Genomic DNA, 55,867 nt, shown 5'->3' on the forward strand with positions numbered 1-55,867 from the left:
GCGCCGCCGCCGCGGGCCGCGCCGCCGTCGAGGAGGAGTACGCGATCGCGTCCGTGACCGACCGGCTGGAGGAGCTGTACCGGTCCGCCGTCCGGCCCACCGCCCGGCCCACCGCCCGGACCGGTGCGCGGTGAGGGGCCACCGGCGGCCGGGCCCGCCGCGCCGCCCCCCGTCACCCGGCGTCCAGCGCCTCCCGGAGCAGACCCGTGACGCGCTCCAGCCCGGCCCGGCGGCTCAGCCGCCGCTCGACGTACTCCCGTCCCCGCGCGCCCAGTTCGGCGCAGCGCTCCGGGTCGGCGGCCAGCGAGCGGACCGCCGCCAGCAGGGCCTCCGGGTCCTCGGGCGCCACCACCACCCCGGCGCCCGAGCGCTCCACCTCCCGCGCGGTGCCGCTGCCGGCCGCGACGGAGGCCACCACCGGCCGGCCGGCGGTGAAGTACGAGGTCAGCTTGGACGGCAGGCTCATGTCCAGCACCGACGCCTTCTGGGTGACGGCCAGGACGTCCGCGGCGGCCAGCACCTCGGGGAACTCCCCGGCGTCCGCGGGCGGCAGGAAGGACAGCGACCGGACCCCCTCGCCCAGCGCCAGCAGGGCCTCGCGCCGGTGGCCGTCGCCCATCAGCACGATCCGCGTCCCGCCGCCCTCGTGGTCGGCGATCCGGGCGGCCTCCACCAGGACCTCCAGCCCCTGCTTGAGCCCCATGTTGCCCGAGTGGAGGACGACGGTCTCCTCCCCGGACCAGCCCAGCCGGGCCCGGGTCCGCGCGCGGTCGCCGCTCGGGGCGCGCACGTGCGTCCAGTTGGGCACCACCCGCACCCGCTGGCGCGGCACGCCCATCGCCACCACCCGGTCCGTGAACGACTCGTGCACCACCCCGACCACCGCCGCCGCGCGCAGCACCCGGCCCTCCACGCTCCCGGCCAGCGCCGCGACCCGGCCGCCGCCGCGTATCCCGCTCTGCCCGGCCGCCGCCCCCATCAGGTCCTGGACCACCACCACGTGCGGCACGCCCGCGCGCCGCGCCAGCCGGGCGCCCAGCACGCCCCCGGCCAGGCCGGGCATCTGACTGAGCACCACGTCGGGGCGGACCCGGGGCGGTGCCAGCGCGCCGTGCGCCAGGAAGCTCGCCTCGAACAGCCCCCGTCGCACCGCGGTCTGGCGGGCCGGTACGGTGTGCCGGCGGCGGTGGACCGCGACCCCCTCGCGGCTCTCGCGCATCCGCCACCTGCCGCGGTAGTCCTCGTGCACGCGCCACGCCGGATAGTGGGGCATCCCGGCGAGCACGTGGGTCTCGGCACCCGAGGCGGCCAGGTGCTCGGCGATCTGCGTCGAGTACGGTCCGATCCCGGCGTGCTCCGGCGCGTAGTTGGTCGAGACCACGAGCACGCACCGGCCCGCGAAGAAGTCCTGCACCGTCGTCCCCCCTCCGAAGTTGCGGTCATCGTAGGCGTCCACGGACGCCTGCGGACCCGGAACGGGCGGGGACGCGGGCCCGAACACGATCCCGCCCACCCCCGCCCCGCCGGCCGCGGGGCCGGCCGGGGGACGGGAGGAGGAGACCCGGCCATGCCCGAGAGGGAACCGGCCCGCCCCGCCGGGCACCCGGAGCGCGGGGAGCCGCGCGACGCCGTCGCCCTGTGCCTGTGCGCCGTCCTGCTCGTCCTGCTGCTGCCCGCGCTGGTGCTGTACGGGCAGGACGTCCGTACCGGCGCCGCGCTCGCCCTGCAGTGCGTGGTCGTCGCCCACACCGGAACGGCGCTGGCCCGGGTGCTGACCGACGCGCGGATCCGGGTCGTCGCCCTCGGCTTCTGGCTCTTCTGCTACGTCTGGCTGGGCCTGGCGCCGCTGGCCATGCTCGCGACCGACTCCTACCCGTGGGGCTTCGCGATCGACACCGGCACCGCCTTCACGGCCGTGGTCGTGGTGGAGACCGGGCTGCTGGCCTACAGCGCCGGTTCGGCCCTGGCCGGGCGGCGGCCGGACCGTGCCTCCACCGTGCTCGAACCGCTGCTCGCCCGCCGGGTGGCGCCGCCGCGCGTGCTGCTGCTGTGCGGGATCGCGCTGCTGCTGGCCGCCTATCTGATCCCCGCCCAGGGCGGCCTGTCGGTGTTCTTCCAGAGCCGCCAGGCCGTCAACGAGGCGGCGGCCCAGGGGGCGCCGAGCGCGACGGCCAACCAGGCCCTGGCCGCGTGGGTGCTGTCGGTCCCGGCGTTCTGGGCCCTGGCAGCGCTGGTGCACGTGCCCCGGACCGAGGGCGGCGACCGCACCCTGCGCGGGCTGCGGTGGATCCTCCTGCCGGTCCTGCTCGCGCTGAACGCCGTGGTCAACAACCCCGTCAGCCAGCCCCGCTTCTGGGCCGGGACGGTGCTGCTGACGCTCCTGTTCAGCACCGCCGCACTGCGCCGGCCGCGCGCCTTCCGGGCGGGGGCGGCGGCCGTCACCGCCGCGGTGCTGGTGGTCTTCCCCTACGGCGACTACTTCCGCACCGACGAGCGCGAACCGATCGAGGTGGTCTCGCTCGCCGAGCAGTTCACCTCCAACGGCGACTACGACGCCTTCCAGCAGATCGCGACGGGAGTGGACTACGTGCGGGAGGACGGCCACGCCCCGAGCGCCGCCCTGGGACCCCCGCTGTTCTTCGTGCCGCGCGACAGGTGGCCGGGGAAGCCCGAGGACGCCGGCATCCTGCTCGCCCGGCACGCCGGGTACTCCTTCCAGAACCTCTCCTCGCCCGTGTGGGTCGAGAGCTACATCTGGGCGGGGCTCCCCGGGGTCGCCGCGGTCCTCGGCCTGCTGGGAGCCGCCAGCCGGCGGATCGACGGCATCCGGCACCGGCTGCGGGGACGCGGCGGCACCCTGGCGGCGCTGGTCGTCCCCGCGTTCGGCTTCTACCAGATCATCCTGCTGCGCGGCAGCCTGATGTTCGTCATGGGGCCGCTCACCCTGCTGCTCGTCGTGCCGCTCCTGATCAGCGGCGGACCGGGGCGCCGGGCCTCCCCGCCGCCCTCCGCGCCGCCACCCGGGCCCGAATCCGGGCCCGCACCCGAACCGGAACCCGTACCCGTACCCGCGAACACCGCACACCGGACCAGCCCCCCACCCCTGCCCACAGGAGAAGCACGCACGTGAGCGCCTTCGACCACTCACCGCAGGAGCCCGACCAGCTCCGCGACCAACTGCGCCGGCTCTTCCGCCACCGCGCCGTCATCGCGCTCGGCCTGCTGCTGGGCGCCCTCGTCGGTGGGGCCGTCTCCACCCTCGGCGGCGAGGACTACACCGCCACCGGCGAGGTCGTCGTCCGGCCCATCGGCACCGCACCCCCCGACGGCGGCGGGGTGTCCGCGGACAAGCAGCTCAGCATGGGCACCGAACGGCGGATCGCGCGGAGCGCGGCGGTCGCCGACCGCGCCGCCGAGGCCCTGGGCGGCGGGAACGACCCGGCCGGCCTCCTGCGGGGGCTGCGGGTGAGCACTCCCCCCGAGACGCACGTCCTGGAGTTCGAGTACACCGCGGACTCGCCGGAACGGGCGGCGCAGCGGGTCAACGCCTTCGTCCGGGCCTATCTGGAGCACCGCGAGGACGCCGCCGCCCGGCGCATCGACACCACCGTCACCAGGCTCACCGAGGAGCTGAAGCCCCTCCTGGACCGCCGCGGGGAACTGGACCGGCGGATCGCCGGCGCGCCCGGCGGCTCCACCGGACAGGCCGCCGAGTCCGAACGCGAGGTCCTCACCGCCCGGATCGCGGACCTCCAGGGGCGCATCACCGGCCTGAAGTCCCTGGACACCACCCCCGGCGAGGTGGTGCGCGAGGGGGAGGCGCCCGACGCCCCGTCCGGCCCGGGGACGGCCGTGCTGCTCGTCGTCGGCGCGGTCGTCGGCCTGGCCGCGGGCCTGGTGGCCGCCTGGATCCGCGCCCTCCTGGACCCGTGGGCGCGGTCCGCGGACGAGGTGCGCGGCGCGCTGCGCGCGCCGGTGCTCGGCACCCTGCCGCGCCGGCGGGGCGGCGCGGGCACCCCGGAGGCCGGGCTGGAGGTCGGGCCCTCCCGCGACGGCGACCGCGCCGAGACGTACCGGACGATCGCCCTGCGGATGCTGCGCCACCAGCGGCTCGCGGAGCCCGGCAGCCTGCTGGTCGTCTCCCCCGGGGAGGACGCCGAGGCCGCCGCCACCGCGGTCAACCTGGCCGCCGCCCTGGCGGAGACCGGCCGCGACGTGCTCCTGGTCGAGGCCGACCCGCGCTCGCCGCGGCTCGCCGGGAGCCTCCCGGTACGGGGCGCCGGACGCGGCACCGGCCGGGGCGCCGACCGTGGCGCCGACCGGGGACAGTCCGCGGGCGACTGGCCCGGCGGCGCCCGGCTCGCCGTGGACGCCGGCACCGCCGGGGCCCTGACCCTCCTGCCCGGGCGCCGGGTGCCCGACGCCGCGCGGGCGCTGAACTCCCCGGCGCTCGCGCGCCTGCTGACCGGACCGGACGGCCGGGACGAGTACGTCGTGGTCCTCACCCGGCCGCTGCTGTCCCACGCCGACGGCACGGCCGTCGCCGGACTCGTCCGGGGCGTGCTGGTGGTCTGCGACCCGGACGCGACCCGCAGGGACGACCTGGAGCGGGTGCGGGAGCTGGTCGCCTCCGCCGGCGGGCACCTCCTGGGCGCGGTGCTCCACCACGGCGGCCGGAGCCGCCGGTGGCCGGGCCGGGGTCCGGACCGCACCGGCGACGGCGCCCCGGACACCCCCGGCGACCTGCCGGGCGACCCCGAGGACACCATGCCGCTGAAGCAGGCCGCGCCGGATCCGTCCGGCGCCCGGCCCGACACCGCCTACGGCTCGTACGGGCGGTACCGGCGCACCGGCGACGACACCACCCTGCGCGCGTGACCGGCGTCCGCCCCGCCGCCGGCACCGCGCCCGGAGCCGGGACGCGGGAGGTCACCGCGACCGTGCGCGGCGGCTGGTTCGGCTTCCTGGGCTCCGGGGTGAACGCCCTGTTCGGCTTCCTGCTGGTCGCCGTCGTCACGCACGGACTCGGCGCGCACGGCACCGGCGCGGTCTTCGCCGGCGTGGCCGCGTTCACCATCCTGAGCAACGCCTGCAAGCTGGGCGCCGACACCGCGCTGGTGCGCTTCGTCTCCCGCGACCTGGAACTCACCGGCGGTGCGGGGGTGCCCGCCCTGCTGCGCACCGCGGTGCCGCCCGCCCTGGCGGCGAGCACGGCGGCCGCGGCGGCGGTGCTCCTGACCCCCGCGTCGGCGGCCTGGCTGCTGCCCGGGCTCCCCGAGGACCGGGCACTGGCGGTGGTGCGGCTGTTCGCGGTCCTCCTGCCGGTGGCGACCGTGTCGCTGGTCCTGCTCGGGGCCACCCGGGGCTACGGCTCGGTGGTGCCCTTCGTGGGCGTCGAGCAGATGGGCAAGCCCGTGCTGCGGGTGGTGATCGCCCTGCCCCTGGCGCTGCTCGCGCCGAGCGTGTTCGCGCTGTCCGCGGCCTGGCTGGCGCCGGCGCTGCTGGGCGCGGTGGCCGCCTGGGCGGCGCTGCGCCGGGCGCGCGCGGCGCACCCCGGCGCACCGGGGGCACGGCCGTCCGCCGGACCCGGCGAGTTCTGGTCCTTCGCCGGGCCGCGTGCCCTGTCCTCGGTCTTCGACATCACCTCCGTGTGGATCGGGGTGATCCTGCTGTCGGCGCTGGGCACCAGCTCCGAAGCCGGTGTCTACACCGCCATCGGCCGTCTGGTGACCGCCGGCACGCTCCTGCAGCTCGCGGTCCGGCTGGCGTTCGCCGCGCAGCTCAGCCGGTTGCTCGCGGGCGGCCGGACGGCGGAGGCGGGGCACCTCCACCGGCTGTCCACGCGGTGGATCGTGCTGTTCTCCTGGCCGCTGTTCACCGCCCTCGCCGCCTTCCCCGGCACGGTGCTCTCCCTGTTCGGGCCGGGCTTCGACGAGGGCGCGGCGGCCCTGGCGGTGCTGTCGGCGGCCTGCGTGGTCAACGTCGGGGTCGGCAACGCCCAGACCGTCATCCTCATGGCCGGCCGCAGCGTCTGGAACCTCGCGGTGGCCGGCACCGGCTTCGCCGTCCAGCTCGGCCTCGGCGTCTGGCTGGTGCCGCGGTACGGGGTGCTGGGCGCGGCGCTGGCCTGGGGGCTGGCGATCGTGGTGGACAACGTGGCCTCGGCGCTGCTGGTGCGCCACCGGCTGGGCTTCAGGACCGTCGACCGCGGCTACCTCCACGCCGCCGCCGTGGCCCTGGTGGTGGTCGCCCCGGTGGTGTTCGGCGTCCGCGCGCTGCTGGGCGACACGGCCGGGGGAGCGGTGCTGGGTAATGCTTTGGCCATGTGCGCCTTCGGGCTGGCCCTGTGGCGCTATCGTGTGCCGCTGGGGGTGGGGGACTTCTTCCAGGCACTGCGCAAGGGGAACGGAAAGAAGTCGCGATGAACACGGGGTGGCCACTGCGCGTACCACGCACCGCGTGCACTTTCCCTCCTCCCGGTCCGTTCCTGTTCGCTCATGTGTTTCCAGGGGGGAATCCATGCGCAGAAGAAGACCCGTCAGAGCCCTGCTCGCAGCCGCCGTGATCGGCCTGTCCCCGCTGGCGCTGGCCGCGGGACCGGCCCAGGCGGCCGGCGAGCCCACCCTGACCGCCGACCCGCTGGACACCTGGCAGACCGACGGCATCGTATGGACCCTGGCCTACGCCAGGGGCGTCGTCTACGCGGGGGGGACGTTCGAGCACATCCGCCCGCCCGGCGCGCCACCCGGCACCGGTGAGCTGCCGCGCAAGAACTTCGCCGCCTTCGACGCGGTGACCGGCGAACCGCTGCCGTGCGCGCCGGAGTTCACCGGCGGAACGGAGACGGTCCGGGCCATGAAGGCCTCGCCCGACGGCTCCGTGCTCTACATCGGCGGCTCCTTCGGAAGCGCCGGGGGAGTGGGCCGGTCCAACACCGCCAGCCTCAACACCGCCGACTGCACCATCGGCGACGCCTGGAAGCCGGCGGTCTCCTCGGTGGTCCGGGCCATCGACGTCACCGACACCGCCGTCTACATCGGCGGCCAGTTCACCACCGTCCAGGACCAGACGCGCGAGCGCGTCGCCGCCCTGACCCCCGACAGCCGGCTGCTGCCCTTCGAGGTCACCGTCCGGGGCTCCTCGATCTCCAACGACCCCACCCCGGGCATCAACGCCATCACCGTCGCCCCGCAGCTCAACAAGGTCATCATCGGCGGCCGGTTCACCTCGGTCAACGGCAGCCTGCTGAACAGCGTGCACGGACTGGTCGGCCTGGACGCGACCACCGGGCGGATCACCGACACCTTCACCGGGTGGATCCCCCGCCGCTCCGCCGTCAAGGCACTGGTCAACGACGGCACCAACTTCTACCTCGGCGCCGAGGGCACCGGCGGCGGGGTCTTCGACGGCCGCGCGGCCGGACGGCTGTCCGACGGCGCGATGCTGTGGAAGGACACCTGCCTGGGCGCCACCCAGGCCGTCGTCCCCCACCAGGGCGTGCTCTACAGCGGCTCCCACGCGCACGACTGCGGCTCGACCCCGGGCGGCTTCCCCGAGCACCAGAACCGCCAGCACCTGCTGGCCCAGTCGATCGCCGACAAGACCATCCTCCCGTGGTTCCCGGACACCAACGGCGGCATCGGCGAGAAGGTCGGCCCGCGCACCATGGTCGTGGCGGACGGAATCCTGTGGACGGGCGGCGAGTTCACCACCGTCAACGACCAGCCCCAGCAGGGGCTGACCCGCTTCGCGGCGGCACCCGACACCGGGGCCCCGCAGGTCCCGGCCTTCAGCGGCACCAGTGACGCGCCGGGGAAGATCACGCTCAGTTGGCGGGCGGCGTGGGACCGCGACGACGGAGTCCTGACCTACCGGCTCTACCGGGACGGCGAGTACCTGACCTCCATCGAGCAGGACTCCCGCTACTGGGACCGGCCCACGATGAGTCACACCGACACCGTGGAGCCCGGGACGACGCACCGGTACTCGCTGGAGGTCACGGACGGCACCAACCTCTCGGGCCGCAACGGCCCCCTGTACGTGACCGCCGACAGCCTGCCGTGAGCCGAGGAGAATCCGGATGACGCACCGAGTGGGCTACGCGCCCGGGGTCTACGACCTGTTCCACGTCGGGCACCTGAACATCCTCCGGCACGCCAGGAGCCGGTGCGACTACCTGGTGGCGGGCGTGGTGTCGGACGAGATGGCCGAGCGGGCCAAGGGCCGGGCGCCGGTCGTCCCGCTCACCGAGCGGCTGGAGATCGTGCGCAGCATCCGCTTCGTGGACGCGGCGTTCGTGGAGACGGTGCCCGACAAGCTGGAGACCTGGCACCAGGTGCGCTTCGACGTCATCTTCAAGGGCGACGACTGGCGGGGCACGGAGAAGGGCGACAGGCTCGAACGGGACTTCGCCACCGTCGGGGTCGAGGTCGTGTACTTCCCCTACACCGTGCACACCTCCAGCACCCTGCTGCGCCGGGCGCTCGACGGGCTCGTCGAGTCCGCCTGAGGCGCTCCGCGCTCCGCCGCCCCGGACCCGGCCGGACCCGGGGCGGCGGAGCGCCTCAGCGGGCCGGAACGGACAGCTCGCGGTACCACTTCACCAGGAACGCGACCAGGAACAGCGCCTGGACGGCGAGCAGCGCGCAGTACAGCACCGTGAACACCCCGCGGTCGCCGAGGAAGAGGAACACCGCGCAGAACGGCCCGTAGTCCACCGGCAGCAGGGCGATCGACCGCAGGGTGGAGGGCGGCGCCGCGGCGGCCGGCCCCCCGGCCTTCCGCTTGAGCTGCTCGGTGAGGACGCCGCCGAAGAAGATCAGCACGGCGGTGAACTGGAAGGCGACCGGCACCAGCAGGTACCGGGGATCGGAGAAGTCGAAGTGGCGGTAGAAGGAGACCAGCACCGCCATGTGGAGGGCGAGCATCTTCGCGCAGTCCACCACGTGGTCCAGCCACTCCCCGGCCGGGCTGCCCCGTCCCGTCAGCCGCGCGAGCTGCCCGTCGGCGGAGTCCAGCGCGAAGCCCACCACCAGGGCGGCGAACACTCCCGCCCCCAGGGCGTACGACGGCGGCAGGACGGCGAGCAGCCCCACCCCGGTGAAGGTGCACACCGCACTGGCCACCGTCACCTGATTGGGCGTCATCCGTGCGCCGTAGGCCGCCGCGGCCAGTAATCGGCCGGCGGGCCGGTTGACGTACCGCGAGTACAGCGACACCCCCTTGCCCGGCTTCTGCGCCGCGGACAACCGCCCGATCGCGTACCGGAACCGACCCATCGCCCCCACCTGACCCCCACGGAACACGGAATTCCCCGACATGACGTTCGAAGGAGCAACATCATGGCAGGCGAACCCCCCTCCCGAGCAGTGGACGGCCACACCCGCCGGACGCTCCTGACGGCGGGCACGGCCACCGCGCTGGCGGCGGGCCTGGCGGGCTGCGACGCACCGGGCGCGGCACCGGCGGACGCGGCCCGGGCGGTCCCGGCCGTGACCGGCCGCAGACCCCGGGGGAAGGACACCGTCGACGTCGTCGCCGACTTCGGCGCCCGGGGCGACGGGCGGACCGACGACAGCCGCGCCCTCGCCCGTGCCTACCGGTACGCGGCCGGCCGGGTGTGGGACGGCATCGGCCGCACCGTCGTCCACCTGCCGGCCGGCACGTACCTCGTCCGCGAGCCCAACGCCCTGATCGACGCGGCGGAGGGCCGGCTCAAGGCCAACGGCCTGCGGTTCACGGGCGCCGGAAAGCGCATGACGCAGATCCTCTTCGCCCCGGACCGGGCCGAGGACGCGTACCTGTGCCGCAACGAGAACTCCTGGGCGAACGTCGCCTTCGAGCGCATCGGGTTCCGCTCGGGCACCCCGGGCGCCTCCTTCTTCTACTCGTACTCCACCGGCCAGGCCCAGGACTACCGGTTCACCGAGTGCGAGTGGCTGGGGGAGTGGACGTACGGCCTCGCGCTCGACGGCAGCAACACCAACTCCGAGATGCGCTGGGACGCCTGCCGGGTGGGCGGCGCCTACCGCAGGGCGTTCCTGTACTCCGGGCTGTCGCGCCGGTCGCGGAACCCGGAGCAGCAGGACCAGTTCCTCAACTACTGGTTCAACGACATGAAGGTGGAGTACGAGTGGGGCAACTTCCTGGAGTTCCCCTACGGGGGCTCCATCACCTGCCGGGGCGGCTCCTACATCGTCACCGGCCGCCGCCCGCGGGACACCGCCGACTACGGCCGCACCAGCACCTTCTTCCGCTTCCCGCGCGAGGAGCACCTGGACTCGGTGCAGCGCTTCCACGCCGAGGACATCCGCTTCGAGATCCGCCACCCGGAGACCGTGGTGATCGACTGCGCCTGGGACAGCGGAACGGTGCACTTCAACGACTGCGACGACACCTCCAACTCCTTCAAGTCCTTCGCCCCCGGGTCCCGCCCGCACCGCTACCGCCTCACCGCGAACGGCCCGCTGGTGCGCTACGACTCCTGCCGGCTCTCCGGACGGCACCTGTTCCGGCCGGACGGGGAGGGCGGAGGCCGTCCGGTCGTCCGCTACGACATGTGCGCCTTCGCCGACCACGGACCGGAGGACTTCGCCGAGGGGGCCGCGGACCGGGTCCGGTTCGTCGACTGCCTGGGCCGCTGACGGCCGGATTCCCCCATACGGGGCGGACCGCCGTCCGGGACATGCCACAATCCAGACCACGACCGGCGGGGGCGAGGAAGGGAGAGACGTGCGGGGCGGAGGCGGCTGGTGAGACTGCTGCACACCTCGGACTGGCACCTGGGACGGAGCTTCCACCGGGTGAACCTGCTGTCCGCCCAGGCGGCCTTCGTCGACCACCTCGTGGAGACGGCGCGCCGGGAACGGGTCGACGCGGTGCTCGTCGCCGGGGACGTCTACGACCGGGCGGTGCCGCCGCTCGCCGCCGTCGAACTCTTCGACGACACGCTGCACCGCCTCGCGGACCTCGGCGTGCCGACGATCATGATCTCCGGGAACCACGACTCGGCCCGCCGGCTGGGCGTCGGCGCCGGGCTCATCGAGCGGGCGGGCGTCCACCTGCGCACCGACCCCGCCGCCTGCGCCACCCCCGTCGTGCTCTCCGACGCCCATGGCGAGGTCGCCTTCTACGGGCTGCCCTACCTGGAACCGGCCCTGGTGAAGGACGCCCTCGGGGTGGAGCGGGCGGGCCACGCGGCGGTGCTGGGCGCCGCCATGGACCGGGTGCGCGCCGACCTGGCCGCCCGTCCGGCCGGCACCCGCTCGGTCGTCCTCGCGCACGCCTTCGTCACCGGCGGCGAACCGTCCGACAGCGAGCGGGACATCAGCGTCGGCGGCGTCGCCTCCGTACCCGCCGGGATCTTCGACGGCGTGGACTACGTGGCGCTGGGCCACCTGCACGGCTGCCAGACCCTCACCGAACGCGTCCGCTACTCCGGATCGCCGCTCGCCTACTCCTTCTCCGAGGCCCACCACCGCAAGTCGATGTGGCTGGTCGACCTCGGGCCCGGCGGGGAGGTGGCGGCCGAGCGGATCGACTGCCCGGTGCCCCGCCCGCTGGCCCGCATCCGCGGACGGCTGGAGGACCTGCTCGCCGACCCAGCCCTGGAGCGCCACGAGCAGGCGTGGGTGGAGGCCACCCTCACCGACCCGGTCCGCCCGCGCGAGCCGATGGCGAGGCTGGCCACCCGCTTCCCCCACGTCCTCACCCTCGTCCTGGACCCCGAACGCCCGCCGGAGGACCCCTTCGTCTCCTACGGGCGGCGGCTGCGCGACCGCACCGACCAGCAGATCGTGGAGGGCTTCGTGGCCCATGTACGGGGCGGGCACGGCCCCACCGACGACGAGCGCGCCCTGCTGGGCGAGGCGCTGGACGCCGTGCGCGCCGAGGAGGCCCGCACGGAGGCGCCCCGATGAGACTGCACCGGCTCACCGTCACCGCCTTCGGGCCGTTCGGCCGCACCCAGACCGTCGACTTCGACGAGCTGTCCGCCGCCGGGCTGTTCCTGCTGCACGGCCCCACCGGAGCGGGCAAGACCTCCGTGCTGGACGCCGTCTGCTACGCCCTGTACGGGGGCGTGCCCGGCGCCCGCCAGGGGCCCGGACAGCGCCAGTTGCGCAGCGACCACGCCGATCCGGACACCCGCACCGAGGTCGTCCTCGACCTCACCGTCGGCGGGCGGCGCCTGGAGGTCACCCGGCAGCCCGAGCAGCTCCGCCCCAAGAAGCGCGGCACCGGCCTGACCCCCGAGAAGGCCCAGTCCTGGCTGCGCGAGTACGACGCCGCCACCGGCACCTGGAAGGCCCTCAGCCGCTCCCACCAGGAGATAGGCGAGGAGCTGACCCACCTGCTGGGCATGAGCCGCGAGCAGTTCTGCCAGGTGGTCCTGCTGCCCCAGGGCGACTTCGCCCGCTTCCTGCGGGCCGGGGCCGAGGACCGCGCCAAGCTGCTCGGCCGGCTGTTCGACACCCATCGCTTCGCCGCCGTCGAACAGCACCTGGCGGAGCAGCGCACCGCCGCGCAGCGCCGCGTCCGCGACGCCGACGAGCGGCTGCTCGCCCTGGCCCACCGCATGCGGCAGGCCGCCGGGGACCCCGGCCCGGGCGGCGACCCCTTCGGCGACCTCTCGCCCGGCGACCCGGGCCTGGCCGACACCGTGCTGGAGTGGGCCGCCCTGGCCCGCTGCGCCGCCCGGGAACGGCGGGACGCCACCGCCGCGGCCCGCCGCCTCGCCGAGACGGCCCACGCCGCCGCCCAGCGGCACCTGGAGGAGGTCCGCGAGCTGGACCGCCGCCAGCGGCGGCACGCCGCCGCCCGGCAGCGCGCCGCCGCCCTGGCCGACCGGGCGGAGGAGCACCGCCGGGACCGCACCCGGCTGGAACGGGCCCGCGCCGCCGAGACCGTGGCGCCCGTCCTGGACGAGCGCGAGCGGGCCGAGGCGGAACTCCGCCGAGCCACCCGCGCGGAGGAGCGGGCCCGCGCCGACCTGCCCGGCGACCTGGCCCAGGCCCCCGCCGAACGGCTCGCCGAGCTCGAACGCGCCACCCGCCAGGAGCTGGGCGCCCTCGGCGCCGCCCGCCGCGCCGAGGAGCGCAGCGCCCGGCTGGCCGCCGAACTCGCCGCCCTGGACCGCGATTCGGGCTCGGACGAGGAACTGCTGCGCGAGACGGAGGAGTGGCTGGCCGGCTGGGAGACCGTCCGCGCCGCCCACCAGCGGCGCGTCGACGCCGCCGCCGAGGCCGCGCCCCGCGCCGAGCAGCTCGCCCGGCGCCTGGACACCGCCCGTCGCCGCCTGGCCGCCGCCCGTCGCCGCGACGACCTCACCGCCGAGGAGACCGCCGCCCGCGCCGAACTGCTGGCGGCCCACGAACGGGCCCTGGCCGCCAAGCAGCGCTGGCTGGACGTCAGGGCCCGGCGGCTGGACGGCATCGCGGCCGAACTCGCCGGGGAACTGGCCGACGGCACACCGTGCATGGTGTGCGGCTCGCCCGACCACCCCGACCCGGCCCGCCCCGGTGCGGAACACGTCGACCGGCACGCCGAGGAGACGGCCCTGGAGCACCACCGGCGGGCCGAGGAGGCGCACCGGCGGGCCGAGCGGCGGCTGGACACCGTCCGGGAGAGGCTGACCGCGGCCCGGGAGGAGGCGGGCGAGGCGCCCACCGCCGAACTCGCCGACGAGGTGGCCGCGTTGGAGGCCGGCCACGCCGACGCGCGCCGGGCCGCCGCCGACGCCGCCGACGCCCGCGCCGCCCTGGAGCGCGCCGAACGCGAGTACGAGAGCAGGCTCGCCGCCCGGCAGGAGGCCGAACGCCGTACGGCCTCCCGCGCCTCCACGCGCGACGCGCTGCTCAGGGAGCGCGCCGAACTGGAGGAGCAGCTCGCCCGGGCCCGGGGCGGGGCCGTCTCCGTCGCCCACCGCGCCGGCGAACTGGAGCGCCTCGCCGGCCTGCTGGCCACCGCCGCCGAGGCGGCCACCGCGGCCCGGGACGCCGCGCTGCGGCTCAAGGAGGCCGACGCCCGGCTCGCGGACGCCGCCTGGCGCGCCGGGTTCGACACCCCGCAGGCCGCCGCCGACGCCCTCCTCACCGACCACGAGCAGCGCACCCTGCAACACCGCCTGGACGAGCGGCAGGCCGAGGAGGCGGCCGTGGCGGCCGAGCTCGCCGATCCCGAACTGGCCGACGCCGCCGCCCTCCCGCCCGCCGGGGTCGCCGCCGCCGAGACCGAGCTGGCGGCGGCCGTCGCCCGGCTGAACGCGGCGTCCGCCGCCGACACCGAGGCCCGCGGGCGCTGCGCCGAACTCGACCGGCTCTCCGCCCGCGCCCTGGCCGACGCCCGCGCGCTGGCCCCGCTGCGCGAGCACTGCGACCGGGTGGTCCGGCTGGCCGGCCTCACCGCCGGCACCTCGGCGGAGAACGAGCGCAGGATGCGCCTGGAGTCCTACGTCCTGGCCGCCCGTCTGGAACAGGTCGCCGCCGCGGCCAGCACCCGGCTGGCGCACATGTCCGGCGGCCGCTACACCCTGGTCCACTCCGACGCCCGCGGCTCCGGGCGGGGCCGTTCCGGTCTGGGCCTGCACGTCATCGACGCCTGGACCGGCAGCGAACGCGACACCGCCACCCTCTCCGGCGGCGAGACCTTCTTCGCCTCGCTCGCCCTCGCCCTCGGCCTGGCCGACGTGGTCACCGAGGAGGCGGGCGGGCTGCGCCTGGACACCCTCTTCATCGACGAGGGATTCGGCAGCCTGGACGACCAGACGCTCGACGAGGTGCTGGACGTGCTGGACTCCCTGCGGGAACGCGACCGCAGCGTCGGCATCGTCAGCCACGTCGCCGACCTGCGCCAGCGCATCCCGGTCCAGTTGGAGGTGGTCAAGACCCGCACCGGCTCGGCCATCCGCCACCGGGTACCGAGGACCGGGTGACGGCCGGGCGGTGCGCCGTGGTGCCGGTGCACCGCGCCCCCTGACCCCGCCGGCGCTCCACCGGCGTTCCACCGGCGCCGCCGGGCCCGCGCCCGGCGACGGTCGGCGGAACGACTCGGCAGGAACGATTCAGCAGGTCAAGCGGCCGGCGTGAGGAGGACGGGCAGCGACTGGTGGCCGTTGGCGATGAACGACTGCTGGGGAACCAGCTCACCGGGCTCGACGGCCAGCCGGATGCCGGGGAAGCGGTCCAGGAGGGCCGGAAGCGCGATGGAGGCCTCCAGCCGGGCCAGGGGCGCCCCGAGGCAGTAGTGCACCCCGTAGCCGAACGCCAGGTGCTCCCGCTCGGTGCGGGTGAGGTCGAAGGCGTCCGCGTCCTCGCCGTTGAGGGCGGGATCACGGCCGGCGGCGCCGAACGCCAGGATGATCGCGTCGCCCTTGCGGATCCGTACGCCGTCGAGGTCGATGTCCTCCACCGCGTACCGCAGGGGCATGTGCATGATCGGTCCGTCGAGGCGCAGCGTCTCGTCGATCACGTCGTCCCAGGTGGCCTTCCCGGAACGGAGCAGGGCGAACTGGTCGGGGTGGGTGAGCAGGGCGAGGACGGCCTTGGCGATGAGGTTGACGGCGGTCTCGCTGCCGGCGCCGATCATCAGGATGAGGGTGCTGATGAGCTGTTCCTCGTCGAACCGGAAGTCCCCGTCGCGGGCGGCGATCAGGTCGCTGGTCATGTCCTCGCCCGGCTCGGCGCGCTTGGCCTCCGCGAGCGCGTGCATGCAGGCCCACAGGTCGGCGTAGTCGGCCCGGGCCTGCTCGGGGCTCGCGGCGGTGTCCAGGACGGCGTCGATGGCCCGGAGCGTCCAGGCGCGCAGGTCGTCCGGGACGCCGAACAGGTCGCAGATGACCTCGGTGGGGATGCGGTACGCGAACCGGGCGCGCAGATCGACCGGTTCCCCCGGCGGGACGGTCTCCAGCTCGGCGATCAGCCGGTCGACGATCCCCTGGACGCGGGGACGCAGCGCCTCGGTGCGGCGGGGGGTGAAGGACGGGGCGATCATGTTGCGCAGGCGGCGGTGCTCGGCGCCGTAGCTGGTGAAGGCGCTCACCACGCGCACCCACACGTTGAGGGCCCAGTCCTGGGGTATTCGCTCCAGCTCGGGCCAGTGCTGCCGGGGGTCGCGGGAGACCCGGCGGTCCCCCGCCAGCCGTTTGACGTACTCGTATCCGGTCACCGACCACGCAACCACGCCGCCGGGGAGCTCCACCCGCGTCGCCGGCCCCCTGGCACGGAGCCGGGCCGCCTCGCCGTGGAGGTCGCGGCCGGTGGGGTCGAGGACGTGGACGTCCCGGGCGGGGGCGTCGGAGACGAGGACGTCGGGGGATTCCATGGCTGGCCTCCGGAGGTCGGATCGGGCGTGACGGACGCGGGCGCGGGCACGGACCCGGGTGCGGGTGCGGACTGGGGCACGGGTGCGGAGAGTGCGGGGAAGGTCACGGGCAGCGCCGACAGGCTACGGTGAAAGGGTCCGTGACGCCAGGTCAGATCCGCGGCCGGAACGGCCAGTGTCAGGTCGGGCAGCACGTCGAGCAGCGTCTCGATCGCCACATCGGCGATGATCTCCGACAGGCCCTGGGCGGGGCACACGTGCGGGCCCGCGCCGAACGCCAGGTGCGCGTGGTTGGCGGCCCGGCGGTCCACCGTGAGCTCGCGCGCCACCTGGGAGTTGGCGGCCTCGTGGCTGATGAGCACCGGCACTCCCGGGGGAATTCGCAGGCCCGCACCGGAGTCGTCGCGCAGGTCGTACTCGCCGACGGCGTAGTGGAAGCAGAAGTTCGCCATCGGGGACCGCTCCCACAGCACCTCGTTGAGCGCGTCGGAGACGGTCAGGCTGCCGCCGGAGAGGTCGCCGGCGAAGCGGTCGTCGGTCAGCAGCAGCATGATCGCGCTGGAGATCCAGGCCGACTGCGGAACGGTGCCCGCGCCGATGAGGACCACCAACTGGTGGAGCATCTCCTCGTCCGACAGCCGCAGCGGATGGTGCAGCAGCCAGGAGGTCACGTCGGCGCCGGGGGAGCGGCGCTTGTCGGCGACGAGTTCGGCCAGGCAGCGGGCCAGGTCCTCGCTGCCCCGCTGGGCGATGGCGGGCTCGGCGTCGATCATCTGGCCGCAGGCCACGGCCATCCGCTCCGTCTGCTCGTCGGAGCAGCCGAAGAGCTGGGTGAACACCAGTGCCGGAACGCGCTGGGAGTACTGGGAGACCAGGTCCGCCGAACCGGCCGGGCCGAACTCGTCGATCAGCCTGGCCGCGCTGCGCCGCACGAAGGACCGCAGCCGGTAGGAGTCGACCCGGGCCAGGGCGTCGTCGACGGTCTTGCGCAGCCGCAGGTGGCGGTCGCCGTCGGCGAACAGCAGGCTGGGCCGGAAGCCCATCAGCGGGACGACCTCGTTGTCCATGGGGATCCGGCCCTGGACCAGGGCGGTCCAGCGGCGGGCGTCCTTGCTGAACTGGGAGCTGCGCAGCACCTCCAGCGCCGCGGTGTAGTCGGTGACCACGATGGCCGGGACGCCGGGGGCGAGTTCCACCCAGTGGGCCGGTCCCCGGCGGCGGAGTCCGGCGTAGGTGGCGTCCGGGTCGGCGGCGAACCCGGGGCCGTACAGCGCGGGCAGGCCGCCGGGGGCGCCACCGGGGGCGTGGTGGGCCGGGCAGCCCGGCGGCGGGACGGCGGCCGGGCCGGGAGGCGGGGTCGTCACGGAAGGTGCTCCTGGTAGTAGGTGTGGACGTGCTTGACCAGGGCGATCAGCGCCCGCGCGGCGGAGGCCCGGTCCCGTGCGTCACAACTGATCAGGGGGGTCTCGGGTTTCAGGTCGAGGGCCTCGCGGAGTTCGTCGTCCGGGAAGGAGGGGGAGTCCGGGAAGACGTTGAGGGCGACCGCGTACGGCAGGCCGTGCCGCTCCACCATCTCCATCGAGGCGAAGGAGGAGTCCAGGCGCCGGGTGTCGGCCAGCACCAGGGCCCCGTAGGCGCCGTGGACCAGTTGCCGCCACACCGGCGCCACCTGGGTGAAGCGCTGCTGGCCGGGGGCGCCGAACAGGTACAGCACCAGGTCCGGGGCGAGGGTGAGCCGGCCGAAGTCCATCGCGACCGTGGTGGTCTTCTTGTCCTCGATGCCCCGCAGGTCGTCCACCAGGGCGCCGGCCTGCGTCATGACCTCCTCGGTCCGCAGCGGCTCGATCTCGCTGACCGTGCCGATCAGCGTGGTCTTGCCGACCCCGAACGGCCCGACGACCAGGAGCTTCGCGGTGGTCTCGACGGTGTCGCGCACATAGATGCCGCTGTCAGAGGATGTTGTTGAGACCATCCAGAACCTTCTCCAGGACGTCGAGGTCGGTGGGCCGGGCCATCGGCGGGGGCTTGCGCGCGACCACGTGGCCGCTGTCGATCAGGTCCGCCAGCAGGATCGTGGTGACGGACACGGGGAGCCGGACGTGGCCGGCGACCTCCGCCACCGACAGGTAGCCGCCCTGGCAGAGCCGGACCATCTTCTGCTGCTCCGGCTCCAGTTCCCCCACGGGCCGGTCGCCGGTGGCGGTGACCAGGGTGACCAGGTCCAGGGAGTGGGTGTTGCGACTGGGCTGGTGACGGCCGCCGGTGATGACGTACGGTCGGACCAGATCCGTGCGCACGCGGCGGGGGGTCATGTCGGGCTGCCGGTGTCGTGGCGGGGCTCGCTGGTCATCTGGCCGCCGAGCTGGGCCACGAGCTGGTGCATCCGGAAGCTGATCGCCTCCACGTCCGCGGAGCCGGAGGTCGCGGTGGTCAGGAAGCTGCCGTCCCCCGCGCGGATGGTGATGACGTACCCGTCGCGGAACTGCGTCAGGCTCTGCTCCCAGGAGTCGGGCTCGGACCGGCACAGCCGCGCGCTGGCGCTGGAGGTGGCCTGCACCCCGGCCAGCGCCGCGGCCATCTGCTCGGCGGTGTCCCGGTCCAGGCCCGGGGTGCACGCCCGGACCAGGCCGTCCCCCGACACCAGCAGGGCGTCGTAGACCTCGGGCTGGTCCATGAGCTGTCCCAGCATCCAGGCCAGCTTCTCGTTGTCGAAGATCATGTCTCGCTGTTCCCTTCGGACCCTTCGGGCGTCGACGTGGAGCGCTGGGCGGCGCGCGCCGCACGGGCGAAGCCGCCCAGCGTGGCCGCGGACTGCCGCGGCGAGTGACCGGGCGCCGGCGGGGCGGACCGCGCGGCGGGCTGCTGCCCGAGCGGCGCCTCCACGGCGTACCGCCGCCGCTTGGGCAGCCCGCCGGCGGTCGTCTCCCCCGTCGTCCCCGCCGGTGCCGCCGCCGGTACGGCCGCGGGGCCGGACACGGCGGCTCCCGGCCGGGGGACGTCGGGGCCGGCGGTGGCCACCGGCTGGGTCGGCGTGGAGTCGGTGAGCAGCGCGCTGGGCAGGAACGCCACGGCCCGCACCCCGCTGTAGGGGGACTTGGTCACCGACACCTCGAACCCGTACCGGGCGCTGAGCAGGCCGATCACCGCGAAACCGAACTTCGGCGGATCGCCGAGCCGGGTGATGCTGACCGGTCCCTCCCCCGACAGCAGCCGGGTGGCCCGCTCCCGTTCGCCGGGCTGCAGGCCCACGCCCTTGTCGTCCACGACGACGGACAGGCCGTTGTGCGCGCGCTCGAACTGGACCAGCACCTTGGTGTCCGGGTGCGAGTAGCGGGTGGCGTTCTCCAGCAGCTCGGCGAGCGCGAGCACCAGTCCCTCGACGACCCGTCCCACGACGGCGCGGTCGCCCTCGTCGTGGAAGACCTTGACGCGCTGGAAGTCCAGGATGCGGCTGACCGCGCCCCGCACCACGTCGCTCAGCGGGGTGGCGTTGTGCTGCCGGCCCGGGTAGGAGCCGCACATCACGGTGACGGCCTGGGCGCGGCGCAGGATCTGGGCGGTGGCGTGGTCGACCACCTGCAGGTCGCCCAGCACCTCCGGCGAGTCGTGCTTGCGGAGCATGTCGGTGACGGCCATCTGCTGCTTGTTGGCCAGCGCCTGGAGCGTGCGGGCCACGGACAGCAGCGTCGTCTGGGTCATCTGCGCGGTGCGGCCCTCGGCGTCGGTGAGGGCGTGTACGACCAGGGTCCGGAGGTCGTGGAGGTGGCGCGCGAACTGCGTCCCGGCCAGCTCCGCGGGGACCGGCGGAAGGTCCGGCACGGGCTGCTGGTCGCTGACGGCCTGGACGGCCGCCGGCAGGGTCACCCCGGCCAGGCGGGCCAGTTCGGCGTCCCGGGCGAGGCTCCCCGAGCGTGCGTCGGACAGTTGCGCCCGCAGCTCGCGGATCCGGCGTGACTGGCGCACCGCCACCGGCGTGAGGGCCACAGCCAGGCCCGAGCCGAGCAGGCTCGCCACGGTCGTTATATCGGTCATCAACTTTCCTCGCGGACGCATCGGTGCGGGAAGGAATGGTCCGGCCGTCGGGTGGGGGCCGACCGAAAGGATCACGGTTCGCGTGCGACAGCAGCGTAGGCGTGCGACGGATGTGGGGGAGGGGAAATGGTCAGCTTGCCGCCGTACCGGTGACCACCCGGTACGACGGCGTACGGAACGGCGGCACGGCGGTGGGCGCGGGCCGTCCGCCGCGCCCGCGCACCCGCCCCCGCACGGCGGCAACGGAAGGGAAACACGGCGGCAACACGGGGGTGGTGCAATGGATTCGGGGCTTCCCGCGGACGTGTGATGGGGATCGTGCGGAGCGCGGCCGGTGCGGTGGGAGCGAAGGCCGGAAGGAAGCCCGGACCCGTGGGGGCGCGCGGTTGCGTCTGCGCGCCCCCACAGGGGTGTCACGCGGTGCTCAGAGCGCCGACAGCTCCGCCACCAGGTCGTCCAGCCCCAGCGACCCCAGGGAGAGCGCGGCCATGTGCCACTTCTTGGCGTCGAAGGCGTCCCCGTGGGCGGCGCGGGCCGCCTCGCGGCCCGCCAGCCAGGCGCGCTCGCCGAGCTTGTAGCCGATCGCCTGTCCCGGCATGCCCAGGTACCGCACCAGCTCGCTCTCCACGAAGTCGGCCGGGCGCCCGCTGTGCATGCCGAAGAACTCCTGGGCCAGGGCGGGGGTCCACCGCTCGCCGGGGTGGAAGGGGGAGTGGGCGGGGATCTCCAGCTCCAGGTGCATGCCGATGTCCACGATGACCCGGGTGGAGCGCATCATCTGCGCGTCCAGGTAGCCCAGCCGCAGCTCGGGGCTGTCCAGGAAGCCGAGTTCGTCCATGAGCCGCTCCGCGTACAGCGCCCAGCCCTCGGCGTTGGCGCTGACCATGCCGACCGTCGTCTGGTAGCGGGAGAGCCGGTCGGCGACGTAGGTCCACTGGGCGAGCTGGAGGTGGTGGCCGGGAACGCCCTCGTGGTACCAGGTGGTGACCAGGTCGTAGACGGGGAAGCGGGTCTCGCCCATCGTCGGCAGCCAGGTGCGCCCCGGCCGGGAGAAGTCCAGCGACGGCTCGGTGTAGTACGGCGCGGCGGCGCTGCCCGGCGGGGCGATCATGGACTCGACGCGCCGGACCGGCTCGGCCAGTTCGAAGTGCGTGCCGTCCAGCTTCTCGATCGCCTCGTCCATCAGCTCCTGGAGCCACACCCGGGTCTCCTCCACGCCCTCGATCGCCCGGCCGTGGGTGTCGAGGTGGCGCAGCGCCTCCCAGGGGGTCGCGGCACCGGGCAGGACCTTCTCGGCCTCGGCGCGCATCTCGGCGTGGATGCGGTGGTACTCCTCCCAGCCGTACGCGTACGCCTCCTCCAGGTCCAGGTCGGTGCCGTTCCAGTAACGTGCCCAGCGCCGGTACCGCTCGCGGCCCACGGTGTCGGGGGCCCCGGCGACGGCCGGGGCGCAGGTGTCGCGCAGCCAGTCGCGCAGGCCCGCCACGGCGCCGGTGGCCTCGGCGGCGCCCTTGTCCAGCTCGGTGCGCAGTGCCTCGGGCCCGTCGGCGGTGAGGGCGGCGAACCAGCTCTTCCCGCCGCCCTCGCCGATCCACTCGCCGAGCTGTCCGATCACCGTGGTCACCTGGCGGGGGCCGGCCGGCAGCCCCTTGGCCAGGCCCGTCTCCAGCGCGGCGCGGTAGCCCTCCAGCGCCGCCGGCACCGCCCGCAGCCGCCGGGCCAGGGCCGCCCACTCCTCGTCGGTCCCGGTCGGCATGAGGGTGAAGACGCTGCGCACCGAGTGCAGCGGGGAGTGGATGTTGCTGACGGCGCGCAGCCCCTCGCCGGCCTCGTGCACGGCGAGTTCGGCGGTCAGCCGCTCGCGCAGCAGGCGTGCGCACCGCCGCTCGACGTCACCGTCGCCGCCGGGACGCCGCTCGGCGTCGGCGAGCCGCTCCAGGGTGGTGCGGCACAGGTCGGCCCGGGCCTCCTGGCCCTCCGGGGAGAAGTCGGGGAGCCGGTCGGAGCCTTCGGGGAGGCCGAGGTAGGTGCCGAGGATCGGATCGAGTTCGACCAGGGCGTCGACATGGGCGTCGGCGACCTGCCGGGGCAGGGGCGCGTTCTTCGTGGCATCGGACATGGGGCACATCCTCGTACGGCCGCCCCCGCCGCGTCATCGCATATCCGCCCCGCGCCGCCGGCGGCTCACGCCGCCGGGCCGGGCGGCAGCAGCGGGCCGCACGTCCACTGCTGGAAGATCAGCCGCGTCTCGACCCGGGCCACCTCCCGGCGCGAGGTGAACTCGTCCACCACCAGCCGCTGGAGGTCGGCGGTCCCGGCGACCGCCACGTGGACGAGGTAGTCGTCGGGGCCGGTCAGGTGGAACAGGGCCCGCGACTCCGGCAGGGCCCGGACGCGCTCCACGAACGGACCGATCAACTCCCTTCTGTGCGGCCGGACTTGGACTGACAAAAGGGCCTCAAGGGGCCTTCCGAGTTTGGCCGGATCTATGCGCAGCGCATGGCCGAGGATTACCCCGCCGCGGCGCAGTCGTGCTACGCGGTCCAGACAGGTCGAGGGGGCGACGCCGACGGCGGCGGCCAGCTCCCGGTACGTGGTCCGGGCGTCGTTCTGCAGGAGGCGCAGAATCTCCAGATCGACCGGGTCGAGAGCGACGGAATCGGACATTCGCCGAACGTAGCACGGCCTTTCCCCGCTCCGGGCCGGTGGTTGTTCAGCATGGGGCCATGAACCAGGACAGCATGGACACGACACGCGCGGTGCGATCCCGCTCGCTGGAGACCGAGGCCGTGCACGCCGGGCGCGAGGACCTCGCGGCCCTCGGCCTGCACGCCGCCCCCCTGGACCTGTCCACCACCTACCCCTCCTGCGACAGCCGCGCCGAGGCCGCCCGGCTGGACGAGTTCGCCGCCACCGGCGCCCGTCTGGAGGGCCCGCCGGTCTACGCCCGGCTCGACAACCCCACCGTGGCGCGCTTCGAGGAGGCCCTGGCCCGGCTGGAGGGCGCCGAGGCGGCCGTCGCCTTCGCCAGCGGCATGGCGGCCCTGAGCGCGGTGCTGCTGGTACGGGCCTCGCAGGGGCTGCGGCACGTCGTCGCGGTGCGGCCGCTGTACGGATGCAGCGACCACCTGCTCACCAGCGGACTGCTGGGCACCGAGGTCACCTGGACGGACCCGGCCGGGATCGCCGACGCCATCCGGCCCGACACCGGCCTGGTGATGGTGGAGACTCCGGCCAACCCGACCCTGGCCGAAATGAACCTGGACGCCGTGGCGCACTCCTGCGGCTCGGTGCCGCTGCTGGTCGACAACACCTTCGCCACCCCCGTCCTGCAGCGCCCGGTCGAGCACGGCGCGCGGATCGTGCTGCACAGCGCCACCAAGTACCTGGGCGGCCACGGCGACGTCCTCGGCGGTGTCGTCGCCTGCGACGAGGAGACGGCCCGGGACCTGCGGCGGGTGCGCTTCGCCACCGGCGGCGTCCTCCACCCGCTCGCCGGCTACCTGCTGCTGCGCGGCCTGGCCACCCTGCCGGTGCGGATGCGGGCGCAGTCCGCCACGGCCGCCGAACTGGCCCGGCGCCTGGCGGACGACCCCCGGGTCGCCCGCGTGCACTATCCGGGGCTCGGCGGCGCCATGGTCTCCTTCGAGGTGCACGGCGACCCGCACCGGGTGATCGCCGGAGTCCGGCTGATCACCCCGGCGGTCAGCCTCGGCAGTGTGGACACCCTCATCCAGCACCCCGCCTCCATCAGCCACCGCATCATCGGCGAGGCCGACCGCCGCACCGGCGGGATCAGCGAGAAGCTGCTGCGCATGTCGGTCGGCCTGGAGGACGTCGAGGACCTGTGGCACGACCTCGACGCCGCCCTGGGCGCCGCGGACGGCACCCGGAGCGGCGTCACGGGCCACAGCGCGGCTCTCGGCGCGGGGCTCAGTGCCCGCCCGTCTCCGCGGGAGCGGGGGCCGCAGCGAGCCGGGCGGTGATCACCAAGGTGCCCTCCTCGACCTGGTAGTCCAGCGGCAGCCCCAGGCCCCGCATCGCCGCCACCATGCCGGTGTTGTGCGCCTGCGTCACGGCGTAGACGCTCGCGGAGCCCGCCTCGGTCGCCATGGCCACCAGGCGGCGCAGCAGCTCGGTGCCGATGCCCCGGCGCTGCCAGACGTCCTCGACGAGGAGGGCCACCTCGGTCTCGTCGCCGTCCCACAGCAGATGGCCGAGCGCCACCAGCTTCCCCGAGGCCGTCTCGGCCGCCAGGGTGCGCCCGAAGCGCGGGCTGAGCAGGTGGTCCAGGTAGCGGTCGGCGTCCCGCACCGGGCCGTGGTAGCGCGAGGACAGCGTCCGCGCCGAGCACCGCCGGTGCATCGCGCGGGCGGCCTCCGCGTCACGGGTGTCCGCCCGCCGCACGGTGATCTCGTTCCCCTCCGGGAGCGTGAGCGTCTCGCGGCGGCGCGGCACCCTCGCCCCCGTCCTCTCCCCGGAGGTGGCCGCGTCCAGCCGGGCGTCCAGCTCCACCAGGGCGCGCGCCCGGGCGAACTCGGTGGGGGTGAAGGGCAGATGGGGGCGTTCGACGACGATCGCCCCGCCGTGCGGGTCGCGCAGCCGCAGCACCGTCTCCTCCAGCACGCCCTCCTCCGGGACCGGCCGTCCGTCCACCCGGGCACCGGGCAGGTGCGCCGGCACCGAGCGGATCGTGCAGCGGCCCAGCAACTGCCGCAGGGCGAGCGGGAGTTCGGCGGTGTCCAGGGCGGTGCGGGTGGCCAGGGCCAGCACCCGGGCGGGGACGTCCACCAGGTCGTGGGCGTCGGCGTGCTCCAGCCAGGTGTCCCGGCCGCCCGCCGCGGCCGCCGCCCGGGTCAGTTCGCCGGCCTCCAGCGTCCGGGGCGCCCGCAGCAGGAACTCGTCCACCGTCACCTCGCCCAGCGGATGGGTCTGGAGGCTGAGGACGTCCACCCGGTGGCGCGCCAGCGCGGTGCACAGCGCGGCCAGCGAACCGGGCTCCTCCCGCACGGTGGTGCGCAGCCGCCACAGCACCGGCTGGTCCTCGCCGGGGCGCCCGTGCGCCGCGGCGCCGGGGGCGGTGGCGTCCGCCGTCCCGTGCCCGCCGGACCCGCCGGGCCCGTCGAACTGCCCGGGTGTGGGCGGGGGATGGGGGCGGCGCCGTGCCCACCAGGTGTGGATCCCGACCGCGGCCAGCAGCGCGGCGGCCGACAGGACCAGCAGGACGGGGCCGTCCGGCCCGTGCACGACCGTCTTGGCGATGCTGTCCGCCACGGTCACGGCCGTGAACAGCGCGGCCAGTTCGATCAGGTCGTGACGCCAGTGGTGGGGGCCGCGGGGCGTGCGGCGGGTCGTACGGCAGTCCGTGCGGCGGTCCGTGCGGTGCGCGGGGGAATCAGTCATGCCGGCCACTCTCGCGGACCGGTGTTGCCTGATCACGAACGGCCTGTGACCGATGGGTAAAGCGCCTTCCGGTGCTTCTGGGGTCCATGCGCCTTTTGTCGGACCGGTCGGCGGGTCCGCGGCCGAAGCCGCCGTCACCGGACGAGCCGCCGCAGCGTCACCCCGCACCACCGGGCGTACAGCCGCTGGAACAGCGGGACGAGCGGGCCGGCGGCCCGCGCCCACCACAGCGCGGGACGGCTGAACGCCCGCACCTCCAGCCACACCGCACCGTCCGGCGCCCACTCCACGACGAACGCCTCCTCGCCGCTCTCCGGGTGCCCCGGCAGCGTCCCGTAGCCGAAGCCGGCCCGCCGCCCGCCGTCCTCGGACCACACCACCCGGCACGGGGCGCGCAGCCGCAGCCGTCCGGCGCCCAGGCCCACCACCACGCGCACCCCGGGCTCGGCGCGCGGCGCGGAGGCCGTGATCTCCACCCCCATCGCCCGGTGCATCCGCCAGGTCAGCACGGCGTCGGCGGCCGACCGGAAGACCGCCTCGCCCGAGCCCAGGCGGGTGCGGACCCGCAACCGCCCGAAACCCGCGGGGAGGGCGGAGAGGTCACCGGCGCGCGTCGCCCCCGCCCCGGCGTACGTCAGACCGGCCCCGTGGCCTTCGCCATCGCTCATGGGCGCCAGCGTAGGCGCCCGGGGGCCCGCGCGCCGACGGCTGCTGTCCCACCTGGCCGTGGAACCGGCAGCCCTCGCCCGGCGGCACGTTCCCCGCTCGCCCCGGGCCTTGACGAAGACCCGCTCGGGGTCGGACGTGCCGTCTCCCGGAACGGTGCGGGGCCGCCGAACGCAGTTCCCGGCCCAGCGGCGCGCCCGGAGCGACGTGCGCAACGGCACCCCGGCCGCCGGCGACCGCACCCGCGAACGCATGACGGCCGAACCGCCGGTGGAGCGGCCGCCGTCCCGGGGCTGCGGACGGCACTACGGGCCGGACCCGCGCCCGGTCCGGCGCCCGGTGGGACGTCCGGTCCGGCGGTCAGGCCGGGTCCGGCTGCCGGTCCTCGGCCCGGTCCTCGGCCCGGTCGGCGGACCGGGCGCCCGGGACGGCCGGGGCGGACGGGGCGGCGGAAGGGGCCGGGTCGGCCGGGCGGCCGACGGTGTCCAGGATGACCCGCGCCACCAGCGCCGGATCGTCGTTCATCGGCACGTGCCCGCAGCCCGGCAGCCGCACCAGCCGGGCGCCGGGGATCGCGTGCTTGGCCCGTACGCCCTGCCGGGGCGGCAGCAGCCGGTCGCGGGTGCCCCAGGCGATGGTGACCGGTACGCCCGGGACGTCCGCGTCGTACACCTCGTTCCCCGCCCGCCCGGCCGCCAGCGTCGCCTCGAAACCGGACGCCTCGCGCAGCGCGCGGGTCTCGGCGGCCACGGCCCGGGGCGAACGGCGTCCGGGACGCGCGTAGATGGTGCCGGTCAGCGCCGCCCGGCCGACCGCGCTGCGGGCCATCTGCTCCACCACCGGCTGCGGCAGCACCCGTGCGCCCGCCCGCATCCCGGCCAGTACGGCGAAGGCGTAGCGTCTTTCGGGCTCGGTCCAGAAACCGGCGGGGGAGAAGGCGGTCACCGAGCGGGCCTGACCGCGGCGGCCCAGCTCCAGGGCGAGCAGCCCGCCGAGGGAGTTGCCCACCACGTGCGGGCGCTCCACCCCCAGTTCGGCGAAGAACGCGGCCAGCATCGGCACCACCGTGGCCTGGTCGTGCGGCAGGCCGTCCGGCAGTGCGGGGGACTCGCCGAAGCCCGGCAGGTCCAGGGCGATGACGTCGTGGGAGGCGGCCAGTATGCCGGTCACCGGCTCCCACGCCTGCCGGTGGTGGCCTATGCCGTGCAGCAGCACCACGGGCTCTCCGGAGCCGTGCCGCTCGTACGCGACCGTGAACGCCGGGCGGTCGGCGGGCGAGACGCGGACGAAGGAAGCCGGTGAAGCCATGGAACCCTCCTGCGGGGGACGTCGGACAGCGGGTCGCCTGTTCGTAGACACGATGTCAGCGACCGGCCGCCCGGGGAAGGGCGTGCGGGGCTCCCGGCGGGTGCCGCCGGGGTGCCGGGTGGGATGATCCCGGGGTGAACGACAGCGCGTCCGACGCCACCGACGTCTTCGAGGAGCACCGGCCCGTCCTGCTGGGGGCGGCCTACCGCATGCTCGGCCGGGTGGCCGACGCCGAGGACGTGGTGCAGGAGGCGTGGCTGCGCTGGTCCGCCGCCGATCGCGCGGCCGTCCGCGAGCCCCGCGCCTACCTGCTGCGGACCACCACCCGCCTGGCCGTCGACCGGCTGCGCCAACTCCGCTCCCGGCGGGAGGCGTACGTCGGCCCGTGGCTGCCCGAACCGCTGGCCACCGACTACCGGCGCACCGTCCCGGACGGCGCCGAGCGCGTGGTGCTCGCCGAGTCCGTCTCCCTGGCCGTGCTGGTGGTCCTGGAGTCCCTCTCCCCCCTGGAGCGGGCGGTGTTCGTGCTGCGCGAGGCCTTCGGCCTGCCCTACGGCGAGATCGCCGGGACCCTGGACCGGAGCGAGGCCGCCGTACGGCAGCTCGCGGCGCGCGCCCGCCGGCACGTCGCCGAACGCACCCCGCGCTTCGAGGTCGATCCCGAGCAGCGGCGGAGGCTGACCGAGCGCTTCCTGGCCGCCGCCACCGAGGGCGACCTGGAGGGCCTGCTCGCCGTCCTCGCGCCCGACGCCCGGCTGGTCGGCGACGGCGGCGGCAGGGCCAAGGCGCCGCTGCGGACCATCGTCGGCGCCGACAAGGTGGGCCGCTTCCTGGCCGCGATCGCACAGACCCCGGTCCCCGGCCTGGAGATCGTGCTGCGCGAACTCAACGGCGGGCCCGCCCTGCTGGCCACCTCCGAGGGCCGCCCGTTCGCCGTCTTCGTCCTGGAGGTGGCCGACGGGCTGGTGCGCTCCGTCTACCTCGTCTCCAACCCGGACAAGCTGGCCCACCTCGCGCCGTGACGGCGGCGCCGGGGACGGACCGGCCGGCGCCGCGGTCACATGAGGTTGCGGGTGTGCAGCGCGGAGAGCTCGGCCGCCTCGTCCGGGGGGAAACCGAGGTGGACCAGGCGGCGCTGCCGTCCCTCGTCCATCTCGGCCCGGAGTCTGCGCACCGCCTCGAAGCCCCGGGCGACGGCCTCCGGCGTCCACGCGCCGGCGGCGAGGACCACCAGGGAGTCGAAGACGTCCTGGTTCAGCCCGGCGGTGTCCACCAGGGCGTCGTGGCGGCGCTCCACGGCGGCGCGGAGCCTGGCGCGGAAGGCCGGGTCGAGGGTGCTCCGGTGGTGGAGGTGGGCGACCCCGAAGGCGACGTGCCGGGCCTCGTCGCGGCGCGCCAGCGCGGTGATCCGGCGGGTGACCGGATCCGGGGCGTGCCGCTCCAGGAAGCCGAGGAGGTTCAGGAAGCTCCCCTCGCCGAGGACCGACAGCAGGAACGAGGCCAGCGAGAAGTCGGCCTCGGCGAGCAGGGTGCCCAGGGACTGCCGGCCCCCGGCGGAGGAGGTGCCCATCCGGCCGCCCCTGAGGAGGGCGCGGCGGGTGAAGACCTCCATGTGCCGGGCCTCGTCGGCGGCCTGGACGGCCAGGAGCTGGAGGACCTCCCGGAAGTGCGGGTGGACGCGCGCCAGCAGCCGGGCGGGCACCACGAGGGCGGCCTGCTCGTTCTCCACCAGGTAGGTCATCACCTGGACGACGGCCCGCTCGACCTCGTCGGGCAGGGTGAAGGGCGCGTCCCAGTCGACCGCCCGGGCGGGGTCCCACTGCTCCGCCGCCGCGCGGGCGTAGAGGGCGGGCGCGACGTCGGCCCACACGTGCTCCCGGTCCACCAGGTCGAAGGGGCCCTCCGGCCCGCCGCTCTCGACCAGCGCGCCGCGTGCCGCCAGGCCCCAGGTGGGCGAGGGCCGCGCGAGGACCCGGCCGGGGGCGGCGTCCCCCGCCCGTTCCGCGTCCGACCAGCGGTCGAGGTCGAAGCGCCCGCGGACGATCCGGGCCCGTACGCCCGCCCGCGCGTCCGCCCGCGCGGTGCGGTCCCCGGGCTCCGGCGTCCGGAGCCGGTGGCCGTGGCGGCGGCACCACGCCCGGAGGTGGACGAGCAGCGCGGGGTCGTCCCCCGCCACCCCCAGCTCCTCCCCGGGGCGCAGCCCGCACAGCGCCCGCCGCACCAGCAGGTGGGCGCCCTGCTCGAAGCCCAGCCGCCCCAGCCGGAGGACCGGGAGGTCCGGTCCGCTCACGGCGCGTACTCCCCGGCGGTGATCCTCCCGGCGGAGTCGTAGAAGCCCGCCTCGTCGACCGCCGCCTCCAGGAGGGCGTATCCGGTGGTGCGCCCCGGCCGCCAGGCGGTGAGCCCCTCCAGGTCCAGCAGGGGACGCGCCTCGGGGTCCGCGGCGGACATCGACAGCAGCAGCCTCCCGAACTCCTCGACCGGCTCGCCGGGGGCGGCGTCGGTCACCGTCATGACGCAGTGGTCGTACGGCGCCGACTGCGCCAGCACCCTGACGGCACCCGGCGGGACCGTGCCCTCCCGGCCGAACAGCAGGTGGTTGGAGTCCAGGACGCACGCGGCGTCGGCCTCGCCCGCGAGCAGGGCCCGCACCGCGTCCCGCTCGCCGCCGAGGTGGTCGCCGTGGAGCCCGGTGCCGGTGTCGAACCGGCGCACCGTGACGTCCCTCCCCGGCCGCAGGCCCGCCCGGCGCAGCAGGGACAGCGGCAGCAGGGTGGCCTGCGGCGAGTCGACCGCCCCCACGGCCACCGTGCCCTCCTTGAGGTCCAGGAGGGTGGTGTGGGGCGCGTCGTGCCGGACGAGGACGAGGGAGGTGAGGTCGCGGTCGGTGTCCCTCATCACCAGCGCGCGGACCCGGCACCCCGCCGCCCGCGCCATCCGGGAGGCCCGCACCCAGGCCAGCGGCGAGTTCCAGGCGGCGTGCAGCCGTCCCGCCACCAGGTCCTCCACCTGCCGCTCGTAGTGGGAGTAGAGGACGAAGTCGAAGGGCAGCCCCCGGGCGCGCAGCCACGCGCGGAAACCCGCCCAGATGGTGACCACCTTCGGGTCGTAGGCCACGGCGCCCATCACCAGCGTCATGCCCGGACCTCCCCGCCGAACAGCGGGAGCCCCAGGGCGATCCGCCCGACGAAGTCGTGGAGCGCCTCGGTCGTCGGCGCCATGACGCGCGCCGCCAGCGAGTCCCGGAAGGGACGCTCCACCCCCAGCTCCCGCCGGAAGGCGGCCCCGCCGCACAGCCGCATCACCCCGTCGGTCACCTCGCAGGCCGCCTCGGCGGCGACCGCCTTCACCTGCAGGACCCGCTGCGTCGCGTCCGCCCGGCCCGTCTCCAGCGCCGCCACGGTGTCCGCCAGGAAGGTGCGCACCCCGTCCGCCCGCGTGCGCAGCTCGGCGTACCGCGCCCGCCGGGACGGCTGGTGGGCCAGCGGCTCCCCCAGGTGGTCCAGCCCGGTGGTGAGCAGGTGGTTCCCGGCCCGGCCCAGGGCCGCTTCCATGGTGCCCAGGCAGGCCGCCGCGCTCAGCACCAGGAAGACCGGCAGCGCCGTGGCCAGGGCGGTGTCCAGCCCGGTGCCGTCGGCGCCCAGCATCGCGCCGAGGGGGACGCGGACGCCCCTGCCCGACACCGGGCTGGAGGCGTTGCCCCGCAGCCCCAGCCCGTCGAACCCGCCCGTGACGCGCAGGCCCGCGGCCGCGCCCGGCACCAGCCACAGCGTCATCGCCCCGTCGGCTTCGAGGGGCGGGCTGGACCACACGTAGCTGTCGGCCTCGCCGGCGGAGGTGACCCAGCTCTTGTCGGCGTCCAGGACGACGGTGGCGCCGTCCCGCCGCGCGGTGCCGACGGGTGCCCAGAAGTGGCTGCGGGAGCCCGCCTCGGAGAAGGCCAGGGTGGTCAGGTGCCGGCCCCGCGCGATCGCCCGGCGCACCTCCTCGGGGCCGTGCGCCTCGATCACCGTGGTCGCCGCGTAGTGCATCTGCAGGACCGCGGCCGTCGAGCCGCAGCTCGCGGCGACTTCCTCCACCACGTGCGCCGCGGCGGCCAGTCCCCGGCCGCCGCCGCCCACCTCGGGGGCGCTGATCAGGCCGAGCAGGCCCGCACCGGCCAGCGCGTCGACGCCGGCCCGGGGGAACCTCCCCAGCCGGTCGACGTCGGCGGCCAGGGGGGAGACGACGGCATCGACGACCGAGCGCGTCGCCTCGGCGTAGTCCACCGGTGCGGAACCGGCGGTCCGGTGGCCCTCCGTCAGGGCCACGCCCTCTTCGGAGCCGTCTTCGGAACTGGCTTCGGAGCTGTCTTGGGAAACCCGGGAACTCACGACTCTGGCCACCTCGCACGGTAGTGTATCGATGACTCAGAGTAATTGCCCGGGGTGTGCGGGGCAATCATTTCCCCTCCGCCCCGCGCCCCGCCCCGCCGGGCGGCGGCGGGCCGGGGCGCGGGGTGTCAGAGCCCGCCGCTCACCCGCAGGACGGCGCCCGTGGTGTACGACGCCTCCGGCGACAGCAGCCAGGCGACCGCCCCGGCCACCTCCTCCGGCTCCCCCGGGCGGCCCAACGGGGTGATCTCGGCCTTGCGCCACGGCCGCTGCGGATCGCCCATGGTGGCGTGCATGTCGGTGAGGACCGTCCCGGGCTGCACGCAGTTCACCCGCACCCCCTCCGGTCCCAGTTCCTTGGAGAGCCCGACCGTCATGGCGTCCAGCGCCGCCTTGGTCGCGGCGTAGTGGACGTACTCGCCGGGGCTGCCGAGCGTGGCCGCGCACGAGGAGATGGTGACGATCGCGCCGCCGCTCCCGCCGTGCCGCGTGGACATCTCCCGGGCCGCCCGCCGCGCGCACAGCAGCGTCCCCATGACGTTGACGTCCACCACCCGGCGCATCACCTCGGTGGGGGTCTCGGTGAAGCGCCCCAGCGGCCCGGTGATCCCGGCGTTGAGGACCGCGCCCGTGACCGGCCCCAGCCGCTCCGCCGCCTCCTCGAAGAAGGCGTCGACCTCGCTCTCCACGCTGGTGTCCAGCCGTACGGCGATCGCCTCGCGGCCCGCGGCCCGCACCGCCTCGACCGTGGCGTCCGCCGCCTCCTTCGACCGCTCGTAGCCGACGGCGACGTCGTGCCCGTCCCGCGCCAGCCGCCGGGCGGTCGCCGCCCCGATGCCGCGGCTGCCGCCCGTGACGACCGTGACCCGTCGCTCCATGACCGCCCCTCCGCCCCTCGCTGATCGTTTCGTTCCGCTCCGAACGCTATCGGGGGGAATTGGTCTTGACCAAGAGGGCGGTACGTCCCTATCGTTAGCGTTCGACATACGCAACAACCTTTAAAAAACAAGCGCGCATAAACCCGACGGGACACGGCGACTGCGGAGGCAAGGGTGGGGACCACGCGACTGGAGACGGTGCCGGAGCCGAAGTACTGGCACCTGAAGACCGTGCTGTCGGACGCGCTCGACTCGGAGTTCGCGGTGGGGGAGATCCTGCCGAACGAACGGGAGCTGGCCGCGCGCTTCGGCGTCGCCCGCGCCACGCTCCGCCAGGCCCTGGAGCAACTGGAGCTGGAGGGCCGCCTCCAGCGCCGCCGCGGGGTCGGCACCACCGTCGCCCCGCCGCGCGTCGGCGTCGAGGTGGACCCGGTCCGGCACGACTGGCCCGGCGCCCCGGGAGACGCCTGGCAGACCGAGGGCTGCGAGGAGAGCGCGCCCCCGGCGGCGGTGGCCAGGACGCTCGGCACGGACACCGGCCGGACGGTGTACACCGTCCACCGCGTCCGGACGGTCCACGGCCAGACGGTCGCCACCGAGCTGCTGTACGTCCCGCCCGCCTCCGTGCCCGGGATGTCCGGCATCGAGACCGACGCGGGCGCCGCCCGCGGCCGGGCCGTCCTCCGCGAGCTGCGGCGCCTGGAGCTGAGCGGCCAGGAGCGGGCCGTGGAACTGGGGTCCGCCCGTGCGGAGGACGCCAAGCGGCTCGACCGCCTGCCCGGCGCGCCCGTCCTCGTCGTCACCACCCGGTACCTCGCCGCGGGCGGCACCGCGGCGGTCGCGGTCTCCACGTACCGCGCCGACACCTGCCGCCTGACCTTCGGCGACTCCGGCGGGGTCGCCCTGCTGGCGAGCTGACCACCTAACCGTCCGCCACCGAGCCCCGTGCGGGGCCGCCCCCGGCAGCGGGGGCGGCCCCGCCCGCTTCTCAGCGGATGCCGGTGCCCTCCACGGTGAACAGCTCCTCCTCGACGTGGTCGAGCGCCAGCCGCAGCGCGCCGGTCGCGATGGCCTCCCCGCCCAGCCGGGACAGCTCGACCCGCGGCGGCCGCAGGCAGTAGTGGCCCAGCTCGCGGCGGAGCGGGTCCAGCACCCCGTCCAGCCCGGCGGCCCAGCCGCCGACGACCACCAGCTCGGGGTCGAGGGCCAGCACCAGGGCCGTCACGTCGTGCACCAGCCGCCGGATGAACCGGTCCACGGCCTGCCGAGCCCGCTCGTCGCCCCGGCGCGCCAGGGCGAAGACCTCCGCCACCGCCGCCTCGTCCAGGGGGTGCAGCGGCTCGCCGGTCGTGGACAGCAGGTGCTCCGGGGCGGCCTCGCGGCCCAGCAGGTGGAGCGCGCCGATCTCCCCGGCCGCGCCGCCGAACCCCCGGTGCAGCCGCCCGCCGATCAGCGAACCGGCGCCCGGACTCAGCCCGGCCAGGACGAACACCACGTCGCCGGAGCCGACGGCCGCGCCCTTCCAGTGCTCGGCCAGCGCGGCGGCGTTCGCGTCGTTCTCCACCAGCACCGGGCAGCGGAAGGAACGCCGCAGCCGCTCGCCCAGGGGCAGCCCGGTCCAGCCCGGCAGCGCCGTGCACAGCCGCACCGTGCCGTCCGCCTCCACGATCCCGGGACTGCCCACGCCCACCGCGCGCAGGGTGCTGCGGGGCACCTCGCAGGTGCGCAGCAGCTCGGCGACCACACCGCGCATCCGCTCCAGCCGCTCGTCGGCCGAGGCGCGGTCGGACACCTCCCGCTCGACCGTGCCCAGCCGGTGGCCGGACAGGTCGGCGAGGACGGCGGCCACCCGGTGCGGGCCGATCTCGACGCCGAGCAGGTGGCCGGCCTCGGCCCGGAAGCGGTAGCGGCGCGCCGGCCGGCCCTGCCGCCGGACGTCACCGCCGGGGCCGACCCCGGCCTCCGCCACCAGCCCGGCCGCCACCAGTTGCTCCACCACGCCCTCGACCGTCGGGCGGGACAGCTCCGTGGCCTGGGCCAGGTCGGACAGCGTCGGCGAGCCGTCGGCGGCGCGCAGCGCCCGCAGGACGACCGTGGAGTTGATCCTGCGCAGCAGGGAGGGGTTCCTGCCGGTGAGCCGACCCAACGTCATCCTCCCGGGAAGTGCCCATCTGTGGGCGGATGGTATCCGGTGAGCGCGAGCACGACGAGAGTCGGGGACCACCGGGCCGGACGGCGGGCACCGCCGGGCCGGCGGCCGGACGCGGGCCGGGTCAGGCCGGGTCGCCGAACGCGGCGGCCCGCAGCCGGGCGTACTCCTCGGCCATCGTCTCCAGCGTCCAGTGGGCGTTGAGTCCGCTGGGGTTGGGCAGCACCCAGACCCGGGTGCCGCCGATCGCCGCCTCCTGCGGGCCGATCCGGGCGCGCCGGTCGCCGAAGGCCGCCCGGTAGGCGGTCACCCCGACCACCGCCAGCCAGGCCGGACGCAACCGCGCCACCTTCTCGGTCAGCACGCGCCCGCCGGTGCGGTACTCCTCGGCGGTCAGCTCGTCGGCACGGGCGGTGGGACGGGGGGAGATGTTGGTGATGCCCAGCCCGTACGACAGCAGCTCGTGCTGCTCGGACGGCTTCAGCCGCCGGGGAGTGAACCCGGCGGCGTGCAGCACCGGCCAGAAGCGGTTGCCGGGATGGGCGAAGTGGTGGCCCAGCCGAGCGGTCGTCAGCCCGGGGTTTATCCCGCAGAACAGTACGCGCAGCCCCTCGGCGACCACGTCCGGGACGGTGCGGGCGCGCAGCGCCTCCAGCTCCTCCGCGGACATCCCCTTCCCGGGCCTCTCCTCGGACTCCTCGGACATCGCCCTCCCTGACGGATCTCTTCTCCCGCGCCCCTCCTTCCCGGAAGGGCCGCGGGCAGTCTCAGAGGATCGCGCCCGGGGTGTAGGCGGCGGCCTCCGGGTGCCGCTTGGCGATCTCCTCGACCCGGGCCACCACCGAGGCGACCTGGTCGCCGGCCGCGCCGGTGAAGGACAGCCGGTCCGCCAGCAGCTCCTCCAACCGCCCCCGGTCCAGCGGGATGCGCTCGTCGGCGGCCAGCCGGTCCAGCAGCTCGTTGCGCTCGGCGCCCTCGCGCAGCGCCAGCGCCGAGGCGACCGCGTGCTCCTTGATGGCCTCGTGGGCCGTCTCCCGGCCGACCCCGGCCCGCACCGCGCCCATCAGCACCTTGGTGGTGGCCAGGAACGGCAGGTAGCGGTCCAGCTCGCGGGCCACGACCGCCGGGAACGCGCCGAACTCGTCCAGCACCGTCAGGAAGGTCTCCAGCAGGCCGTCGAGGGCGAAGAAGGCGTCGGGCAGGGCGACGCGGCGCACCACCGAGCAGGAGACGTCGCCCTCGTTCCACTGGTCGCCCGCCAGCTCGCCGACCATGGAGGCGTAGCCGCGCAGGATGACGGCGAACCCGTTGACGCGCTCGCAGGAGCGGGTGTTCATCTTGTGCGGCATCGCCGAGGAACCGACCTGCCCCGGCTTGAAGCCCTCGGTCACCAGCTCGTGGCCGGCCATCAGCCGGATCGTCTTGGCCAGCGAGGAGGGCGCCGCGGCCAGTTGCACCAGCGCGGTCACCACCTCGTAGTCCAGCGAGCGCGGGTAGACCTGTCCGACGGAGGTGAAGGCCTGCCCGAAACCGAGGTGCGCGGCGATCCGCCCCTCCAGCTCGGCCAGCTTCCCCGTGTCCCCGCCCAGCAGGTCCAGCATGTCCTGGGCGGTGCCGACCGGTCCCTTGATGCCCCGCAGCGGATAGCGCGCCAGCAGCTCCTCCAGCCGGGCGTACGCCACCAGCAGCTCGTCGGCGGCGGTCGCGAAGCGCTTGCCCAGCGTCGTGGCCTGCGCGGCGACGTTGTGGGAGCGGCCGGCCATCACCAGCTCGGAGTGCTCGGCGGCCAGGCGGCCCAGCCGGGCCAGGGTGGCGACGCAGCGGTCGCGCACCAGCTCCAGCGACAGCCGGATCTGGAGCTGCTCGACGTTCTCCGTCAGGTCCCGGGAGGTCATGCCCTTGTGCACGTGCTCGTGCCCGGCCAGCGCGTTGAACTCCTCGATCCGCGCCTTCACGTCGTGGCGGGTGACCTTCTCGCGCTCGGCGATCGAGGCGAGGTCGACCTCCTCCAGCACCCGCTCGTAGTCGGCCAGCGCCTCCTGGGGCACGTCCACGCCCAGGTCCCGCTGCGCCCGCAGCACGGCCAGCCACAGCCGCCTCTCCAGCACCACCTTGTGCTCGGGGGACCACAGGCGGGCCAGTTCCGCGGAGGCGTAGCGGCCTGCCAGGACGTTCGGGATGCGCGGCTTGTCTGTCACACCCGGGGATTCTACGGGGTGTCCTCGCAGGCCAGCGGCGCCAGGTCGGCACTCCGGGCGGCGACTGGAGCGGCGGCCGGAGCGGCGGTGGGGAGCAGCGGCACCAGCTCGGGCCGCTTGGGCGCGCGGCCGTCGCCGGAGGAGCGCCCGGTCAGCCGCCGGCCGATCCACGGCAGCAGGTGCCGGTGTGCGAAGCGCAGATCGGCCACGCGGCGCGCGTACCAGCCGGGCGGGACGGCGGGCGGCAGTGCCGCCGTCCAGTCCGACTCGGCCGGGTGACCGAGCCGCTGCCAGACGGCCTCGGCCACCCGCCGGTGCCCCTCCGCGGTCAGGTGCAGCCGGTCCTCCGCCCACATCTGCGGATCACCCAGCGCGTCGCAGGAGTACAGGTCCACCACCAGGGCGCCGTGCTCCTCGGCCAGGGCGTCGATGTGCGCGAACAGGTGCTCCATCCGCGCCCGGTACCGCTCCAGGACCGGCCCGCGCCGCCCCGGGCTGCGCATCAGCACCAACTGCCCGCAGTTCGGGGCGAGCTTGGCGACCGACTCCTCCAGCAGCCCGCACACCCGGCCCATGTCGCACTTCGGGCGCAGGACGTCGTTGAGCCCGCCGACCAGCGTCACCAGGTCCGCGCCCATGGCGGCGGCGACGCCCACCTGCTCCTCGGCGATCTGCCCGATCAGCTTGCCGCGCACCGCCAGGTTGGCGTACCGGAAGCCGTCGGTGCGGGCGGCGAGACGGGCGGCGAGCAGATCGGCCCAGCCCCGGTAGCTGCCGTCCGGCAGCAGGTCCGACATGCCTTCGGTGAAGGAATCCCCCAGGGCGACGAAACTGGTGATGACGGGCGGGGCGGGCGGGGCGGGTGTGCTGTCCATGGTGGGAGGCATCGTAACCGGCCGCCCGGTACGGCGGCCCGCGCGGCCGGTCCCGCCGCTACCTGCCCACCAGCTCCCGCAGCACGTCCTCCATGGTGACCAGCCCGGCCGCGCGGCCGTCCGTGCCGATCACCGCCGCGAGGTGGGTGCCGCTGCTGCGCATCGCGCCCAGCACGTCGTCCAGCGGTGTCGACGCCCGCACCCGCGCGATCGGCCGCAGCGCCGAGACCGGGAAGGGCACGTCGCGCGGCAGGGCGTCGAGCGCGTCCTTGACGTGGAGGTAGCCCAGCGCCCGGCCGCCGTTGTCCACCACCGGGAAGCGGGAGAAGCCGCTGCGCGCGGAGAGCAGCTCCAGGCCCTCGGGGGTGATGCCGAGCGGGGCGAACACGACGTGGTCGGTGGGCCGTACGACGTCGGCCACCGGGCGGCGGCCCAGCACCAGCGCGTCGCGCAGCCGCTCCGTCGAGCGCTCGTCCAGCAGCCCGGCCTCGCTGGAGTCCGCCACCAGCCGGGCGAGCTGGTCGTCGGAGTAGGCCGCGGACACCTCGTCCTTGGGCTCCACCCGCAGCAGCTTCAGCAGGGCGTTGGCGAGGGCGTTGATGCCGAAGATCGCCGGCCGCAGGGCCCGGGTGAGGCCGACCAGCGGCGGCCCGAGCAGCAGCGCGGCGCGCTCGGGCGCGGCCAGCGCGATGTTCTTCGGCACCATCTCGCCGAACAGCATGTGCAGGTACGTCGCCGCCGTCAGCGCGATCAGGAAGGCGATCGGGTGGATCAGTCCCTCGGGCACGCCCACGAAGTGGAAGACCGGCTCCAGCAGGTGCGCGATCGCCGGCTCGGCGACCACGCCCAGCACCAGCGTGGACAGGGTGATGCCGAGCTGTGCGGCGGCCATCAGCGCCGACACGTGCTCCAGGCCCCACACCACGCTGCGCGCCCGTTTCTCGCCCCGCTCGGCGAGCGGTTCGATCTGGCTGCGGCGCACGGAGATCATCGCGAACTCGGCGCCCACGAAGAAGGCGTTGGCGACCAGCGTCAGCGCGCCGATCAGCAGTTGGACGACGGTCACCGGCGCGCCTCCTCGTCATCGGGTGCGGCGTCGGCGGTGATGACGTCGGCACCGTGGTGGCGTCCGCCGCTGTAGTGGTGGTCGGCGCCGTAGGCGTCGCCCTCCGGTTCCGGGGGCGAGGTCAGCCGCACCCCGGCGGCCCGCCGCCCGGTGGCGTCCACGACCTCCAGGCGCCAGCCGGCGACCTGGAGGACGTCGCCCACGGCCGGGATCCGGCCCAGCTCGGTGGCGACCAGTCCGGCCAGGGTCTCGTACGGGCCCTCCGGCGCGCGCAGGCCGATGGTCTCCAACTGGTCCATGCGGGCCGCGCCGTCCGCGTCGTAGAGCGTGCGGCCCTCCCCGTCCGTGCCCGCCGGCACCAGGTCGGGCGTCTGGAGCGGATCGTGCTCGTCGCGGACCTCGCCCACGACCTCCTCGATGATGTCCTCCAGGGTGACGACTCCGGCCGTGCCGCCGTACTCGTCGATCACCACCGCGATGCTGTTCTTGCCCGACAGCCGGTCCAGCAGCCGGTCCACGGTCAGCGACTCCGGCACGAGCACCGGCTCGCGCAGCAGCTCGGTGACCGGGTGGTAGGGGCGGCGCTCGGCGGGGACGGCGATCACGTCCTTGATGTGGGCGACGCCGACCACGGTGTCGAGGTTGCCCCGGTAGACCGGGAAGCGGGACAGGCCGGTGGCCCGGGAGGCGTTGGCCACGTCCTCGGCGGTGGTGTGCTCCTCCAGCGCCGTCACCTGCACGCGCGGCGTCATCACGCTCTGCGCGGTCAGCTCGGAGAGCTGGATGGTGCGGACGAACAGCTCGGCGGTGTCCGCCTCCAGCGCGCCCTCGCGGGCCGAGTGGCGGGCGAGGGCGACCAGCTCCTGCGGGGAGCGGGCCGAGGCCAGTTCCTCGGTGGGCTCCAGGCCGAGGCGGTGCAGCACCCGGTTGGCGGTGTTGTTCAGGTGGGTGATCAGCGGCCGGAAGGCGGCGCTGAAGCCGCGCTGGGCGACGGCGACCCGGCGGGCGACCGGCAGCGGGTGGGAGATCGCCAGGTTCTTCGGCACCAGCTCGCCGACGACCATCAGCACCACGGTGGACAGCGCGGTGCCGAGCACCAGCGCCGTGGAGGACGCCGCCGAGTCGGGCAGGCCGACCGCCCGCAGCGGGCCGGCCAGCAGCCGGGCGGTCGAGGGCTCGGCGAGCATGCCGATGACCAGGCCGGTGACGGTGATGCCGAGCTGGGCGCCGGAGAGCTGGAAGGTGAGCGACCGCACGGCCTTCAGGGCGCTGTCGGCGCCCGGCTCGCCGCGTTCGACGGCCCGTTCCAGCTCGCTGCGCTCGACGGTGGTCAGCGAGAACTCGGCCGCGACGAACGCGGCACAGGCGAGGGTCAGCAGCAGGGCGAGGATCAGGAGGAGGACTTCGGACATCGGGTCACCTCCGTCCCATGATCCGGCGGGACGGAGAGGTCCGCTCGGTGGTCGCGACGGTGTCTGCTACTGGGAGGCTCGCCCATGGGCGGACGCTCACACACCTTTCTTCCGCATGTTCGACGGGTTGTCCATCGTAAGCGAGCCGCCGCGCGTTCCCCGAGCCCGGCCCCGTCCTGGTCAGGGGCCCGGCCGGGAGGCCGGTCGGGCCAGCGGCTTCACCCACCGGCTCCACTGCGGCTGCGGCGCGTAGCCCGCGGCGCGCCACGCCCGGTGGGCGAGTTCGTTGCGGTCGAGCACCATGGCGTCGCCGCGCCGTCCGCCCAGGGCGGCGAACCGCTCCTCGGCCGCCGCCAGCAGGGCCGAGGCCACGCCGCGGCGGCGGTGCGCCGGATGGACCGCGAGCCGGTACAGGTGGCAGCGCCAGCCGTCGAAGCCCGCGATCACCGAACCGATCACCGAACCGATCACCGGATCGGCCGCCGGGCCGGCCGCCGGGGCCGCGGGCCCCCCGTCGCGCACGGCCAGCAGCAGCGCCTCCGGATCGCGTTCGATCAGCCGTGCCACGCCCGCCCGGTCGTCGCTGATGCTCGTCCCCTCGGCGGCCTCCTTCCAGAAGGCCAGGACGGCGTCGACGTCCGCCGCGGTCGCCGTGCGGATCCGCGGGCCGGAACCGTTGGGAAGATCGTCCATGCGGGCATCCCACCACCGGCCGGACGCCGGACGCGGGGAATTTCACCATGCGGGCATCAGCCGCCCCGCAGCTCCTCGATCACCGGGCCGAAGGCCTCCAGGTACGGGTCGAGCACGCAGAAGTAGGAGAAGCCGTACCGCTCGCGGTGGGCGCGCACCTGCTCGGCGATCTCCTTGACGCTGCCGGCGAGCAGGGCCGGGTGGGCCAGGAGCTCGTCCTCGTCCAGCCCCATGGCGTGCGGGACCAGCTCGCGGGCCACCGCGCGCCGGTCGTCGGTGACCACCACCCGCTGGACGAGGAAGTTCAGCTCGGCGGGCCCGTCCCGGTCGGCGGCGAAGCGGCGGTAGGCGGCCACCCGCTCCTCCAGCTCGTCCGGGCCGATCAACTGCAGGACGCCCTCGGGCGCGCCGGGGAGCTGCCGCCCGCCGGTGAAGGCGGCGATGTCGGCGTGGCGGGCGGCCAGCCGCAGCACCCGGTCACCGTTGCCGCCGACCAGCAGCGGCGGCCGGGGGCGCTGCGCGGGCGCCGGGACGTGTTCGGGGTCGGCCAGCAGCCGGTCCAGCTCGGTGATGGTGCGCGCCAGGCGGTCCACCCGTTCGCCCGGTGAGCCCCAGGGCAGCCCGGCACGCTCGTGCTCGGACCGTACGTACCCGGTGCCCAGGCCCACCTCCAGCCGTCCGCCGGTGAGCTGGTCGCAGGTGGCGATCTCGCGGGCGAGGAGGGCGGGGTTCCAGAAGCCCGCGTTGAGGACGAAGGTGCCCACCCGGGGCCGCTCGGTCGCCTCGGCCGCGGCGATCAGCGCCGGGAACGGCGCGGGCATGCCGAGGTGGTCGGGCACGAGCAGCACGTCGTACCCCAGTTCCTCGGCGCGGCGGCACTTCGCGCGCCACGCGTCGCCGGACTCGGGGGTGACCAGGTTGACGCCGAAACGGAACGGTCTCGCCATGGATCCTCCTCGGTGTCGGTGTTCACGGAGCCGGTGTCCTCAAGGACCTGCTCTCAGGACTGCCGGACGGGGTCGAACCGCTTCATGCGCTCCAGGACCGCCTCCGCGGTGGGCTCGGGCATCTCGTCGACGATCCGCCCGTCGGCGAGGAAGAGCACCAGGTCGGAGTGGGCCGCGGCGCCGGGGTCGTGGGTCACCATCACCACCGTCTGCCCCAGGTCGTCCACGGCCCGGCGCAGGAAGCGCAGCAGTTCCAGGCCGGAGCGCGAGTCGAGGTTCCCGGTCGGCTCGTCCGCGAAGACCAGCCTGGGCCGGGACGCCAGCGCCCGGGCGCACGCCACCCGCTGCTGCTGGCCGCCGGAGAGCTGCGCCGGGCGGTGCTTCAGGCGGTCCCGCAGCCGGAGCGTGTCGATCACCGTGTCCAGCCACTCCGGGTCCGGCCGGTGGCCCGCGATGTCCATGGGCAGGGTGATGTTCTCCAGCGCCGTCAGGGTGGGCAGCAGGTTGAACGACTGGAACACGAAGCCGATCTCGTCCCGCCGCAGCCGGGTGAGCTCCTGGTCGTTCAGTCCGGTGATCTCCGCGTCGCCGACCCACACCCGCCCCCCGGTGACCGAGTCCAGCCCGGCCAGGCAGTGCATCAGCGTCGACTTGCCCGAGCCGGAGGGGCCCATCACCGCCGTGAACCGGCCCTCGGCGATGTCGACGTCCACCGCGTCCAGGGCCAGGACGGCCGCCTCACCGCTGCCGTACCGCTTGGTCAGCGCACGGGCGCGGGCGGCCGTCCGCCCGTGCCCCGGTGCCTCGTGCGCCTCGTGCGCCTCCCGCGTCCTTCCCGTCTCTTCCGTCTCTTCTGCGGACACCGCACCTCCTCGGGGACGGACGGCTCCCCGTGCGGGAGCCGTGACCAGTGCACTACCCGGTGTGCGGCCGGGCATCCCCCGGGAGGTTCGCGGAACGGTCCCGTAGGCCACCACCGGGGCCGCTCGGCGGTGCCGGCGCCCGGGCGCCGGCGTGGTGGTGTGGCCAGGGCCCGGCCGAACGTCCGCGTGGGCGAGAAGACCGCCGGGACCGCCCGCCGACGGGCGGTCCCGGCGGGGCACGCCTTCGTCGAGGCGGCGGCCGACTTCATGAAGCAGTACGAGACGGCCTTCGCCGAGGAGTCCGGCCGGGAACGCGAGGGGCACCGGCCTTCGTGGCCCTCCGCATCGATCTCGCCCGGCTGCTCATGGTCGCCGAGGAGAAGGCCCCGGTGACCCCCGCGCGACCGACTACGGCGCCCTGATCGCCGCGGTCGCCCGCCACGGGGCGGCCGTCTTGACCGCCCCGTCCAACCCCGGCCCCCACGACCGGGCCGCCGCCCTGCTCCGGCTCCCGCTGCGCGTCCCCGCTCTGGAGCGGTCCAACGCCCTGTTCGCCTCCGCCGTCGCCTACGCCTGCCTGGTGGCCGCCGGCCTGAAGGCCGCCGTCTGCCCGAGCAGGTCCGCGACCTCGCCCGGCTGGTCAGGGACGGCACGGCACCGCGGACGTCCGCGCCGTCGCCGGTGGACTGCGCGGCTGGACCCTCTGACGCGCCGCGGCAGGGCCGTGCCCGCTCCGCCGCTCCCGTACGGCCCCGCCCCGCTACGGCCGCCGCGCGCTGCCCAGGACGAGCGACGAGATCGGGGTCGGCACACCGCGCTCCGGCACCCGCAGGCGCCGGTGGCGGACGGAGACGAAGCCCGCCGCCCCGATCGCGGCGACCGTGTCCCGGCCGCTGTGGCAGCCGCCGAAGAGCCGCGGCCACACCGTGCGGTCCAGCGCCCGCTGGAGCAGGGCTCCCGCCGGGGTCGCCGCCCGGACGTGCTCGTAGAAACGCAGCTCCCCGCCCGGCCGCAGCACCCGCCGTATCTCCGCCAGGGAGCGGGCGGGATCCCGGACGGAGCACAGCACCAGCGACGCCACGGCCGCGTCGAACGAGCCGTCGGCCGCGGGCAGTTCCTCCGCCACGCCCGGCACCACGGTGACCGGGACACCGGCGTGCCGTGCGGCGCCGGCCGCCAGCCGCCGCAGGCCGGGCTCCGGCTCGACGGCCACCACCTCGCGGACGCCGGCCGGGTAGCGGGGGAGGTTCAGGCCGCTTCCCGCCCCGACCTCGATCACCCGGCCGGACAGCCCCGCCAGCAGCTCGGCGCGGTGCGCGCCGACGCCCGTCCGCTCGTCCAGCACCGGGGCGAGCCGGGCGTAGAAGCGCGCGAAGAGCGGATGGTGCACGGTGCCGCACCGGGGCTCACCGCGGGAGGGGCTGTCGCCGCGAGTCGCCATGGGAGCCCTCCGATCCAACGGGTCACCCCCAGTCTGCTCCCGCGGACGGGGCCGCGCCCGCCCAGGTGCCGCCGAGGTCCGGGGCCAGCCACGTCCCGGCCAGTTTCCGGAAGTCCGCCGGGGCCAGGGCCGCCGCCCCCTGCGGCAGCAGCCCGACCAGGGGCGCGCCCGCCGCCACCGGGAGATCGGTCAGGTTGCAGCGGGCCGCGAGGTCCGGCTCCTCGGGCCAGCTCCCGACCACCACCCCGGCGCACTCCAGGCCGCGCGAGCGCAGCGCCTCCGCCGTCAGCGCCGTGGCGTTCAGGGTGCCCAGCCCGGCCGCGGCGACCACCAGCACCGGCGCCCCGAGCAGCCGGGCGGCGTCCGCGAGGGTCGCGCCCCGGTCGTCGAAGCGCACCAGCAGCCCGCCCGCGCCCTCGACCAGCACCAGGTCGTGCTCCTTAGCCAGCGTCCGCGCCGTCTCCGCCACCGCCTCGGGACGCACCCAGGGCAGACCGGCGCGCCGCGCCGCGGTCTCCGGCGCCAGCGGATCGGGGTAGCGGGCGAGCTCCACGGCGGTCACGTCCGCACCGGCCAGCCGCCGCACCTCGGCCACGTCCCCCGGCTCGCCCTCGGCCACCCCGGTCTGCGCCGGTTTGAGCACGGCCACCGAACGGTCCGCCGCCAGTGCCGCGGCGGCCAGCGCCGCCGTGGCCACGGTCTTGCCGACCTCCGTACCCGTTCCGGTGACGACCAGCACCGACATCCTCGTGCCCTTCCTCGTGTCCTTCGCGTGCCCCGCGTGTGTCCGGCCTGCCCGGTCGCCCGGCCCCGGCCTCAGCCCGCGCGTGCCGCCGCGCACACCGCGGCGGCGATCCGCGCCACGTCCTCGTCACCGGTGACGTACGGCGGCATGGTGTAGACCAGATCGCGGAACGGCCGCAGCCACACGCCCGCGCGCACCGCCGCCTCGGTGGCCGCCGCCATGTCCACCTCGTGGTCGAGCTGGACCACGCCGATCGCCCCCAGCACCCGTACGTCCCGCACCCCGGGCAGCGCGGCCGCCTCGGCGAGTCCGGCGCGCAGCCCGGTCTCGATCCGCTTCACCTCGCCCGCCCAGTCCTGCCCGAGCAGCAGCCCGAGCGAGGCGTCGGCGACCGCCGCCGCCAGGGGATTGCCCATGAACGTCGGGCCGTGGGCCAGCACCGGCACCTCGCCGCGCGAGATGCCCTCCGCCACCCGCGCCGTGCACAGCGTCGCGGCCATCGTCAGGTAGCCGCCGGTCAGCGCCTTGCCGACGCACATCACATCGGGGGAGATCCCCGCGTGGCCGGCCGCGAACAGCGCGCCCGTCCGCCCGAAGCCGGTGGCGATCTCGTCCAGCACCAGCAGCACGTCGTGCTCGTCGCACGCCTCGCGCAGCACCCGCAGGTAGGCGGGGGAGTGGAAGCGCATTCCGCCCGCGCCCTGCACCACGGGTTCCACGACCACCGCGGCCAGCTCGTCGGCGTGCGCGGCGACCATCTCCCGCAGGTGCGCCGCGTAGGCCGGGTCCGGCCCGGCGTCGAAGCCGTCCGGCGGCGCGTCCGCGAAGACCTGGCGGGGCAGCAGCCCCGACCACAGGTGGTGCATGCCGCCGTCGGGGTCGCACACCGACATCGGCTGCCAGGTGTCCCCGTGGTAGCCGCCGCGCCAGGTCAGCAGCCGGCGCTTGCCCGGCCTGCCGAGCGAACGCCAGTACTGCAGGCACATCTTCACGGCCACCTCGACCGAGACCGAGCCGGAGTCGGCGAGGAAGACGTGCTCCAGTCCCTCCGGCGCGATCTCCACCAGCCGGCCGGCCAGCCGTACGGCCGGCTCGTGCGTGAGCCCGCCGAACATCACGTGGCTCATCCGCTCCAACTGGGCGCGCGCCGCGTCGTTGAGCACCGGGTGGTTGTAGCCGTGGATCGCCGCCCACCACGACGACATCCCGTCGACCAGCTCCTCGCGCCCCCAGGCCGGGCGCGCCAGCCGCAGCCGGACCCCGGACGCGGAGGAGACGACCAGCGGCTCGGAGCGGCCCGGCATCGGACCGTAGGGGTGCCAGACGTGACGGCGGTCGAGGTCGAGCAGTTCCTCGGGGGAGAGCCCCGGACCGGGCCCCGGGGGGAGGTCCGGGGAGAGGGGGGAGAGCGCGTCAGGCATTGGGCGGCAGCTCCGTGCCCGCGCCCCGCCGCCGTACGGCCACCAGGTCCGTACGCGCCCGGCCGGCCGCCGTCGCACCGCCGGCGGCCTCCCCGGCGGCTCCGCCGCCGCACGGTCCGCAGCCCCGGCCGTCCTCCGTGCCGCCCTCCCCGCCGCAGCCGCCGGAGGCGTCCGCCCGGTGGGGCGGCAGGGTCCGCTCCCCGGCGCCCTCCACCTCGAAACCGGCGTCGGCGATCATCTCCAGGTCGGCCCTGCCCGCCTGGCCCTCACTGGTGAGGTAGTCGCCCAGGAAGATCGAGTTGGCCAGGTGGAGGGCCAGCGGCTGCATCGACCGCAGGTGCACCTCGCGCCCGCCGGCCAGCCGGACCTCCACGTCGGGGCAGACGAAGCGGACCATCGCCAGGATGCGCAGGCAGCGCTGCGGGGTGAGGTTCCACTCCTTCGCCAGCGGCGTCCCCTCGAACGGGATGAGGAAGTTCACCGGAACCGAGTCCGGGTCCAGCGCGCGCAGCGCGAAGACCACGTCCACCAGGTCCTCGTCCGTCTCGCCCATGCCCGCGATCAGCCCCGAGCAGGCCGACAGCCCGGCCGCCTGCGCCTGCTGGACCGTTTCCACCCGATCGGCGTAGGTGTGGGTGGTGGTGATGTCCCCGTACGTGGCCTCGGAGGTGTTGAGGTTGTGGTTGTAGGCGTCCGCGCCCGCCGCGCGCAGCCGCTCCGCCTGCCCCTCGGAGAGCAGGCCGAGGCAGGCGCACACCTCGACGTCCTGGTTCTGTTCCTTGATCGCGGCGATGGTCTTCGAGACCCGCTCCACGTCCCGGTCGGTGGGCCCGCGCCCGCTCGCCACCAGGCACACCCGCTTGGCGCCCCCGGCCACGCCCGCGCCGGCCGCGGCGGCGGCCTCCTCCGGCTTCAGCCAGGTGTACTTGAGGATGTCGGCCTTCGACCCCAGCCGCTGCGAGCAGTACGAGCAGTCCTCCGGGCACAGCCCCGACTTCAGGTTGACCAGGTAGTTCAGCTTGACCCGCCGGCCGAACCAGTGGCGCCGCACCCGCCCGGCCGCGGCCACCACATCCAGGAGTTCGTCGTCGGAGGTGGCCAGCACGGCCAGCGCCTCGTCGCGTGTGGGCAGCTCGCGCCGCAGTCCCTTGTCCACCAGCGTGTTCAGCAGATCCATGGGCCGATCCTGTCCTACCCCGCCGCCCCGGGCCAAGGACGGACCCGCACAACCGCCGACACGCGCGGTGTGTGGATCACCACATCCCGCGCGGGGGCGTCCGGCGGCTACCTTGGGGCGGACCCGACGGACGACCAGGGACGGCCCCATGCCCCACGACCCCCAGGAATCCCCCCGCGCCCCCCGGGACCCCTTCGGCTGGATCGAGGAGCAGCGCGAGCACCGCCGCCGCGCGGGCCTGGTGCGCTCCCTGCGCCCCCGCGCCGCCGACTCCTCCCCGCTCGACCTGGCCGGCAACGACTACCTGGGGCTGGCCCGGCACCCGGAGGTGGTCGCCGCCGCCGGGGCCGCCGCCCGCCGGTGGGGCGCGGGCGCCACCGGTTCCCGTCTGGTCACCGGCAGCACCGAACTGCACGCCGAACTGGAGGCGGAACTCGCCGGCTTCTGCGGTTTCGAGGCCGCCCTGGTGTTCTCCTCCGGCTACACCGCCAACCTCGCCGCCGTCACCGCCCTGACCGACCGCGGCACGCTGGTGGTCTCCGACGCCGCCAACCACGCCTCCCTGATCGACGGGTGCCGCCTCTCCCGCGCGCGGACCGCCGTCGTCCCGCACGCCGATCCCGGTGCCGTCCGCAAGGCGCTCGACGGCTTCGACGGCCGCGCCCTGGCCGTCACCGACGCCGTCTTCTCCGTCGACGGCGACGCCGCGCCGCTGCCCGAACTGGCCGCCGTCTGCCGCGAGCACGGCGCCGCGCTGCTGGTGGACGACGCGCACGGCCTCGGCGTCCTCGGCGACGGCGGCCGGGGCGCCCCGCACGCCGCGGGCCTGTCCGGCGCCCCGGACGTGGTGGTCACCGTCACCCTCTCCAAGTCCCTGGGCAGCCAGGGCGGCGCCGTCCTCGGGCCGGCCCGCGTGATCGACCACCTCGTCAACACCGCCCGCACCTTCGTCTTCGACACCGGCCTGGCCCCCGCAGCCGCCGGTGCCGCCCTCGCGGCGCTGCGGGTGCTGCGCCGCGAACCCGCCCGGGCCGCCCGCGTCCGCGAGGTCGCCAGGGGGCTGTACGCGCGGCTGACGGCCGCCGGCCTGGACGCCACCCGCCCGGACGCCGCCGTGGTGTCCGTACGCGCCCCCTCCCCGGAGTCGGCCGTCCGCTGGGCCGCCGACTGCCGGGACGCGGGGCTGGCCGTGGGCTGTTTCCGGCCGCCGTCGGTGCCCGACGGCGTCTCCCGGCTGCGGCTGACCGCCCGCGCCGACCTGACGGACGCCGAGCTGGACGCGGCGGTCGCCACCGTCGTGCGTACGGCACCGGCGGCCTGACCAGGGAGCGGTGGGCGGAGCGCGGTCCGGGGCCGTCCGGAACCGGTCCGGGGCCCTCCGTCCGGCGGACGCGTCAAAAAGGCTCGTCTGTCGCAGAGTTCACCGCTTCGGGCGACAGAAACCGGCACATGTCGGGGGATCGACCGCATCGGAGCCGGTGTGGTGGCACGCTGGCGCGAAGCAGCCATCCGAGGGCGGTTCCGCCTCCACCGCCCGGCACCACGCCGGAATCCCGCCCCGATGGGAAAGGGACGAAGCTCGCCATGGCAGATCATCAGGAAGCGTCCGTCACCCTCCCCAGTGTCCCGGCCTCCGTCACGGCCGCGCGCAGATACGTCACGGACACGCTCGCCGAGTGGGGCGTCGCAGGTGGAGTCAGCGGAAACGATCTGGCGGACGCCGTCCGGCTGATCGTCTCCGAACTGGCCACCAACGCCGTCCAGCACACCTTCGGCCGGTCGCCCACCTTCACCGTCGACGTCCGGCTGGAACACGACGAGACGCTCCGGGTCGGCGTCACCGACAGCCACCCGCGCCGGCCCCGGCGGCTGCCCGCCGCCGTCCAGCAGGACAACGGCCGCGGCATGGTCATCATCCGCAGCCTCGCCGCCGAACTGGGCGGCGGCCTCACCATCGAGCCCACCGCCGAGGGCGGCAAGACCGTCTGGATCGTCCTGCCCCGGCGGGCGCCCCTGGGCTGACCGGCCCGTACCGGCACCCCCGCCCGTACCGGCCGGCCCGTCCCGGCCCCCGGGTCAGCCCGCACCCGTACGGACCGCACCCCTACGGGCGAAGCCGCCGCGCAGCAGCGCCCGCAGCGTGTCCGCCGCCGGAGCGCGCTCCCCGGTGCGGTAGGCCACCGAGATCGTGCGCCCCAGCTCCGGCGGCCCGAGCCGCCGCACCCCCAGCGGAGCCACCGCCACCGCGGCCATCATCTCCGGCACCACGGCCACCCCCAGACCCGCGCTGACCAGCGCGCACACCAGGACGTAGCCCGGCGTCTCACAGCGCACCGCCACGCTCGCGCCCGCCCGCGCCAGCTCCGCCTCCACCTCGCGCCGGTGGGAGTTGGCGGGCGCGCTGCTGATCAGGGGCTGACCGGCCAGTTCGGTCAGCGGCAGCCGTCCCGCCCCCGCCGACAGCGCGTGCCCCGGCGCCGTCACCAGCACCAGCTCCTCGGTCAGCAGCGTCTCCAGCCGCACCCCCGCGGGCGGCTGCGCCACCGGCCCCGGCCGGTAGACGTGGGTCAGGGCCAGGTCCACCTCGCCCCGGGCCACCGCCTCCACTCCGGCGGGCGGCTCGAACTCCACGACGCCCAGCTCCACGTCCGGATGCGCCCGCCGGAAGGCGCTCAGCACCGGCGGCAGCACGTGCGCCCCCGCCGTCATGAAGGTGCCCACCCGCAGCCGCCCGCCGGACAGCCCCGTCAGGGACGCCAGTTCGTACCGGGCCCGGTCCAGCTCGTCCAGCACCCGCCGCGCCCGGGCGGCCAGCAGCTCGCCGGCCGCCGTCAGCCGGGTGCCGTGGCGGTGGCGCACCAGCAGCGCGGTGCCCGCCTCCCGCTCGAGCTTGGCGAGTTGCTGGGAGAGGGCGGGCGCGGTGTAGCCGAGCCGGGCGGCGGCGCGGGTGATCGAACCGGCCTCGGCGACCGCGACCAGGGCGGCCAGGCGCGTCGGATCGTACACAAGGGCTTCTTAACGCAGACCCAGCACATTGCCAATACCTGCTACAGGGCCACCTCCGCCAGGCTGGTGCCCATGGACGCACACCTGGTCGCCTTCACCGGGGTCGCGGCGGGCATGGTCGCCCTGCCCGGCGCCGACTTCACCGTCGTGGTGCGCAACGCGCTCACCTCCCGCCGCGCCGGGATCGCCGCGGCCCTGGGGGTCGCCGGCGGGCTGCTGGTGCACACCGCGCTCGCGGTCGCCGGGGTGGCCGCGGTCCTGGTGGCCGTGCCCGCCCTGTTCCACGCCCTGCGGTTGCTGGGCGGCGCGTACCTGCTCTGCCTGGGGGTCCGCGCGCTGGCCGGCGCGCTGCGCGGCCCGGCCGGCCGGGAAGGCCCCGCACCGCGGACGGCCGCGGTGCGGGGACTGCGCGAGGGCTTCCTCACCAACGTGCTCAACCCCAAGGCACCGGTGCTCTTCCTCGCCCTGCTGCCGCAGTTCGTCCCCGACGGCCGCCCCGTGCTGCCGCGCACCGCCCTGCTGGCGGGACTGGTCGTGGCGCTGGCGCTGCTGTGGTTCCCGGCCGTGGCCCTGCTGGTGGACCGGCTCGGCGGCCTGCTGCGCCGTCCGCGTGCCGCCCGCACGCTCGACGGACTCACCGGCGCCCTGCTGACCGCTCTGGGGACCGTGCTGCTGTGCGATCCGCTGTTCTGACCCGCCGCCTGCGGAGCCCGAGGGGCAGCACCGCCCACACCGCGGTGCAGAAGAGGAGCACGCACGCCGCCACCGTGATCCCCGCGGCCCGTCCCAGCACCACGTCCACGACCAGCAGCACCGCACCGGCCAGCGCGAGGCCGAGCACCACCAGCCCGGCGGCGGCCAGCCGCGAGGACACCTCGACGATCAGCCGTTTGGCCCCGCGCCGGAACAGCGCCCGGTGCAGCGCGGCCGGGGCGGTGAAGAGGATGGTCGCGGCGACGGCCAGCAGCAGCGTCGTGATGTAGGTGCCGCGCTGCACCTCGTCCAGGCGGGGGAAGCGCTGGGTGAAGGCCAGGGTGAGCAGGAAGGCGAAGAGGATCTGGACGCCCGTCTGGATGACCCGCAGCTCCTGCAGCAGCTCGACGAAGTTGCGGTCGTCGCGCTCCAGGGGCGTCTCGCGGCGGTCGTTCATAGGGGCTGGGTTGCCCGCCGGGGTCGGCTCACGCACCGTCGGCCCGTCCGATCGCTCCGCTCGGCCCGATCGCTCCGCCCGACCCGCGCGGCCCGCCTGTTCCGATCAGCCCGGCCGGCCCTCCGGCTCGGGCGGAAGCGCTATCAGGGACGTGCGCCGCTGCCCGTCCAGCACGCGCAGCGCCCGTTCCAGGGTGCCCGCGTGGACTTCGGTCTCACCGCGCTCGTACATCACGGCCAGCGCGTCCCGCAGCGCGGTCGCCCTGCCGACCAGCGCCTGGGCGGCGCGCAGGGCGCCGTAGGTGTCGTGTCCGCGGGCGGGATTGATCCGGCCCAGCAGATCGACCACCTCCAGATAGCGGTCGATCACCTCGCCCTCGGCCCGCGTCAGGGCGGGCAGGGGAGGCAGTTCGGGAGGCAGCACTGGCCTCAGCCCCTCTCACCTCGGCGCGCGTACCGCGCGGGACGTCTTGCGCCCTGCCGTCAGCCGGTCCACGAGCCCGTAGGCCACCGCGCCCTCGGCGTCGAGGAACAGATCCCGTTCGAGGTCCTGCCGGACGCGCACCAGGGGTCGGCCGGTGTGTTCGGCGAGGAGTTCTTCCAGCTTCTCACGGGTGCGCAGCATCTCCCGGGCCTGGATCTCCAGGTCCGCGGCCTGCCCCCGGGCGGGCTCGGCGAGGGCGGGCTGGCGGATGACGATGCGCGCGCCGGGCAGGGCCAGCCGCTTGCCGGGGGTGCCCGCCGCGAGCAGCACGGCCGCGGTGTCGGCGGCCTGTCCCAGACAGACGGTCTCGATGTCGCAGCCGACGTACCGCATCGTGTCGTGGATCGCGGTCATCGCGGTGAAGGAGCCGCCGGGGGAGTTGATGTACAGCGAGATGTCCCGCTCGGGCGCGGCGTGTTCGAGGTGGACGAGCTGGGCCATGACGTCGTTGGCGGCGGCGTCGTCGATCCGCGTGCCCAGGAAGACGATGCGCTCCTCCAGCAGCTTGGAGTACGGGTCCAGGGTCCGGACCCCGAGGCTGGTGCGCTCGGTGAACTCGGGCAGGACGTGGCGGGCGATCGGGCCGTCCATGGCACGGGATCCCTTCGTCGGCGGTGGTGGTCGGCGGCGTGTGCGGTGCGGGCGCGTACAAAATGTACAGGACGTACATGTGGTTATGCTGGGAGCATGGCTTACGAAATTCCGGTGACGCAAGCCCGCGCCGAACTCGCCGACCTGATCAACCGTGTGGTGTACGGCGGCGAACGGGTGGTGGTGACGCGCCACGGGAAGCCGCTGGTGGCCCTGGTGACCGCCGCTGACCTGGAACGACTGGAACAGCAGGACGCGCCCGAGCGGGACGGGGTGATCAGCACGGTCTCCGCCGTGCGGGAGGTGCCGTCCGCTCCGGGCGAACGCGGCCGCTTCGGCATCGCGGCGCACCACCCGGGCCCGGCCGCCGGAGACCGGCGCCCGGGGCACCGGGGCGCGTAGGACGCGAGGGAGTTCCGGAGGGGCCGTACGTCGCCGTCCGTCCCGGCGGTGGCGCACGGCCCCTCCGGGGTCTCGGGGCTCGGACCGCCGGAGCGGCGGCCGTCGGGCTGAGCACCGGGCACAGTACGAGCACCTGCGCCGGACCCGCGGCGCCGTGGCCGTCGAGGCACGCCCCCGACCGCGGCATCGTGCCGCCCGCGCCCGGGGCGGCCGTCGGCCGGGCTCCCGTGAGGGCGTCCGGCCGGTCGTGGCCCAGCGCCGTCGCGACGGGCGCCGATAGGGCGGCGGCCCCGGCGGGACGGCCGGGTCGCGGATCCCGTGGAGTCCGGGCGCCGCACCGGGCTCCCGGTCACGCCGCCGGTCGGAGCCGAGGACGGCGTCGGCGCCGCGGCCGCCGTCACGGCGTGACGGCGGCGGTCACTCCGTGCCGGTACCGCCGGCGCCGGACGTAGTCGGCGGGTCCGCCGGGGTCGCGTCACCGGACTGCCGGGCCGCCGCCTGCGCGGCCTTGGCGTCGGGGGCGTACAGGTCCACGTACTCCTGACCGGACAGGCTCATGATCGCGTACATGATCTCGTCGGTGACCGCCCGCAGCACCGTGCGCTGGTCGTCCATCCCCGCGAAGCGCGAGAAGTCCAGCGGCGGGCCGAACCGGATGGTCACCGGCCGTCCGATCCGGGGAAGGGCCCGGCCCGGCGGCTGGATCTCGAAGGTGCCCACCATGGCGCACGGGACCACCGGCGCCTTCGCCCGGAGCGCCATGACGGCCACCCCGACCCGGCCCCGGTACAGCCGCCCGTCGTGCGACCGGGTGCCCTCGGGGTAGATGCCGAGCAACTCGCCCCTGCGCAGCACCTTCAGGCCCTCCTCGATCGCCGCCTGGCCGGCGCCCCGGCCCGAGCGGTCCACCGGGATCTGCCCCACGCTGCGGAAGAACGCCGCGGTCAGCCTGCCCTTCAGCCCCGGTCCGGTGAAGTACTCCGCCTTGGCCAGGAAGGTGATGCGCCGCTTGAGGATCGAGGGCATCAGGAAGTGGTCGGAGAACGACAGGTGGTTCCCGGCGATGATCGCCGCGCCCTCGTCCGGAACGTGCTCCAGGCCCTCGATGCGGGGCCGGAACACCAGCCGCAGCAGTGGCCCCAACAGGACGTACTTGAGCACGTAGTAGAACACTGGGCGGCTCCCGTCTGTACGGATGGGCCTTGAGCTGTGTCCTTCCAGGCCACGGCGGGGGGTCGGGGACGGTGCTCCGTCCGACGTCTGACGCCTACCCCCTCGCGGGCGGCGCAGACACGGGACCACCGGACGGACGGAGGGCGGCGGCCCCGGTTCCGCGGCAGCGGTGCGGCCCGCCGGCCCGTCCGTCCGGGGCGTGCCTCACCAGGACCGGTGCGCCGGGAACCGCCGGCCGTCGCCCTGTCGGCGCACGGACCGTCCGGCGGAACCCGGGCCCGCCGCGGGGGCGTTCACGGCTGCGGGTCCCGTACGACGCCGGCGACGACCGTGGTCACGACCCTGCGGACGGCTTCGGCCTCCGGCGGGGTGCCCTTCCGGTCGGCGAACAGCAGGTGCCCGGCTCCGATCAGGGTGGGCGCGAGCGTGTCGACGTCGGCGTCGGCCGCGATGCGGCCCAGGTCGCGCTCGGCGGCCAGGTACGAGGCGATCATGGCCGTGGCCTCCGTCAGGACCGGGACGCCGGCCGACCCGGCCCGATGCAGCCGGGCGCGCAGGTCGTCCCGGAAGGTGATGAGGGCGACGATCGCCACCGCGACCGATCCGAACAGGTCCGTCAGCGCTCCGGCGAGGTTGTCGGCGACGGTGCCGGTCCCGGCCGACTCGCGCAGGGCGGCGGCCTGGCCGTCGATCCGGGCGGTGCGGTCCTGCACGAGCTCGGTGAGGAAGGCGTCGAAGTCGGCGAAGTGCCGGTGCAGGACGCCCTTGGCGCAGCCCGCCTCCGTGGTGACCGCCCGGCTGGTCAGCGCGTTCGGCCCGTCCCGGAGCAGGATGCGCTCGGCGGCGTCGAACAACTGCTCGCGCACGTCGCGGATGGCCACCCCTGTCGGCACCGTACGTCCCTCCTTTCCCCGCGGGCTCTGCCCGGTTGACGAGTGGGCGCGTGCCCACTCATAGTGGGCGCATGCCCACTGTACCGCCGGAGCGGGCTCGCCCCTCCGAACACGAGCCCCATCGGCACCGACGGATGGCGGAGTCGTTCGGCGTGGACGCCGAACGCTACGACCGTGCCCGGCCCGACTATCCCGACGCCGTGGT

At 75.4% G+C, this 55,867-nt stretch carries 53 protein-coding genes (1 of these 53 cut by a window edge); 17 read left to right on the plus strand and 36 right to left on the minus strand.

Translation table 11 applies throughout. The features are described from left to right. Window positions 1-172 precede the first annotated feature (172 nt). Window positions 173-1,381, minus strand: coding sequence for a glycosyltransferase (locus VE546_RS09030; protein WP_324920555.1), 1,209 nt, complete (start codon window positions 1,379-1,381; stop codon window positions 173-175). 186 nt (window positions 1,382-1,567) lie between these two features. Between VE546_RS09030 and VE546_RS09035 the strand changes: the two genes are divergently transcribed. From VE546_RS09035 to VE546_RS09055, 5 genes are all read left to right on the plus strand, one after another. Next, window positions 1,568-3,130: a hypothetical protein gene (locus VE546_RS09035; protein ID WP_324920466.1), complete on the plus strand. Its 1,563-nt coding sequence runs from the start codon at window positions 1,568-1,570 to the stop codon at window positions 3,128-3,130. After that, window positions 3,127-4,878 (plus strand): lipopolysaccharide biosynthesis protein, encoded by a 1,752-nt coding sequence (locus tag VE546_RS09040; protein WP_324920468.1) that lies wholly within the window; start codon window positions 3,127-3,129, stop codon window positions 4,876-4,878. The genes VE546_RS09035 and VE546_RS09040 overlap by 4 nt, the downstream gene beginning before the upstream one ends. Further along, complete coding sequence (locus tag VE546_RS09045) at window positions 4,875-6,425, plus strand: lipopolysaccharide biosynthesis protein (RefSeq protein ID WP_324920470.1); 1,551 nt, start codon at window positions 4,875-4,877, stop codon at window positions 6,423-6,425. Before VE546_RS09040 ends, VE546_RS09045 begins: the two co-directional genes overlap by 4 nt. A 94-nt stretch (window positions 6,426-6,519) precedes the next feature. Further along, window positions 6,520-8,064 (plus strand): fibronectin type III domain-containing protein, encoded by a 1,545-nt coding sequence (locus VE546_RS09050; RefSeq protein ID WP_324920472.1) that lies wholly within the window; start codon window positions 6,520-6,522, stop codon window positions 8,062-8,064. A 16-nt stretch (window positions 8,065-8,080) separates the two neighbouring features. Next, window positions 8,081-8,509, plus strand: a complete 429-nt coding sequence (locus VE546_RS09055; protein WP_324920474.1) for an adenylyltransferase/cytidyltransferase family protein — start codon at window positions 8,081-8,083, stop codon at window positions 8,507-8,509. A 55-nt stretch (window positions 8,510-8,564) separates the two neighbouring features. Here VE546_RS09055 and VE546_RS09060 read toward each other — a convergent pair whose 3' ends face one another. Further along, entirely contained in the window at window positions 8,565-9,278 is a 714-nt protein-coding gene (locus VE546_RS09060; RefSeq protein WP_324920476.1) for a CDP-alcohol phosphatidyltransferase family protein, read from the minus strand. Between the two features lie 63 nt (window positions 9,279-9,341). Here VE546_RS09060 and VE546_RS09065 point away from each other — a divergent pair, with 63 nt between their 5' ends. From VE546_RS09065 to VE546_RS09075, 3 genes are all read left to right on the plus strand, one after another. Next, window positions 9,342-10,643 (plus strand): glycosyl hydrolase family 28-related protein, encoded by a 1,302-nt coding sequence (locus VE546_RS09065; protein ID WP_324920477.1) that lies wholly within the window; start codon window positions 9,342-9,344, stop codon window positions 10,641-10,643. Window positions 10,644-10,751: 108 nt separating this feature from the next. Next, on the plus strand, window positions 10,752-11,918 hold the full coding sequence (locus tag VE546_RS09070) for an exonuclease SbcCD subunit D (protein WP_324920479.1): 1,167 nt from the start codon (window positions 10,752-10,754) through the stop codon (window positions 11,916-11,918). Continuing rightward, the gene (locus VE546_RS09075) at window positions 11,915-14,929 is read left to right on the plus strand and encodes an SMC family ATPase (RefSeq protein ID WP_324920481.1); all 3,015 of its coding nucleotides are present in this window, start codon (window positions 11,915-11,917) and stop codon (window positions 14,927-14,929) included. Before VE546_RS09070 ends, VE546_RS09075 begins: the two co-directional genes overlap by 4 nt. Window positions 14,930-15,066: 137 nt before the next feature. Here VE546_RS09075 and VE546_RS09080 read toward each other — a convergent pair whose 3' ends face one another. The 8 genes from VE546_RS09080 to VE546_RS09115 all read right to left on the minus strand — a co-directional run bounded on the left by VE546_RS09080 (window position 15,067) and on the right by VE546_RS09115 (window position 23,016). Then, window positions 15,067-16,161 carry a cytochrome P450 gene (locus VE546_RS09080; RefSeq protein ID WP_324920482.1) on the minus strand — a complete coding sequence of 365 codons (1,095 nt, stop codon included), beginning with the start codon at window positions 16,159-16,161 and terminating at the stop codon, window positions 15,067-15,069. Next, window positions 16,158-17,681 carry a cytochrome P450 gene (locus tag VE546_RS09085; protein ID WP_324920484.1) on the minus strand — a complete coding sequence of 508 codons (1,524 nt, stop codon included), beginning with the start codon at window positions 17,679-17,681 and terminating at the stop codon, window positions 16,158-16,160. The genes VE546_RS09080 and VE546_RS09085 overlap by 4 nt, the downstream gene beginning before the upstream one ends. Beyond that, window positions 17,678-18,289, minus strand: a complete 612-nt coding sequence (locus VE546_RS09090; protein ID WP_324920486.1) for a GTP-binding protein — start codon at window positions 18,287-18,289, stop codon at window positions 17,678-17,680. The genes VE546_RS09085 and VE546_RS09090 overlap by 4 nt, the downstream gene beginning before the upstream one ends. Next, on the minus strand, window positions 18,267-18,614 hold the full coding sequence (locus VE546_RS09095; protein WP_414720435.1) for a DUF742 domain-containing protein: 348 nt from the start codon (window positions 18,612-18,614) through the stop codon (window positions 18,267-18,269). The genes VE546_RS09090 and VE546_RS09095 overlap by 23 nt, the downstream gene beginning before the upstream one ends. A gap of 11 nt (window positions 18,615-18,625) precedes the next feature. Further along, a complete protein-coding gene (locus VE546_RS09100) occupies window positions 18,626-19,036 on the minus strand; it encodes a roadblock/LC7 domain-containing protein (RefSeq protein WP_324920489.1) in 411 nt (136 codons plus the stop codon). Beyond that, a complete protein-coding gene (locus tag VE546_RS09105; RefSeq protein WP_324920491.1) occupies window positions 19,033-20,349 on the minus strand; it encodes an ATP-binding protein in 1,317 nt (438 codons plus the stop codon). The genes VE546_RS09100 and VE546_RS09105 overlap by 4 nt, the downstream gene beginning before the upstream one ends. Before the next feature lie 424 nt (window positions 20,350-20,773). After that, the gene (locus VE546_RS09110; RefSeq protein WP_324920493.1) at window positions 20,774-22,468 is read right to left on the minus strand and encodes a DUF885 domain-containing protein; all 1,695 of its coding nucleotides are present in this window, start codon (window positions 22,466-22,468) and stop codon (window positions 20,774-20,776) included. Between the two features lie 65 nt (window positions 22,469-22,533). Next, a complete protein-coding gene (locus VE546_RS09115) occupies window positions 22,534-23,016 on the minus strand; it encodes an Lrp/AsnC family transcriptional regulator (protein ID WP_324920494.1) in 483 nt (160 codons plus the stop codon). 59 nt (window positions 23,017-23,075) lie between these two features. Between VE546_RS09115 and VE546_RS09120 the strand changes: the two genes are divergently transcribed. Further along, the gene (locus tag VE546_RS09120) at window positions 23,076-24,335 is read left to right on the plus strand and encodes a trans-sulfuration enzyme family protein (RefSeq protein ID WP_324920496.1); all 1,260 of its coding nucleotides are present in this window, start codon (window positions 23,076-23,078) and stop codon (window positions 24,333-24,335) included. Here VE546_RS09120 and VE546_RS09125 read toward each other — a convergent pair. The 3 genes from VE546_RS09125 to VE546_RS09135 form a co-directional block, all read right to left on the minus strand. After that, window positions 24,283-25,752 (minus strand): GNAT family N-acetyltransferase, encoded by a 1,470-nt coding sequence (locus VE546_RS09125; protein WP_324920497.1) that lies wholly within the window; start codon window positions 25,750-25,752, stop codon window positions 24,283-24,285. The genes VE546_RS09120 and VE546_RS09125 overlap by 53 nt on opposite strands. Before the next feature lie 134 nt (window positions 25,753-25,886). Beyond that, the gene (locus VE546_RS09130; RefSeq protein WP_324920499.1) at window positions 25,887-26,420 is read right to left on the minus strand and encodes a DUF1990 domain-containing protein; all 534 of its coding nucleotides are present in this window, start codon (window positions 26,418-26,420) and stop codon (window positions 25,887-25,889) included. A 358-nt stretch (window positions 26,421-26,778) separates the two neighbouring features. Then, window positions 26,779-27,726 (minus strand): alpha/beta fold hydrolase, encoded by a 948-nt coding sequence (locus VE546_RS09135; RefSeq protein ID WP_324920501.1) that lies wholly within the window; start codon window positions 27,724-27,726, stop codon window positions 26,779-26,781. Between the two features lie 134 nt (window positions 27,727-27,860). On the opposite strand from VE546_RS09135, the gene VE546_RS09140 reads away from it, so the two are divergent. Continuing rightward, window positions 27,861-28,748: an RNA polymerase sigma-70 factor gene (locus VE546_RS09140; protein WP_324920503.1), complete on the plus strand. Its 888-nt coding sequence runs from the start codon at window positions 27,861-27,863 to the stop codon at window positions 28,746-28,748. A 35-nt stretch (window positions 28,749-28,783) separates the two neighbouring features. Here VE546_RS09140 and VE546_RS09145 read toward each other — a convergent pair whose 3' ends face one another. From VE546_RS09145 to VE546_RS09160, 4 genes are all read right to left on the minus strand, one after another. Then, window positions 28,784-30,016, minus strand: a complete 1,233-nt coding sequence (locus VE546_RS09145) for a ferritin-like domain-containing protein (RefSeq protein ID WP_324920505.1) — start codon at window positions 30,014-30,016, stop codon at window positions 28,784-28,786. Further along, the gene (locus VE546_RS09150) at window positions 30,013-30,864 is read right to left on the minus strand and encodes a phosphate/phosphite/phosphonate ABC transporter substrate-binding protein (RefSeq protein WP_324920507.1); all 852 of its coding nucleotides are present in this window, start codon (window positions 30,862-30,864) and stop codon (window positions 30,013-30,015) included. Before VE546_RS09150 ends, VE546_RS09145 begins: the two co-directional genes overlap by 4 nt. Next, complete coding sequence (locus VE546_RS09155) at window positions 30,861-32,036, minus strand: acyl-CoA dehydrogenase (protein WP_324920509.1); 1,176 nt, start codon at window positions 32,034-32,036, stop codon at window positions 30,861-30,863. The genes VE546_RS09150 and VE546_RS09155 overlap by 4 nt, the downstream gene beginning before the upstream one ends. Before the next feature lie 191 nt (window positions 32,037-32,227). Further along, the gene (locus VE546_RS09160; protein WP_324920511.1) at window positions 32,228-32,977 is read right to left on the minus strand and encodes an SDR family NAD(P)-dependent oxidoreductase; all 750 of its coding nucleotides are present in this window, start codon (window positions 32,975-32,977) and stop codon (window positions 32,228-32,230) included. Between the two features lie 174 nt (window positions 32,978-33,151). Between VE546_RS09160 and VE546_RS09165 the strand changes: the two genes are divergently transcribed. Next, window positions 33,152-33,895 (plus strand): GntR family transcriptional regulator, encoded by a 744-nt coding sequence (locus tag VE546_RS09165; RefSeq protein ID WP_324920512.1) that lies wholly within the window; start codon window positions 33,152-33,154, stop codon window positions 33,893-33,895. A gap of 70 nt (window positions 33,896-33,965) precedes the next feature. Here VE546_RS09165 and VE546_RS09170 read toward each other — a convergent pair whose 3' ends face one another. The 9 genes from VE546_RS09170 to VE546_RS09210 all read right to left on the minus strand — a co-directional run bounded on the left by VE546_RS09170 (window position 33,966) and on the right by VE546_RS09210 (window position 43,081). Further along, window positions 33,966-35,123 carry an ROK family transcriptional regulator gene (locus VE546_RS09170; protein WP_324920513.1) on the minus strand — a complete coding sequence of 386 codons (1,158 nt, stop codon included), beginning with the start codon at window positions 35,121-35,123 and terminating at the stop codon, window positions 33,966-33,968. A 127-nt stretch (window positions 35,124-35,250) separates the two neighbouring features. Next, complete coding sequence (mug, locus tag VE546_RS09175) at window positions 35,251-35,796, minus strand: G/U mismatch-specific DNA glycosylase (RefSeq protein ID WP_414720437.1); 546 nt, start codon at window positions 35,794-35,796, stop codon at window positions 35,251-35,253. A 97-nt stretch (window positions 35,797-35,893) separates the two neighbouring features. After that, window positions 35,894-37,324, minus strand: a complete 1,431-nt coding sequence (gene purB / locus VE546_RS09180; protein ID WP_324920517.1) for an adenylosuccinate lyase — start codon at window positions 37,322-37,324, stop codon at window positions 35,894-35,896. 11 nt (window positions 37,325-37,335) lie between these two features. Next, window positions 37,336-38,199 (minus strand): SGNH/GDSL hydrolase family protein, encoded by an 864-nt coding sequence (locus VE546_RS09185; RefSeq protein ID WP_324920518.1) that lies wholly within the window; start codon window positions 38,197-38,199, stop codon window positions 37,336-37,338. A 58-nt stretch (window positions 38,200-38,257) separates the two neighbouring features. Beyond that, window positions 38,258-39,265 (minus strand): hemolysin family protein, encoded by a 1,008-nt coding sequence (locus VE546_RS09190; RefSeq protein WP_324920520.1) that lies wholly within the window; start codon window positions 39,263-39,265, stop codon window positions 38,258-38,260. After that, window positions 39,262-40,677 carry a hemolysin family protein gene (locus tag VE546_RS09195; RefSeq protein WP_324920521.1) on the minus strand — a complete coding sequence of 472 codons (1,416 nt, stop codon included), beginning with the start codon at window positions 40,675-40,677 and terminating at the stop codon, window positions 39,262-39,264. The genes VE546_RS09190 and VE546_RS09195 overlap by 4 nt, the downstream gene beginning before the upstream one ends. 180 nt (window positions 40,678-40,857) lie before the next feature. Further along, complete coding sequence (locus tag VE546_RS09200) at window positions 40,858-41,370, minus strand: GNAT family N-acetyltransferase (protein WP_324920522.1); 513 nt, start codon at window positions 41,368-41,370, stop codon at window positions 40,858-40,860. A gap of 56 nt (window positions 41,371-41,426) precedes the next feature. After that, entirely contained in the window at window positions 41,427-42,317 is an 891-nt protein-coding gene (locus tag VE546_RS09205) for an LLM class F420-dependent oxidoreductase (RefSeq protein WP_324920524.1), read from the minus strand. Between the two features lie 53 nt (window positions 42,318-42,370). Beyond that, window positions 42,371-43,081 (minus strand): ABC transporter ATP-binding protein, encoded by a 711-nt coding sequence (locus VE546_RS09210; RefSeq protein WP_324920557.1) that lies wholly within the window; start codon window positions 43,079-43,081, stop codon window positions 42,371-42,373. Window positions 43,082-43,339: 258 nt separating this feature from the next. On the opposite strand from VE546_RS09210, the gene VE546_RS09215 reads away from it, so the two are divergent. After that, window positions 43,340-43,573: a toxin-antitoxin system HicB family antitoxin gene (locus VE546_RS09215; RefSeq protein WP_324920526.1), complete on the plus strand. Its 234-nt coding sequence runs from the start codon at window positions 43,340-43,342 to the stop codon at window positions 43,571-43,573. Between the two features lie 367 nt (window positions 43,574-43,940). On the opposite strand, the gene VE546_RS09220 is transcribed toward VE546_RS09215, so the two are convergent. From VE546_RS09220 to bioB, 4 genes are all read right to left on the minus strand, one after another. After that, window positions 43,941-44,621 (minus strand): class I SAM-dependent methyltransferase, encoded by a 681-nt coding sequence (locus VE546_RS09220; protein WP_324920528.1) that lies wholly within the window; start codon window positions 44,619-44,621, stop codon window positions 43,941-43,943. 22 nt (window positions 44,622-44,643) lie between these two features. Continuing rightward, window positions 44,644-45,366 (minus strand): dethiobiotin synthase, encoded by a 723-nt coding sequence (gene bioD / locus VE546_RS09225; protein WP_324920530.1) that lies wholly within the window; start codon window positions 45,364-45,366, stop codon window positions 44,644-44,646. A gap of 71 nt (window positions 45,367-45,437) precedes the next feature. After that, window positions 45,438-46,787: an adenosylmethionine--8-amino-7-oxononanoate transaminase gene (locus tag VE546_RS09230; RefSeq protein ID WP_324920532.1), complete on the minus strand. Its 1,350-nt coding sequence runs from the start codon at window positions 46,785-46,787 to the stop codon at window positions 45,438-45,440. Further along, window positions 46,780-47,964, minus strand: coding sequence for a biotin synthase BioB (gene bioB / locus VE546_RS09235; RefSeq protein ID WP_324920533.1), 1,185 nt, complete (start codon window positions 47,962-47,964; stop codon window positions 46,780-46,782). The genes VE546_RS09230 and bioB overlap by 8 nt, the downstream gene beginning before the upstream one ends. Window positions 47,965-48,112: 148 nt before the next feature. Here bioB and VE546_RS09240 point away from each other — a divergent pair, with 148 nt between their 5' ends. Both VE546_RS09240 and VE546_RS09245 read left to right on the plus strand, forming a co-directional pair. Beyond that, window positions 48,113-49,285 (plus strand): 8-amino-7-oxononanoate synthase, encoded by a 1,173-nt coding sequence (locus VE546_RS09240; RefSeq protein WP_324920535.1) that lies wholly within the window; start codon window positions 48,113-48,115, stop codon window positions 49,283-49,285. A gap of 263 nt (window positions 49,286-49,548) precedes the next feature. Next, the gene (locus VE546_RS09245) at window positions 49,549-49,986 is read left to right on the plus strand and encodes an ATP-binding protein (protein ID WP_324920537.1); all 438 of its coding nucleotides are present in this window, start codon (window positions 49,549-49,551) and stop codon (window positions 49,984-49,986) included. A 54-nt stretch (window positions 49,987-50,040) separates the two neighbouring features. Here the strand turns inward: VE546_RS09245 and VE546_RS09250 are convergent, their stop codons facing one another. Continuing rightward, on the minus strand, window positions 50,041-50,970 hold the full coding sequence (locus VE546_RS09250; protein WP_324920539.1) for a LysR family transcriptional regulator: 930 nt from the start codon (window positions 50,968-50,970) through the stop codon (window positions 50,041-50,043). A gap of 72 nt (window positions 50,971-51,042) precedes the next feature. On the opposite strand from VE546_RS09250, the gene VE546_RS09255 reads away from it, so the two are divergent. Further along, window positions 51,043-51,663: a LysE family translocator gene (locus tag VE546_RS09255; protein WP_324920540.1), complete on the plus strand. Its 621-nt coding sequence runs from the start codon at window positions 51,043-51,045 to the stop codon at window positions 51,661-51,663. Here the strand turns inward: VE546_RS09255 and VE546_RS09260 are convergent. The 3 genes from VE546_RS09260 to VE546_RS09270 form a co-directional block, all read right to left on the minus strand. Further along, the gene (locus VE546_RS09260; RefSeq protein ID WP_324920541.1) at window positions 51,605-52,120 is read right to left on the minus strand and encodes a DUF6328 family protein; all 516 of its coding nucleotides are present in this window, start codon (window positions 52,118-52,120) and stop codon (window positions 51,605-51,607) included. The two genes, VE546_RS09255 and VE546_RS09260, sit on opposite strands and share 59 nt — an antisense overlap. Before the next feature lie 105 nt (window positions 52,121-52,225). Beyond that, a complete protein-coding gene (locus tag VE546_RS09265; RefSeq protein WP_324920543.1) occupies window positions 52,226-52,543 on the minus strand; it encodes a hypothetical protein in 318 nt (105 codons plus the stop codon). 15 nt (window positions 52,544-52,558) lie between these two features. After that, the gene (locus VE546_RS09270) at window positions 52,559-53,194 is read right to left on the minus strand and encodes an ATP-dependent Clp protease proteolytic subunit (protein WP_324920545.1); all 636 of its coding nucleotides are present in this window, start codon (window positions 53,192-53,194) and stop codon (window positions 52,559-52,561) included. Between the two features lie 96 nt (window positions 53,195-53,290). Between VE546_RS09270 and VE546_RS09275 the strand changes: the two genes are divergently transcribed. Continuing rightward, on the plus strand, window positions 53,291-53,596 hold the full coding sequence (locus VE546_RS09275; RefSeq protein WP_324920547.1) for a type II toxin-antitoxin system Phd/YefM family antitoxin: 306 nt from the start codon (window positions 53,291-53,293) through the stop codon (window positions 53,594-53,596). Between the two features lie 417 nt (window positions 53,597-54,013). Here VE546_RS09275 and VE546_RS09280 read toward each other — a convergent pair whose 3' ends face one another. Next, window positions 54,014-54,769 (minus strand): lysophospholipid acyltransferase family protein, encoded by a 756-nt coding sequence (locus VE546_RS09280; RefSeq protein WP_324920549.1) that lies wholly within the window; start codon window positions 54,767-54,769, stop codon window positions 54,014-54,016. A 293-nt stretch (window positions 54,770-55,062) separates the two neighbouring features. Continuing rightward, window positions 55,063-55,662: a TetR/AcrR family transcriptional regulator gene (locus VE546_RS09285; protein ID WP_324920551.1), complete on the minus strand. Its 600-nt coding sequence runs from the start codon at window positions 55,660-55,662 to the stop codon at window positions 55,063-55,065. A 71-nt stretch (window positions 55,663-55,733) separates the two neighbouring features. On the opposite strand from VE546_RS09285, the gene VE546_RS09290 reads away from it, so the two are divergent. After that, window positions 55,734-55,867, plus strand: partial view of a class I SAM-dependent methyltransferase gene (locus tag VE546_RS09290; protein ID WP_414720436.1) — the start only. Its footprint extends 697 nt past the window's final position; only the first 134 of its 831 coding nucleotides appear in the window; its start codon is at window positions 55,734-55,736; its stop codon lies off the right edge, out of view.

Source organism: Streptomyces sp. (assembly GCF_035644915.1).
GTDB lineage: Bacteria > Actinomycetota > Actinomycetes > Streptomycetales > Streptomycetaceae > Streptomyces.

Bases quoted from the DNA above. Each gene is read 5' to 3' on its own strand.
- VE546_RS09035 (WP_324920466.1), top strand. From the start codon at position 1,568: ATGCCCGAGAGGGAACCGGCCCGCCCCGCCGGGCACCCGGAGCGCGGG.
- VE546_RS09050 (WP_324920472.1), top strand. From the start codon at position 6,520: ATGCGCAGAAGAAGACCCGTCAGAGCCCTGCTCGCAGCCGCCGTGATC.
- VE546_RS09055 (WP_324920474.1), top strand. From the start codon at position 8,081: ATGACGCACCGAGTGGGCTACGCGCCCGGGGTCTACGACCTGTTCCAC.
- VE546_RS09060 (WP_324920476.1), bottom strand. From the start codon at position 9,278: ATGGGTCGGTTCCGGTACGCGATCGGGCGGTTGTCCGCGGCGCAGAAG.
- VE546_RS09065 (WP_324920477.1), top strand. From the start codon at position 9,342: ATGGCAGGCGAACCCCCCTCCCGAGCAGTGGACGGCCACACCCGCCGG.
- VE546_RS09075 (WP_324920481.1), top strand. From the start codon at position 11,915: ATGAGACTGCACCGGCTCACCGTCACCGCCTTCGGGCCGTTCGGCCGC.
- VE546_RS09090 (WP_324920486.1), bottom strand. From the start codon at position 18,289: ATGGTCTCAACAACATCCTCTGACAGCGGCATCTATGTGCGCGACACC.
- VE546_RS09100 (WP_324920489.1), bottom strand. From the start codon at position 19,036: ATGATCTTCGACAACGAGAAGCTGGCCTGGATGCTGGGACAGCTCATG.
- VE546_RS09105 (WP_324920491.1), bottom strand. From the start codon at position 20,349: ATGACCGATATAACGACCGTGGCGAGCCTGCTCGGCTCGGGCCTGGCT.
- VE546_RS09110 (WP_324920493.1), bottom strand. From the start codon at position 22,468: ATGTCCGATGCCACGAAGAACGCGCCCCTGCCCCGGCAGGTCGCCGAC.
- VE546_RS09115 (WP_324920494.1), bottom strand. From the start codon at position 23,016: ATGTCCGATTCCGTCGCTCTCGACCCGGTCGATCTGGAGATTCTGCGC.
- VE546_RS09120 (WP_324920496.1), top strand. From the start codon at position 23,076: ATGAACCAGGACAGCATGGACACGACACGCGCGGTGCGATCCCGCTCG.
- VE546_RS09125 (WP_324920497.1), bottom strand. From the start codon at position 25,752: ATGACTGATTCCCCCGCGCACCGCACGGACCGCCGCACGGACTGCCGT.
- VE546_RS09130 (WP_324920499.1), bottom strand. From the start codon at position 26,420: ATGAGCGATGGCGAAGGCCACGGGGCCGGTCTGACGTACGCCGGGGCG.
- VE546_RS09135 (WP_324920501.1), bottom strand. From the start codon at position 27,726: ATGGCTTCACCGGCTTCCTTCGTCCGCGTCTCGCCCGCCGACCGCCCG.
- VE546_RS09150 (WP_324920507.1), bottom strand. From the start codon at position 30,864: ATGACGCTGGTGATGGGCGCCGTGGCCTACGACCCGAAGGTGGTCACC.
- VE546_RS09160 (WP_324920511.1), bottom strand. From the start codon at position 32,977: ATGGAGCGACGGGTCACGGTCGTCACGGGCGGCAGCCGCGGCATCGGG.
- mug (WP_414720437.1), bottom strand. From the start codon at position 35,796: ATGTCCGCGGAGGAGCTGGAGGCGCTGCGCGCCCGCACCGTCCCGGAC.
- VE546_RS09185 (WP_324920518.1), bottom strand. From the start codon at position 38,199: ATGGACAGCACACCCGCCCCGCCCGCCCCGCCCGTCATCACCAGTTTC.
- VE546_RS09195 (WP_324920521.1), bottom strand. From the start codon at position 40,677: ATGTCCGAAGTCCTCCTCCTGATCCTCGCCCTGCTGCTGACCCTCGCC.
- VE546_RS09200 (WP_324920522.1), bottom strand. From the start codon at position 41,370: ATGGACGATCTTCCCAACGGTTCCGGCCCGCGGATCCGCACGGCGACC.
- VE546_RS09205 (WP_324920524.1), bottom strand. From the start codon at position 42,317: ATGGCGAGACCGTTCCGTTTCGGCGTCAACCTGGTCACCCCCGAGTCC.
- VE546_RS09220 (WP_324920528.1), bottom strand. From the start codon at position 44,621: ATGGCGACTCGCGGCGACAGCCCCTCCCGCGGTGAGCCCCGGTGCGGC.
- bioD (WP_324920530.1), bottom strand. From the start codon at position 45,366: ATGTCGGTGCTGGTCGTCACCGGAACGGGTACGGAGGTCGGCAAGACC.
- VE546_RS09230 (WP_324920532.1), bottom strand. From the start codon at position 46,787: ATGCCTGACGCGCTCTCCCCCCTCTCCCCGGACCTCCCCCCGGGGCCC.
- bioB (WP_324920533.1), bottom strand. From the start codon at position 47,964: ATGGATCTGCTGAACACGCTGGTGGACAAGGGACTGCGGCGCGAGCTG.
- VE546_RS09240 (WP_324920535.1), top strand. From the start codon at position 48,113: ATGCCCCACGACCCCCAGGAATCCCCCCGCGCCCCCCGGGACCCCTTC.
- VE546_RS09245 (WP_324920537.1), top strand. From the start codon at position 49,549: ATGGCAGATCATCAGGAAGCGTCCGTCACCCTCCCCAGTGTCCCGGCC.
- VE546_RS09255 (WP_324920540.1), top strand. From the start codon at position 51,043: ATGGACGCACACCTGGTCGCCTTCACCGGGGTCGCGGCGGGCATGGTC.
- VE546_RS09260 (WP_324920541.1), bottom strand. From the start codon at position 52,120: ATGAACGACCGCCGCGAGACGCCCCTGGAGCGCGACGACCGCAACTTC.
- VE546_RS09270 (WP_324920545.1), bottom strand. From the start codon at position 53,194: ATGGACGGCCCGATCGCCCGCCACGTCCTGCCCGAGTTCACCGAGCGC.
- VE546_RS09275 (WP_324920547.1), top strand. From the start codon at position 53,291: ATGGCTTACGAAATTCCGGTGACGCAAGCCCGCGCCGAACTCGCCGAC.